This is a genomic window from Lysobacterales bacterium, assembly GCA_019634735.1.
GTDB lineage: Bacteria > Pseudomonadota > Gammaproteobacteria > Xanthomonadales > UBA2363 > Pseudofulvimonas.
The window spans coordinates 573189-627127 of sequence record JAHCAT010000001.1 but is presented as its reverse complement, the minus strand read 5'-3'; the positions used below and the strand labels follow the sequence as shown (position 1 = coordinate 627127).

At 68.8% G+C, this 53939-nt stretch carries 68 protein-coding genes and 1 pseudogene (2 of these 69 cut by a window edge); 48 read left to right on the top strand and 21 right to left on the bottom strand.

Going from position 1 to position 53939, the window contains the following annotated elements; translation table 11 throughout:
- Window positions 1–1987: the 3' portion of a serine/threonine protein kinase gene (locus KF823_02720; GenBank protein ID MBX3724813.1), read on the top strand. Its footprint begins 407 nt before the window's first position; 1987 of the gene's 2394 nt are visible here — the last part of the coding sequence; its start codon lies beyond the left edge, outside the window; it ends in the stop codon at window positions 1985–1987.
- A gap of 880 nt (window positions 1988–2867) precedes the next feature.
- On the opposite strand, the gene KF823_02715 is transcribed toward KF823_02720, so the two are convergent.
- Both KF823_02715 and nhaC read right to left on the bottom strand, forming a co-directional pair.
- Complete coding sequence (locus tag KF823_02715) at window positions 2868–4220, bottom strand: sodium-dependent transporter (GenBank protein MBX3724812.1); 1353 nt, start codon at window positions 4218–4220, stop codon at window positions 2868–2870.
- Window positions 4221–4284: 64 nt separating this feature from the next.
- Window positions 4285–5727 (bottom strand): Na+/H+ antiporter NhaC, encoded by a 1443-nt coding sequence (nhaC, locus tag KF823_02710; protein MBX3724811.1) that lies wholly within the window; start codon window positions 5725–5727, stop codon window positions 4285–4287.
- Between the two features lie 226 nt (window positions 5728–5953).
- On the opposite strand from nhaC, the gene KF823_02705 reads away from it, so the two are divergent.
- Window positions 5954–6502 carry an NUDIX hydrolase gene (locus KF823_02705; GenBank protein MBX3724810.1) on the top strand — a complete coding sequence of 183 codons (549 nt, stop codon included), beginning with the start codon at window positions 5954–5956 and terminating at the stop codon, window positions 6500–6502.
- Window positions 6503–6690: 188 nt separating this feature from the next.
- On the opposite strand, the pseudogene KF823_02700 reads toward KF823_02705, so the two are convergent.
- The 5 genes and pseudogenes from KF823_02700 to KF823_02680 form a co-directional block, all read right to left on the bottom strand.
- Window positions 6691–6840: pseudogene (locus KF823_02700) on the bottom strand (tyrosine-type recombinase/integrase).
- A 95-nt stretch (window positions 6841–6935) separates the two neighbouring features.
- A complete protein-coding gene (locus KF823_02695) occupies window positions 6936–7190 on the bottom strand; it encodes a helix-turn-helix transcriptional regulator (protein MBX3724809.1) in 255 nt (84 codons plus the stop codon).
- A 1-nt stretch (window position 7191) separates the two neighbouring features.
- Window positions 7192–7479 carry a type II toxin-antitoxin system mRNA interferase toxin, RelE/StbE family gene (locus KF823_02690; GenBank protein MBX3724808.1) on the bottom strand — a complete coding sequence of 96 codons (288 nt, stop codon included), beginning with the start codon at window positions 7477–7479 and terminating at the stop codon, window positions 7192–7194.
- 31 nt (window positions 7480–7510) lie between these two features.
- Window positions 7511–8512: an integron integrase gene (locus KF823_02685; protein ID MBX3724807.1), complete on the bottom strand. Its 1002-nt coding sequence runs from the start codon at window positions 8510–8512 to the stop codon at window positions 7511–7513.
- Window positions 8513–8759: 247 nt separating this feature from the next.
- Window positions 8760–9005 carry a hypothetical protein gene (locus KF823_02680; protein ID MBX3724806.1) on the bottom strand — a complete coding sequence of 82 codons (246 nt, stop codon included), beginning with the start codon at window positions 9003–9005 and terminating at the stop codon, window positions 8760–8762.
- 241 nt (window positions 9006–9246) lie between these two features.
- Here KF823_02680 and KF823_02675 point away from each other — a divergent pair, with 241 nt between their 5' ends.
- The 10 genes from KF823_02675 to KF823_02630 all read left to right on the top strand — a co-directional run bounded on the left by KF823_02675 (window position 9247) and on the right by KF823_02630 (window position 16162).
- Window positions 9247–9855 (top strand): hypothetical protein, encoded by a 609-nt coding sequence (locus KF823_02675; protein MBX3724805.1) that lies wholly within the window; start codon window positions 9247–9249, stop codon window positions 9853–9855.
- A 103-nt stretch (window positions 9856–9958) separates the two neighbouring features.
- Window positions 9959–10885 carry a hypothetical protein gene (locus tag KF823_02670; GenBank protein ID MBX3724804.1) on the top strand — a complete coding sequence of 309 codons (927 nt, stop codon included), beginning with the start codon at window positions 9959–9961 and terminating at the stop codon, window positions 10883–10885.
- A gap of 104 nt (window positions 10886–10989) precedes the next feature.
- The gene (locus KF823_02665; GenBank protein MBX3724803.1) at window positions 10990–11631 is read left to right on the top strand and encodes a hypothetical protein; all 642 of its coding nucleotides are present in this window, start codon (window positions 10990–10992) and stop codon (window positions 11629–11631) included.
- A gap of 171 nt (window positions 11632–11802) precedes the next feature.
- Window positions 11803–12183 (top strand): hypothetical protein, encoded by a 381-nt coding sequence (locus tag KF823_02660; GenBank protein ID MBX3724802.1) that lies wholly within the window; start codon window positions 11803–11805, stop codon window positions 12181–12183.
- Between the two features lie 89 nt (window positions 12184–12272).
- Complete coding sequence (locus KF823_02655) at window positions 12273–12644, top strand: hypothetical protein (protein MBX3724801.1); 372 nt, start codon at window positions 12273–12275, stop codon at window positions 12642–12644.
- A gap of 109 nt (window positions 12645–12753) precedes the next feature.
- Window positions 12754–13473 (top strand): hypothetical protein, encoded by a 720-nt coding sequence (locus KF823_02650; GenBank protein MBX3724800.1) that lies wholly within the window; start codon window positions 12754–12756, stop codon window positions 13471–13473.
- A gap of 146 nt (window positions 13474–13619) precedes the next feature.
- Window positions 13620–14000 (top strand): hypothetical protein, encoded by a 381-nt coding sequence (locus tag KF823_02645; GenBank protein MBX3724799.1) that lies wholly within the window; start codon window positions 13620–13622, stop codon window positions 13998–14000.
- Window positions 14001–14100: 100 nt separating this feature from the next.
- The gene (locus tag KF823_02640) at window positions 14101–14559 is read left to right on the top strand and encodes a hypothetical protein (GenBank protein MBX3724798.1); all 459 of its coding nucleotides are present in this window, start codon (window positions 14101–14103) and stop codon (window positions 14557–14559) included.
- Window positions 14552–15598, top strand: a complete 1047-nt coding sequence (locus tag KF823_02635) for a serine/threonine protein kinase (GenBank protein ID MBX3724797.1) — start codon at window positions 14552–14554, stop codon at window positions 15596–15598. Before KF823_02640 ends, KF823_02635 begins: the two co-directional genes overlap by 8 nt.
- A gap of 237 nt (window positions 15599–15835) precedes the next feature.
- The gene (locus KF823_02630; GenBank protein ID MBX3724796.1) at window positions 15836–16162 is read left to right on the top strand and encodes a hypothetical protein; all 327 of its coding nucleotides are present in this window, start codon (window positions 15836–15838) and stop codon (window positions 16160–16162) included.
- Between the two features lie 280 nt (window positions 16163–16442).
- Here the strand turns inward: KF823_02630 and KF823_02625 are convergent, their stop codons facing one another.
- Window positions 16443–17051, bottom strand: a complete 609-nt coding sequence (locus KF823_02625; protein ID MBX3724795.1) for a transposase — start codon at window positions 17049–17051, stop codon at window positions 16443–16445.
- 231 nt (window positions 17052–17282) lie between these two features.
- On the opposite strand from KF823_02625, the gene KF823_02620 reads away from it, so the two are divergent.
- The 14 genes from KF823_02620 (at window position 17283) to KF823_02555 (ending at window position 24980) form a co-directional block, all read left to right on the top strand.
- Window positions 17283–17981: an outer membrane beta-barrel protein gene (locus KF823_02620; protein MBX3724794.1), complete on the top strand. Its 699-nt coding sequence runs from the start codon at window positions 17283–17285 to the stop codon at window positions 17979–17981.
- Between the two features lie 328 nt (window positions 17982–18309).
- Window positions 18310–18612 (top strand): type II toxin-antitoxin system RelE/ParE family toxin, encoded by a 303-nt coding sequence (locus KF823_02615; protein ID MBX3724793.1) that lies wholly within the window; start codon window positions 18310–18312, stop codon window positions 18610–18612.
- Window positions 18609–18905, top strand: coding sequence for a putative addiction module antidote protein (locus KF823_02610; GenBank protein ID MBX3724792.1), 297 nt, complete (start codon window positions 18609–18611; stop codon window positions 18903–18905). Before KF823_02615 ends, KF823_02610 begins: the two co-directional genes overlap by 4 nt.
- 233 nt (window positions 18906–19138) lie before the next feature.
- Complete coding sequence (locus tag KF823_02605; protein MBX3724791.1) at window positions 19139–19489, top strand: DUF3024 domain-containing protein; 351 nt, start codon at window positions 19139–19141, stop codon at window positions 19487–19489.
- Window positions 19490–19571: 82 nt separating this feature from the next.
- On the top strand, window positions 19572–19934 hold the full coding sequence (locus KF823_02600; GenBank protein MBX3724790.1) for a hypothetical protein: 363 nt from the start codon (window positions 19572–19574) through the stop codon (window positions 19932–19934).
- A gap of 23 nt (window positions 19935–19957) precedes the next feature.
- Window positions 19958–20470 (top strand): HIT domain-containing protein, encoded by a 513-nt coding sequence (locus KF823_02595; protein MBX3724789.1) that lies wholly within the window; start codon window positions 19958–19960, stop codon window positions 20468–20470.
- An 85-nt stretch (window positions 20471–20555) separates the two neighbouring features.
- Window positions 20556–20870, top strand: coding sequence for an antibiotic biosynthesis monooxygenase (locus KF823_02590; protein MBX3724788.1), 315 nt, complete (start codon window positions 20556–20558; stop codon window positions 20868–20870).
- Window positions 20871–21028: 158 nt separating this feature from the next.
- Window positions 21029–21709 (top strand): hypothetical protein, encoded by a 681-nt coding sequence (locus KF823_02585; GenBank protein MBX3724787.1) that lies wholly within the window; start codon window positions 21029–21031, stop codon window positions 21707–21709.
- 76 nt (window positions 21710–21785) lie between these two features.
- A complete protein-coding gene (locus KF823_02580; protein MBX3724786.1) occupies window positions 21786–22091 on the top strand; it encodes a mannose-6-phosphate isomerase in 306 nt (101 codons plus the stop codon).
- Window positions 22092–22277: 186 nt separating this feature from the next.
- Window positions 22278–22793: a hypothetical protein gene (locus KF823_02575; protein ID MBX3724785.1), complete on the top strand. Its 516-nt coding sequence runs from the start codon at window positions 22278–22280 to the stop codon at window positions 22791–22793.
- Between the two features lie 113 nt (window positions 22794–22906).
- The gene (locus KF823_02570; protein ID MBX3724784.1) at window positions 22907–23272 is read left to right on the top strand and encodes a VOC family protein; all 366 of its coding nucleotides are present in this window, start codon (window positions 22907–22909) and stop codon (window positions 23270–23272) included.
- A 170-nt stretch (window positions 23273–23442) separates the two neighbouring features.
- Window positions 23443–24018, top strand: coding sequence for a hypothetical protein (locus tag KF823_02565; GenBank protein MBX3724783.1), 576 nt, complete (start codon window positions 23443–23445; stop codon window positions 24016–24018).
- 245 nt (window positions 24019–24263) lie between these two features.
- Entirely contained in the window at window positions 24264–24575 is a 312-nt protein-coding gene (locus tag KF823_02560; protein MBX3724782.1) for a mannose-6-phosphate isomerase, read from the top strand.
- 99 nt (window positions 24576–24674) lie between these two features.
- Window positions 24675–24980 carry a transcription initiation protein gene (locus tag KF823_02555; protein MBX3724781.1) on the top strand — a complete coding sequence of 102 codons (306 nt, stop codon included), beginning with the start codon at window positions 24675–24677 and terminating at the stop codon, window positions 24978–24980.
- A gap of 114 nt (window positions 24981–25094) precedes the next feature.
- Here the strand turns inward: KF823_02555 and KF823_02550 are convergent, their stop codons facing one another.
- Together KF823_02550 and KF823_02545 are read right to left on the bottom strand one after the other, a co-directional pair.
- Complete coding sequence (locus tag KF823_02550; protein ID MBX3724780.1) at window positions 25095–26132, bottom strand: hypothetical protein; 1038 nt, start codon at window positions 26130–26132, stop codon at window positions 25095–25097.
- 18 nt (window positions 26133–26150) lie between these two features.
- Window positions 26151–27002, bottom strand: a complete 852-nt coding sequence (locus KF823_02545; protein ID MBX3724779.1) for a hypothetical protein — start codon at window positions 27000–27002, stop codon at window positions 26151–26153.
- Between the two features lie 552 nt (window positions 27003–27554).
- On the opposite strand from KF823_02545, the gene KF823_02540 reads away from it, so the two are divergent.
- The 14 genes from KF823_02540 (at window position 27555) to KF823_02475 (ending at window position 35121) form a co-directional block, all read left to right on the top strand.
- Window positions 27555–27842, top strand: a complete 288-nt coding sequence (locus tag KF823_02540; protein ID MBX3724778.1) for a hypothetical protein — start codon at window positions 27555–27557, stop codon at window positions 27840–27842.
- A 207-nt stretch (window positions 27843–28049) separates the two neighbouring features.
- Window positions 28050–28544, top strand: coding sequence for a GNAT family N-acetyltransferase (locus KF823_02535; GenBank protein ID MBX3724777.1), 495 nt, complete (start codon window positions 28050–28052; stop codon window positions 28542–28544).
- Window positions 28541–29260, top strand: coding sequence for a nuclear transport factor 2 family protein (locus KF823_02530; protein MBX3724776.1), 720 nt, complete (start codon window positions 28541–28543; stop codon window positions 29258–29260). The genes KF823_02535 and KF823_02530 overlap by 4 nt, the downstream gene beginning before the upstream one ends.
- 155 nt (window positions 29261–29415) lie before the next feature.
- Window positions 29416–30009: a histidine phosphatase family protein gene (locus tag KF823_02525; GenBank protein ID MBX3724775.1), complete on the top strand. Its 594-nt coding sequence runs from the start codon at window positions 29416–29418 to the stop codon at window positions 30007–30009.
- Between the two features lie 96 nt (window positions 30010–30105).
- Window positions 30106–30408 carry a hypothetical protein gene (locus tag KF823_02520; protein MBX3724774.1) on the top strand — a complete coding sequence of 101 codons (303 nt, stop codon included), beginning with the start codon at window positions 30106–30108 and terminating at the stop codon, window positions 30406–30408.
- A 40-nt stretch (window positions 30409–30448) separates the two neighbouring features.
- Window positions 30449–30826, top strand: coding sequence for a hypothetical protein (locus KF823_02515; GenBank protein MBX3724773.1), 378 nt, complete (start codon window positions 30449–30451; stop codon window positions 30824–30826).
- A gap of 82 nt (window positions 30827–30908) precedes the next feature.
- Window positions 30909–31388, top strand: a complete 480-nt coding sequence (locus tag KF823_02510) for a GNAT family N-acetyltransferase (protein MBX3724772.1) — start codon at window positions 30909–30911, stop codon at window positions 31386–31388.
- A gap of 52 nt (window positions 31389–31440) precedes the next feature.
- Window positions 31441–31767 (top strand): hypothetical protein, encoded by a 327-nt coding sequence (locus tag KF823_02505; GenBank protein ID MBX3724771.1) that lies wholly within the window; start codon window positions 31441–31443, stop codon window positions 31765–31767.
- Complete coding sequence (locus tag KF823_02500) at window positions 31751–32344, top strand: hypothetical protein (protein MBX3724770.1); 594 nt, start codon at window positions 31751–31753, stop codon at window positions 32342–32344. Before KF823_02505 ends, KF823_02500 begins: the two co-directional genes overlap by 17 nt.
- Before the next feature lie 50 nt (window positions 32345–32394).
- Window positions 32395–32796: a GFA family protein gene (locus KF823_02495; GenBank protein MBX3724769.1), complete on the top strand. Its 402-nt coding sequence runs from the start codon at window positions 32395–32397 to the stop codon at window positions 32794–32796.
- A 167-nt stretch (window positions 32797–32963) separates the two neighbouring features.
- Window positions 32964–33305 carry a hypothetical protein gene (locus tag KF823_02490; protein MBX3724768.1) on the top strand — a complete coding sequence of 114 codons (342 nt, stop codon included), beginning with the start codon at window positions 32964–32966 and terminating at the stop codon, window positions 33303–33305.
- Window positions 33302–33694 carry a VOC family protein gene (locus KF823_02485; protein MBX3724767.1) on the top strand — a complete coding sequence of 131 codons (393 nt, stop codon included), beginning with the start codon at window positions 33302–33304 and terminating at the stop codon, window positions 33692–33694. The genes KF823_02490 and KF823_02485 overlap by 4 nt, the downstream gene beginning before the upstream one ends.
- Window positions 33694–34581: a GNAT family N-acetyltransferase gene (locus tag KF823_02480; protein ID MBX3724766.1), complete on the top strand. Its 888-nt coding sequence runs from the start codon at window positions 33694–33696 to the stop codon at window positions 34579–34581. Before KF823_02485 ends, KF823_02480 begins: the two co-directional genes overlap by 1 nt.
- An 84-nt stretch (window positions 34582–34665) precedes the next feature.
- The gene (locus tag KF823_02475) at window positions 34666–35121 is read left to right on the top strand and encodes a GNAT family N-acetyltransferase (protein ID MBX3724765.1); all 456 of its coding nucleotides are present in this window, start codon (window positions 34666–34668) and stop codon (window positions 35119–35121) included.
- Here the strand turns inward: KF823_02475 and KF823_02470 are convergent.
- The gene (locus KF823_02470; protein MBX3724764.1) at window positions 35072–36454 is read right to left on the bottom strand and encodes an amidohydrolase family protein; all 1383 of its coding nucleotides are present in this window, start codon (window positions 36452–36454) and stop codon (window positions 35072–35074) included. The two genes, KF823_02475 and KF823_02470, sit on opposite strands and share 50 nt — an antisense overlap.
- A 202-nt stretch (window positions 36455–36656) precedes the next feature.
- On the opposite strand from KF823_02470, the gene KF823_02465 reads away from it, so the two are divergent.
- The 6 genes from KF823_02465 (at window position 36657) to KF823_02440 (ending at window position 41545) form a co-directional block, all read left to right on the top strand.
- Window positions 36657–37382 carry a hypothetical protein gene (locus KF823_02465; protein MBX3724763.1) on the top strand — a complete coding sequence of 242 codons (726 nt, stop codon included), beginning with the start codon at window positions 36657–36659 and terminating at the stop codon, window positions 37380–37382.
- Window positions 37383–37451: 69 nt separating this feature from the next.
- A complete protein-coding gene (locus KF823_02460; GenBank protein ID MBX3724762.1) occupies window positions 37452–38669 on the top strand; it encodes a serine hydrolase in 1218 nt (405 codons plus the stop codon).
- Window positions 38670–39211: 542 nt separating this feature from the next.
- The gene (locus tag KF823_02455) at window positions 39212–39565 is read left to right on the top strand and encodes a GFA family protein (GenBank protein ID MBX3724761.1); all 354 of its coding nucleotides are present in this window, start codon (window positions 39212–39214) and stop codon (window positions 39563–39565) included.
- Entirely contained in the window at window positions 39549–40118 is a 570-nt protein-coding gene (locus KF823_02450; GenBank protein ID MBX3724760.1) for a hypothetical protein, read from the top strand. Before KF823_02455 ends, KF823_02450 begins: the two co-directional genes overlap by 17 nt.
- Window positions 40119–40205: 87 nt before the next feature.
- Entirely contained in the window at window positions 40206–40655 is a 450-nt protein-coding gene (locus tag KF823_02445) for an SRPBCC family protein (protein MBX3724759.1), read from the top strand.
- 104 nt (window positions 40656–40759) lie between these two features.
- Window positions 40760–41545: a PhzF family phenazine biosynthesis protein gene (locus tag KF823_02440; protein MBX3724758.1), complete on the top strand. Its 786-nt coding sequence runs from the start codon at window positions 40760–40762 to the stop codon at window positions 41543–41545.
- A 109-nt stretch (window positions 41546–41654) separates the two neighbouring features.
- Here KF823_02440 and KF823_02435 read toward each other — a convergent pair whose 3' ends face one another.
- From KF823_02435 to KF823_02425, 3 genes are all read right to left on the bottom strand, one after another.
- Complete coding sequence (locus KF823_02435) at window positions 41655–41909, bottom strand: hypothetical protein (protein MBX3724757.1); 255 nt, start codon at window positions 41907–41909, stop codon at window positions 41655–41657.
- Between the two features lie 65 nt (window positions 41910–41974).
- Window positions 41975–42922: an aldo/keto reductase gene (locus tag KF823_02430; GenBank protein ID MBX3724756.1), complete on the bottom strand. Its 948-nt coding sequence runs from the start codon at window positions 42920–42922 to the stop codon at window positions 41975–41977.
- Complete coding sequence (locus tag KF823_02425) at window positions 42906–44252, bottom strand: MFS transporter (protein ID MBX3724755.1); 1347 nt, start codon at window positions 44250–44252, stop codon at window positions 42906–42908. Before KF823_02425 ends, KF823_02430 begins: the two co-directional genes overlap by 17 nt.
- A 341-nt stretch (window positions 44253–44593) precedes the next feature.
- Here KF823_02425 and KF823_02420 point away from each other — a divergent pair, with 341 nt between their 5' ends.
- Window positions 44594–45691 (top strand): calcium/sodium antiporter, encoded by a 1098-nt coding sequence (locus KF823_02420; GenBank protein MBX3724754.1) that lies wholly within the window; start codon window positions 44594–44596, stop codon window positions 45689–45691.
- An 84-nt stretch (window positions 45692–45775) separates the two neighbouring features.
- Here KF823_02420 and KF823_02415 read toward each other — a convergent pair whose 3' ends face one another.
- The 6 genes from KF823_02415 to KF823_02390 all read right to left on the bottom strand — a co-directional run bounded on the left by KF823_02415 (window position 45776) and on the right by KF823_02390 (window position 52154).
- Window positions 45776–46906 (bottom strand): NAD(P)-dependent alcohol dehydrogenase, encoded by a 1131-nt coding sequence (locus KF823_02415; GenBank protein MBX3724753.1) that lies wholly within the window; start codon window positions 46904–46906, stop codon window positions 45776–45778.
- Between the two features lie 441 nt (window positions 46907–47347).
- Entirely contained in the window at window positions 47348–47905 is a 558-nt protein-coding gene (locus KF823_02410; GenBank protein MBX3724752.1) for a nuclear transport factor 2 family protein, read from the bottom strand.
- A 240-nt stretch (window positions 47906–48145) separates the two neighbouring features.
- Window positions 48146–48709 (bottom strand): elongation factor P-like protein YeiP, encoded by a 564-nt coding sequence (gene yeiP, locus KF823_02405; protein ID MBX3724751.1) that lies wholly within the window; start codon window positions 48707–48709, stop codon window positions 48146–48148.
- Between the two features lie 22 nt (window positions 48710–48731).
- Window positions 48732–49499: an SDR family NAD(P)-dependent oxidoreductase gene (locus tag KF823_02400; GenBank protein MBX3724750.1), complete on the bottom strand. Its 768-nt coding sequence runs from the start codon at window positions 49497–49499 to the stop codon at window positions 48732–48734.
- Between the two features lie 166 nt (window positions 49500–49665).
- Window positions 49666–49947: a PilZ domain-containing protein gene (locus KF823_02395; protein ID MBX3724749.1), complete on the bottom strand. Its 282-nt coding sequence runs from the start codon at window positions 49945–49947 to the stop codon at window positions 49666–49668.
- Between the two features lie 86 nt (window positions 49948–50033).
- Window positions 50034–52154, bottom strand: coding sequence for a hypothetical protein (locus KF823_02390; protein MBX3724748.1), 2121 nt, complete (start codon window positions 52152–52154; stop codon window positions 50034–50036).
- Window positions 52155–52314: 160 nt separating this feature from the next.
- Here KF823_02390 and KF823_02385 point away from each other — a divergent pair, with 160 nt between their 5' ends.
- Window positions 52315–53364, top strand: a complete 1050-nt coding sequence (locus KF823_02385) for an AI-2E family transporter (GenBank protein MBX3724747.1) — start codon at window positions 52315–52317, stop codon at window positions 53362–53364.
- A gap of 22 nt (window positions 53365–53386) precedes the next feature.
- On the opposite strand, the gene metH is transcribed toward KF823_02385, so the two are convergent.
- A protein-coding gene (gene metH, locus KF823_02380; protein MBX3724746.1) for a methionine synthase crosses the window boundary here: on the bottom strand, window positions 53387–53939 show its final stretch. It continues 3188 nt past the right edge of the window; only the last 553 of its 3741 coding nucleotides appear in the window; its start codon lies beyond the right edge, outside the window — the gene reads right to left on this strand; its stop codon occupies window positions 53387–53389.

Genomic DNA, 53939 nt, shown 5'->3' with positions numbered 1-53939 from the left:
CGATGCCGGCCACGACGGCCAAGGCGTGCCCTGGGTGGCCATGGACTACATCGACGGCCAGCCGCTGGACCTGTGGTGCCGCAGCCGGTCCCTGACGCCGCGTGCCCGGGTGCAGCTGCTGCTGAAGGTCGTCGAGGCGGTGGCGTTCGCGCATGCCCGGCTGGTCGTGCACCGCGACCTCAAGCCCGCCAACATCCTGGTCGACGACGCCGGCGACCCGCACCTGCTCGACTTCGGCATCGCCAAGCTGCTCGACGAGGCCGAGCCCGGCCTGACCGTCGCCGGCGTCGCGCCGATGACGCCCGACTATGCCAGCCCCGAGCAGCTCGCCGGTGAGCCGGTCGGCGTCGCCAGCGACATCTGGTCGCTGGGCGCGATCGCCCATGAGCTGCTCACCGGTGCGCTGCCGTTCGCCGCCGGCAGCCGGCGCACCGGCAGCCCGACCCGCGAAGCCGGTCTGCCCAGCCGCATCGCCGCCGGCCAAGGCGTGCGCCTGCCGCGCGATCTCGACCATGTGCTGCTCAAGGCCCTGGCGACCCGGCCTGCCGACCGCTACCAGGACTGCCCGGCGTTCGCCGCCGATCTGCGCCGGTACCTGGCCGGGCGGCCGGTGCAGGCGCGTGCCGCCGGCCGCGGCTACCGCGCCTGGAAGTTCGTCGTTCGCCACCGGCTGGCGGTGGCGGCCGGCATGGCGGTGGCGCTGGCCCTGGCCGGCAGCGCCACCGTGTCGTTCCTGCAGGCCCGCGACGCACGCGCCCAGGCGGCACTGGCCGCCCAGGAACGCGAGCGCAGCGACCGCCTCAACGACTTCCTGCTGGAGGTGCTGGCGGCACCCGACCCGGCGCGCAGCGGCCGCGAGGTGACCGTCGCCGAACTGCTGGACCGGGCATCGGCCAACCTGGCCGAACGCTTGGACGACCAGCCGGTGCTGCGCGCCCGGATGCACCAGACCCTGGCGCGCAGCTACCACGGCCTGGGACTGCTGGCGCCGGCGCAGGCGCAGGCCAAACGGGCCATCGAGCTGCTCGAGGGCGCGCCACCGCGCGATGCCGCGCTGCTCGCCTCCGTGCGCGTGCAGGCTGCCCACATGCTGTCCGGTCGCGGTCGCTTCGCCGAGGCCCGCGACCAGTTGGAACGGGCGCTCGCGGTGATCGTCGACGACGACGACGAGCTGGCGGCGCAGCTCGAGAACCTGCTGGGCACCACCAGCGCCAACCTGCAGGATTTCGAGGCCGCCCAGCGCCACTACCGGCGCAGCCTGGCGATCCTGCGGGGCATGCAGCCGCAGCCGGTCGAAGGCCTGGCGGTGGTGCTCAACAACCTGGGCAGCCAGGCTTACAAGGACAACGATGCCGCCACGGCGATCGCCCACCGGGAGGAGGCGCTGGCCCTTCTGCGCGGTGCCTTTCCGGGTCCGCATCCGCAGACCTTGCTGATCCTGGGCAACTACGCCGACGACCTGGATGCCGCCGGACGACCGGCGCAGGCCGAACAGGTGCGCCGCCAGGTGATCGCCGACAGTCGCGCGCTGAACGGCCCCGAGCATCCGCAGACCCTGGGCGCGCAGGGCTGGCTGGCCCTGGCGCTGCTGGAGCAGGGCAGGGCGCTGGAGGCGGAGGCCCTGGCGCGCGAGACGCTGGCCCTCGCCCAGGCGCAGGCGTCGGTGCCCGAGCGGGAGGCCGGCATCGCCGCCATCGTCCTGGTCGAGGCGCTGGCCGAGCTGGACCGCGGCGCGGAGGCGCTGGCCCTGGTGCCGACGCTGCGCGAGCTGCGCGAGGGCATCTATCCCGACAACCATCCCGCCCTGCACGAGATCGACCGCGCTGAAGCCATGGCGCGGATCGCCGCCGGCGACCGCGACGGCGGCCTCGCACAGCTGCGCCGCGTTGCCGCAGTCTTCGAATCCGAGTGGGGTTCGGAGCACCCCTACAGCCGGCGCACGCTGGACCTGCTGGCACGACATCCCGGCGCGGCGGGCGCGCAGTAGGTCTGTCGCGGCAGCCGGGCATCACGACGCGAAACCCCAGGCGGGTGTTCAGGGCGGGCGACGGCCTGGTCGCTGCGAACCCCGCGGAACTCGGCAAGCCCCGACCTCACGCGCTGCCTGCGGCAGCCCTCTCCCCCGCCCCTCCCCCGCAGGCGGGGGAGGGGAGAAGTGCTGTGCCGCGGCGAGTCCGGTGACGAAGTGCAGCGTTCCCGGATCGCGACCTAGCATCGGTACGACGGATCGGTACGACGGATCGGGAAGACGGATCGGGAAGACGGATCGGGAAGACGGATCGGGAAGACGGATCGGGAAGACGGATCGGGAAGACGGATCGGGAAGACGAATCGGGAAGACGAATCGGGAAGACGAATCGGGAAGACGGATCGGAAAGACGGATCGGGAAGACGGATCGGGAAGACGAATCGGGAAGACGAATCGGGAAGACGAATCGGGAAGACGAATCGGGAAGACGAATCGGGAAGACGAATCGGGAAGACGGATCGGGAAGACGGATCGGGAAGACGGATCGGGAAGACGGATCGGGAAGACGGATCGGGACAGCGGGATCGATGGGTGAGGCGCGCCCTGCTCCGCTCTCGCTCAGGCAGGCCTGATCAGCGTCGTCGCTCAGCCCTCTGCCAAGCGCGTGCCGCCCGTGCGACGACGCCGCACTTCTCCCCTCCCCCGCCTGCGGGGGAGGGGCCGGGGGAGAGGGCCGGGGCTTGCCGTGATCCGCACCGTCGACGGCCAGTGCTGCGCGCTGGCCGGGGGCTCCTTTCCGTCGCCCCTCCCAGCAGGTAGGAGAGGGGAGACGTGCTGTGCTTCGGCGATCGCGGGTGCCAGAGCGCGCGACGCGAGTCGCCGCTGCTGGCCGTGCGGCTTACAGGAAGGCGCGCACCAGGACGATCACCACCAGGGCCGGCGAGACCACGCGCAGCAGCCAGCGCCAGGCGGTGAACAGGCCGTCGGACAGCTCCGGCAGTTCCTCGCGCAGCAGGCTGGTACGTACCGCCCAGCCGGCAAACAGCGCGATCAGCAGGCCGCCCAGCGGCAGCATGATGTCGTTGGCGACCTTGGCCACGAAGTCCATGATCTCCAGACCCCACAGGCGCACGTGCGACCAGTGGTTGAAGCCCAGCACCGAGGCCAGGCCCAGCACCCAGCACAAAAGGCCGATGCCGAGCGCCGCCTGGCGCCGGGTCATCCGGGTGCGCTCGACCAGGAAGGCGGTGGCCGGCTCCATCAGCGAGATCGACGAGGTCCAGGCAGCGAACGACAGCAGCAGGAAGAACAGCAGGCCGTACAGCAGGCCCAGCGGCATGGTGTTGAAGGCCAGCGGCAGCGAGGTGAAGATCAGGCCCGGTCCGCCACCGGCCGGATTGATGCCGAAGGCGATCACGATCGGGAAGATCGCCATGCCGGCGAGCAGGGCGACGCCGGTGTCGGCCAGCGCCACGGTGACGCCGATGCGCGGGATCGAGATGCCGCGCGGCAGGTAGGCGCCGTAGGCCATCATCGTGCACATGCCCAGGCTGAGGCTGAAGAACGCCTGGCCCATCGCCGCCAGGAACACGCCGCCGTCGATCTCCGAGAAGTCCGGCTTGAACAAAAAGCCCAGCGCGGTGCCGAAGTGGCCGGTGGTGAGACCGTAGCCGACCAGCACCAGCAGCAGCACGAACAGGGCCGGCATCAGCACCTTGACCGCGCGCTCCAGCCCCTTCTCGACGCCGAGCGCGACCACCGCCAGGGTCATCACCATGAACAGGCCGTGCCAGCCGGTCAGCGCCCAGGCATCGCCCAGCAGACCGCCGAAGGTGGCGCCCGGGTCGGTGATCCGTTCGCCGCCGAACAGCTGCCCCAGGTACGACCATGTGTACGACAGCGTCCAGCCCGCGACCACGCTGTAGAAGCTCAGGATCAGGATGCCGGCGATGATGCCGATCCAGCCCAGGCCCACCCAGCCACGGCGGGCGCCGGAATCCGCGGTCACCTTGGCCAGGCTGTTGATCGGGCTCATCCGGCCGCGCCGGCCGATCAGGATCTCGGCCATCAGGATCGGCAGGCCGACCAGGGCGATGCAGGCCAGGTAGACCAGGACGAAGGCGCTGCCGCCGTTGTCCGAGGTCATGTAGGGGAAGCGCCAGATGTTGCCCAGGCCCACCGCCGAGCCGGTGGCGGCCAGCACGAAGGCCATGCGCGAGGACCACATGCCGTGGATCGAGTTCTTGTCCATGCCAGTCAGGTGTGCCGAAAAAGGAGGGGACGACGACGCATGCGCAGGAAGGGGCAGGGCGGGCTCAGGCCCGCACCGCCACCGGCTTGCGCAGCAGCTTGTAGCCGACCACGGCCATGGCCATGGCGATGATCGGCGTGATCCAGTTGAAGAAGGCGTACGGCAGGTAGTCCAGCGTCGCCACGCCCAGGGTCGCCGCCATGTAGGCGCCGCAGGTGTTCCAGGGCACCAGGGCCGAGGTCAGGGTGCCGCCGTCCTCGATGGCGCGCGACAGGTTGACCGGCTCCAGGCCCTGACGGTCGAACTCCAGGCGGTACAGGCGGCCGGGCAGGACGATGGCGATGTACTGGTCGGAGGCGATCACGTTGACGCCGATCGCGGTCAGGATGGTGGCCACCACCAGCGAGCCCGGGCCGCGCACCGCGCGCAGGATCGACTCGACGATGCGGTCGAGCAGGCCGGCGCGCTCCATGCAGGCGCCGAACGCCATCGCGCAGACGATCAGCCAGATGGTCGGCAGCATGCTGGCCATGCCGCCGCGGTTGAGCAGGCTGTCCAGCATCGAATCGCCGGAGTCGGCCGAATAGCCGTCGAACAGCGAGCGCCAGGCGCCGCCGACCAGTTGCAGGGCGGTGTTGTCGCTGTTGACGCCGGCCAGGGCCAGCACCGCCTCGCGCTGGAACAGCACCGCGAACACCGCGCCGAGCAGGGCGCCGATGGCGATGGTCGGGAACGCCGGCACCTTGCGCACCGCCATCACCAGCAGCACCAGCAGCGGCAGCAGCAGGTGCACGCCGATGTCGAAGCGCGCGTCCAGCGCCGCCAGCAGCGGCTCCAGCGCGCCGGTGTCGCCCTGGCCGGCCTGGCTGAGGCCGATGCCGGTGAAGATCAGCAGGGCCGCCGCGAAGCCGGGCAGGGTGGTCCAGGTCATGTGCCGGATATGGCTGAACAGCTCGCTGCCCGCCGAGGCCGGCGCCAGGTTGGTGGTGTCCGACAGCGGCGACATCTTGTCGCCGAAGTAGGCGCCGGAGATCACCGCGCCGGCGGCGATCGCCGGGTCCAGGCCCAGGCCCAGGGCGACGCCCATCAGGGCCACGCCGATGGTGCCGGCGACCGTCCAGGAACTGCCGATCGACAGCGCGACCAGGGCGCAGATCAGGCACACCGCCGGGTAGAACCAGCTCGGGTGCAGCAGCTTCATGCCGTAGTAGATCAGCGCCGGCACCGTGCCGGAGAGGATCCAGGCGCCGATCAGCGCGCCGACCGCCAGCAGGATGAAGATCGCCGTGGTCGTCAGCGACACGCCCTTGACCACCGCAAGCTGCATGTCGGCATAGCGCAGGCCGTTGCGCAGGGCCACCAGCATGGCCGCGCCGGCCGCCATCAGCAGGGCGATCTGGTTCGGCCCGCCCGAAGACCCGTCGCCGAACAGCCGCACCGACAGCACCAGCAGAACCACAAGAACGAACAGCGGCACCAGGGCCTGCAACAGCGTGGGCTTGCGCATCCGGTCCTCCCCAGAAGTCGCCGGAGTGTACGGCCGCCAGCCCCCACCCGCCAAACCCGACCCCTGCTGCGCCGCACGAATTCTGGCGCGCACCAGCGCCGCCGCGCGCCCTACCCGCGGCCTGTCCGACCTTCCCGCAACCCACCGCCCCACGCCAGAATGCGCAACGCTCCACCCGGTCCCCGGTCCCCGGTCCCCGGTCCCCATCAAGCCCCGTCCCAACCCCATGCCTCCTTTCGATTTCGCCAGCGAGCTCGCCGCCTTCGCCGCCCGCCACCCCGGGGCCGCCGACACCGTCGCCCTGTTTCGTACGCGCCTGGCAGCCGCCGACGCTGGCGCCTTCGCGCGCTGCCCGGCCCAGGGCCACTTCACCGGCTCGGCCCTGGTGGTCAGCGCCGACGGCCAGCGCACCCTGCTCACCCACCACCGCAAGCTGGGCCGCTGGCTGCAACCCGGCGGCCACGCCGACGGCGATGCCGACCTGGCCCGCGTCGCCCTGCGCGAGGCCGAGGAGGAAACCGGCCTGGCCGGCCTGCACCTGCACCCCGGCCTGCTCGACCTCGACCGCCACTGGATCCCCGAACGCGGCAGCGAACCCGGCCACTGGCACTACGACGTCCGCTTCCTGGTCCAGGCCACCGCCGGCGAGGACTTCGTGGTCGGCCCGGAATCCAACGACCTGGCCTGGTGGCCGCTGCGCCAGGTCGCCGACGACGCCGGCTTCGACGACTCGCTGCGGCGGATGGCTAGCCGGCTGCTCGGCAGCCCCGGCTGATCCGCCCACGGCGTGCGCTGCGAGGGCCGACACCGCATCCCACCACGCGCAGGCTTCAGCGGCTGCACACCGCCCACCGGGGACGGGCGCTGCCCCGACCCGCCGGAGCACCCCACTTCTCCCCTCCCCCGCCTGCGGGGGAGGGGCCGGGGGAGAGGGCAAGCGAGCGAAGCCGGACCTCCACCCGCTCAACAGGCTGGGACCGAGGGCATCGGGGACACCCCGTCCAGCGGACTGCGCACCCCGCGCCCGCCGCGATCGAGCACATGCGTGTAGATCTGCGTGGGCGACGCGTCGGCGTGGCCGAGCAGTTCCTGCACCGTGCGGATGTCTTAGCCGCCAGGGGTCAGACCACGTTTTGCACCGTGGTCCACCGCGCTTGCCGGAGCTGCCACGGGGAAAGCGTGCTCTGACGCCAATAGCGCAAGCACCCTCAAGCAGCAGAATCCACCTGCCACCCGGGGAACACCAGCACCGCCGGATGGCAGCGCAACGCCCTGGCCAGCACCTTGGCGCGTTCCACCCCCAGGTTCACCCGGCCGTTCTCGATGCTCGAGATCGTGGTTTGTGGAATGCCGCACAACGCCGACAGTTGTGTCTGGCTGAGCTCCTGAAGTTCCCGGATGATCCGCAGCGACTCACCTGGTGTGACCTCGACGCGGCGTCTTGCAGGAATCAATCTGGCCATATCACTTCCTCCGGTAGTCATGCGCGGCGAGCCTGACCACTTCGACGACAAGCACTTCGGCCTGAACGCCGTAGATCACCCGCCACTTCTCGTTGAGGCGGGAGGAGCGGAAGCCCCGCCACTCGCCCAACAGGGCTTCGTCCCGGAAACCCCTGATGGCTCGCAGCCCCTGCGGCCCCGAGAGCATCGCAATGTCCTTCCACTTTTCGTAGCGCTTCAGAATGTCGATCGGCACGCGACCGGATGACAGGACCTTGTCGGCTTGAGGGCGCTCCATGACGATCCACATGACATATAGTGTCTAGGCCACGAAAGGTCTGTCAAGCCGACGAATGTGAAAGAGGCCTGCTGGTGCGATCCAGTGGGCTCACCACCCCGCGCCCGCCCCGGTTGAGCACGTGCGTGTAGATCTGGGTGGTGCCCACATCGCTGTGGCCAAGCAGCTCCTGCACGGTGCGGATGTCGTAGCCATCCTCGAGCAGGTGGGTGGCAAAGCTGTGCCGAAGCGTGTGCGCGCTGACGTGCTTGACGAGGTTGGCGGCGCGACAGGCCTTGCGCAGGGCCCGCGCCAGAACCGCGGCGTCGACATGGTGGCGGCGCAGCGTGCCGTCGAGCGGATCGCGCGACAGCCGGGCGGAGGGAAACACGAACTGCCAACCGGGTTCGCGAGCGGCGCCAAGGTATTTGCGCGCCAGCGCGTGCGGCAGGGCTGCCTCGCCCAGCCCGCGCGCCAGGTCGTGGCCATGCAGGCGCAGCGCGCGCTGGACTTCCAGGTGCAGGGCCGGCACCAGCGTGGCCGGCAGCACGGTGTGCCGGTCCTTGCCGCCCTTGCCCTGGCGCACCGTGATCTCGTGGCGGGCAAAGTCGACGTCCTTGATCCGTAGGCGCAGGCACTCCATCAGCCGCATGCCGGTGCCGTAGAGCAGGCTGGCCAGCAGCCACGGTCGGCCGTCCATCGCCAGCAGCAGCGCCCCGACCTCGCTGCGCGCCAGCACCGTCGGCACCCGCTGCCGGCTGCGCGCCCGCACCACGCCGTCCAGCCAGGGCAGATCCAGTTCCAGCACATGCCGGTAAACGAACAGCAGCGCCGCCAGCGCCTGGTTCTGGGTGCTTGGCGCCACCTTGCCCGCGACCGCCAGGCCGGACAGGAAGGCCTCGACCTCGGCCTTGCCCAGCTCCCGGGGATGGCGCTTGCCGTTGGCCAGGATGAACCGGCGCAGCCATTGCAGGTAGCACTTCTCGGTCGCCAGACTGTAGTGCCGCACCCGCAAGCAGCGGCGAACTTCGTCGAACAGGCGGGGTTTGCGCGCCTCCGGCGCCATCGGCCCGCGCCCGCATACCCCGGCAGTTCCGCCACGAGAAGCCATACCCCAGCACCTTGCATGGATATCCGGGTGCAGCCTGGACCACTGGCACCCCCCATGTCGTCAGCCAAAGCACTGTATCGAGGTGGGAAATTTCCTATTGACGGCCCCGCCCGAACCCTGAACACTCCCCCTTATCCGCCGCATCCGGCGCATACATCAAGTTAGCGCTCACATGAAGCTCCATCGGTTTCTAGCATCCAAGTCAACCCGTGCCGTCCTGCGAAATTTGGAACGACCTTGGGCAGCATGCGTCGGCTTTGGCTCCGGCCGTGCAGTTGTACTGCTGGAGTCTGGCCAAGCTGTACTTGTGAGCACATACGTTGTCGAGAAAGAACCAATGTTTGAGTGCGAGCGCATCGAGGCCGAGCTGAACTTGGGCGCCGCTGCGCCCGAAGCTCTGCAAGCCGAGCAAGAAAACGCAGTTCACCTGGTTGAGTTTGAGGATCACTTTGGAGATTCCGCAACTTGCGTATCCACCGAGGGAGTCCTAATCACGCACCCGAATGCCAATCGCACTCTATTGTGCTGTTCTAAGTCGTTCTATCGACTTCAGGTGCTCACTGCGCCGGAAGCAATAGACCAGTGGCTCGTCGGTAAGCAGCTTGTGGAGCTGTCCAGTGAGCGCTAACAATTCATTCAAGCCGACGCCGCTTCGCGGCGCGGCTTAATTCAGGCGTTAGCTGTCTTCAATGCGTATTGACGAGCATCGAGCCAAGGAACTCGGCACAGCCCTCAACGAAGCCTCGCTTCTGGGTGTCGAGTATGACCGCGTCCGCCAGATGGTTGGCGTAACAATTTCCGTGCTAACCCTGCCCGACGACCACTCGCCAGAGTCGGCTGACCCGAGGCGCCAGCTCATTCTCAAAGAGGTTGGCCGCGTCGCTGCTGCGCTGCGAGATAGCAGGTGGGACGATTACGCTGCGAAGCCTTTGCCGCTAGAAGCATCCGATCTACTCTCAACTGTGCAGTCCTTTGGTGGGCAGCCAATCTACGGCTGGGAGTTCATCAACCACGAAGATCAAGCGTGGGAGCTGTGGAAGCATCGCCTATCGCTCGACATACAGTCGGACGCGGGAGCGCGAACTAACCTCTTGGCGCTGTTCCAGGAAGGGGTCACGGCAAATCGACATCTCGATTTGTGGGTCTGGTTTGAGGAGCTGGTGATTTGTGATGCCCAAGGGAACACGATCGACCCGGACCATTTTGTCGCTGGCGGCATCCGTTGGTGGGAGGCGATGCATGCGGGCGACCCGCGAACACAAGGTCACGGAATCGCATCTGGTGTTAAAGACAGCTAACTATGTGTTGCAGCGAACCGCGCGGATTAGGCCGTGTCGATCTACCATTGCCCTGCGGCCGCGCGGCCGCTGAACACGGCGTTAGCACTCACAGGGGTAGCACATGGCGGAACGTAGCCAACACGCTGGCGCCAATCTCTTCGTCAGAATCCTAATCGCGCTACTGTGTCTTCTCATTGCGGGCATGATTCTGTTCCGATTTCTCCAAGTGCAGCCTGTCGGCGAGATTTCGCCGGGATTGCTGTCCCTACTTGGATTGCTGGTTGTACTCGTGCTTGCAGAGGCATTTGACAATTTTTCCGTCGGCAAGCTTCTGTCTGTCAGTCGTGAAGTGCGAAAGAAGGAGGCCGAGGTCGAGAGGCTTGAAAAGCAGAATTCCTACCTGCTTTCGCAGCTCATCACCGTCAGCAACTCTCAGGCTCAGCGCCAAAGCAGCACTACCGTACAGGGTGACTACTATGCTTCGTCACCGACGGTCCAAAGGGCGTCAGAAGCGGAGGTTGAAGAGAAGAACAGCACCGAGAATCGTGCACTTTCGGCTACCGCTGCAGATACCCCGGCTCGCACGCGCATGAACTGGGAGAAAGCCGAGGAGATCGCGCTCACTAAGCTTCTCAAGCGCCGGGAAATAAACCCATCCAACGTTATCACCGATGCCAAGCTGTCGTTTCAGTTTCAGGGAATTGATCCGGTCAGCAACATCCAGCCAATATTCGATGGCTACATCAAGAGCTCAGAGCGTGAGACGTTCATCGACATTCGGCCTGAGCGCCTAGTCAATCCAATCTATCGCGACCGTCTGTATGTGATGCTCTCGAAGATTCATCATTACCGAGTAGCTAAGAACGTCGAAGCTCACCTCGATCTCGTCATGCTTAAAATCCCTGGTGAGGAGGGGCGCGGCACGTGGGGATCATTCGATCGAAATCGCTTCTTTCAGCATTTCGAGCCTGCGATTGCGAGCGGCCTTTTGAGAATTGAGGATGTCGAGTTCACCGAGGAGGAAGCGGCGCAATGTCGCGAGACGTGAGTTCTAACTATGCGTTCAAGCGGACCGCGGTGACAGGCCATGGTGTTTTCTGATGTTGCGTTGGCCCGCGGCCGCTTAACGCGGCGTTAGGCCGCTCGGAACCCATGGCGCGAGACGACTGGTTTCGGAACCACACGTGGTCTCCAGCGATCGCGGAGGCATTCTTCGCTCGCCTCGCAAAATCCAGAGGATCAGGCAATCGCGCCCAGTATCTAAGGATCCAGGCGGTTGAGTTAGCATCGACGGGAAAAGAGAGTTTGGTGCGCGTCGCGCTGCAACTGCTAGAGCAGCATCTAGAAGAGTTCTCAGATCCCTACGAGCAAACGCAGGCGCATGCGCAAGCCGCCGAGTGCCACGTGCTACTGAAGCAGCCGGAGCAAGCCTTCGAGCACTACCGGGCATCACTCAGAGCGAACAGGCAGGCGCCGAACCTTGATTGTGGGGTTGCCGTGGAGTTTCCGTGGCTTATCGCATCCCTTCGCCGCAGTGACCTTTATGATGAAGCCATAGAGTTGTTGCCTGACGATACCGGCCCGTTTCCTGTCTCGCGTTTCAAAGCCTCGGCGGCGCGAGCCGTTATCGCTGATGCGCGTGGCCAAGCGCCCGAGGCGGTGAGGAATGCCTATGCGGCTCTTGAGGCGGCATCGCAAACGGAATCTGGTCTTAAACATCACCGGGCTTTAGGCCTGGTCGGTCCCGGCCACATGGAAATGGTGCAATGGCTACGAAAGCGTGTCGCGGCCTAACAAATCGTTCGAGCGGACGCGTGAGAAATAAAGTGCCAAGCTCATACATCGGCGCGCGCGCCGCTCAACTCCACCGTTATGCGTCTTAGTCTCGCATTCGGCATCGTGCTAGCACTCGTGGCCCCACCAGCGGATGCTTGCTCTCGTCTCCATCGTCCAACTGATGCGCAGTTGTTCGACGAGGCATCACACGTCTTTGTTGCAAAGGTCGTCTCGACCCAGCTTAAGCGACTGCGGGGTCGAGAGTGCGAAGTCGAAGATCTCGATGACGACGACTGCGAGTATGTCGAGGCAAGATACGAACTTGCTGAAAGCCTGAAGGGTTCCCCCGAGCGTCGTGGCAAGGTTCGTGATCTTGTCTTCGGTCCGGGCAACTGCAGTTTGGGATTGCTCGCCGGCTTCTACTACGTGTTCTACCTTGACTCGGACCACAACTGGGTCACTCACATCAACGGGTCGTTCCCGCTAGGGCCGTTCTATGAGGACCGTGAGCGGGAGGCAGTCCAGCGGATTCGAGAGTATCCCCATGAGCGTCCAGGCGACGACGCATAACTATGTGCTCAACCCGACCGCCGGAGAGCCATTGCGTGTCAACGGACCGCTGTCGGCCGGCGGCGGGTTAGCCCGGCGTTAGACCTCACATGAACTCATCCGCGGAGTCCATTGCCATCGCGTGGATTGAGAAGTGGCGTAAGCCTCCGGAGGCGCACGAGCCGACTGAGAATGACTTGGACGACTCGTTGCCTGGAATCGATCCGCGTCTGGCGCTGGAGGCGATAGTTGAAGTTCTTGGCAGGATACCGGCTGACACCACAAGCCGGCACTTTCAGGTACTAGCCGCGGGACCGCTTGAGGATCTCATCGCATTTCACGGCATCGAATTGTTGAGCGAGATCGAAACCCACGCACGTAGAAGCCCGCAGTTTCGACTGCTGCTCAATGGAGTCTGGTTTGATCATGCTTCCACGCCAGTCCGAGAACACCTGAAGAAGTACCTTGGCGCGCGGTGGTGAGGTCTAACTATGTGTTCAACCGGACCTGCTGGGAGGTAGTTCGAATGAACCGATCACTGTCGGCCGCAGGCCGGTTAACACGGCGTTAGATCTCACTGGAGGCTTCCTAGTGTTGTCCATGCCACCTCAGCAGATAGCAGAGCTCTGCAACTTCGCCTCCGTTGCTGACAAAGAAGCGCGCAGCGATCTTTCCCTTGGCTATATTTCCGGAGAGGACGATTACACTTCAAACTTCACCGGCGCGCTCCGAAGAATCATAAACAGCAATAGCTCCACGGGCCTCTCGGCGACGAGCTTCGTGCTGCAGCCGAGAATTGAACAGCGTACTGGATGTGACGCAACAATCCTCATTTCTTCCAACGGCCACATCAAGATCGCAATGTTCGAGGCAAAGCTGCCCCGCTTTGGCACCAGCATGTACCGGTGGGACTATGCGCAAACAGCCTCGGGCCTTTCGCATTTCTCCGATCAGCTCACTCGGCAAGCGCGGTTCTGGCCTCGCTTCGCAATCTTTGAGATGTTCTATTGTGAGTTGCCCTTCGGTCAGCAGGCGGCCCACCTCCAAAGCGAAGGATCATCCTGTACTTGGCACGATGAAACGGCTCAGTTCGACAGTAGCAGGTCCGCGTCTCGTTCTCCTTGGACCCAAGGCGAGCTCGATAGCCTCCTTCAGATCAGGAACACTGGCGTGGGCGACGTCCTCGCATCCATATGCCAGTGTGACCACGGTACACCTATGTCCATGTGGGGCGATGCGGAGGCAGTGGCCCAGGAGTTCTCCCTAGAAGGGCCAGTACTCCACATTGCCGCAGCCACGTCTCGGCGGTGAAATCTAACTATGTGCTCAACCGGACCTGCGGGGATGTGTTACGTTCAAACCAACCACTATCGGCCCGCGGCCGGTTAGCACGGCGTTAGGCATCACGATCAATGTCGCGCGTGGACCTCAAGGGCATTTGGAGAGACGATGACGGCATGCTGCAGCTAGATGTCGGCGCCTCGAACGAGCGCACGTCGGCCCGAATGGAGCTGTACGCTTACCCGGCCGATCTCCTGACGTTTGCCTCAGGCCTTGAGAACTTTCCGGCTAGCCCGAAGGACGAGGTGGTATGGGAATCCGGTGGTCCCGACCCGAAGTGGTTTGGACACATGCGGCTTCGCGCCCACGTCCTTAACGGCACCGGTCATTCGGCGCTTGAGGTTCTAATGGAAGTTCGAGGCGCGGAACCAAATCGCGCAACCAGCGCCTTTTCTCTTCGTTGCAATCCGGCGGACATCAATGAGCTTGGTCGGAGAATCAAGGTCTGGCTTGCTGAGCCCGCCAGCCAGCTTGTTGTGGAGTGGCGTGATGCCTAACAACTCGTTCGAGCGGACGCGTGAGGGATAAAGTGCCAAGCTCATACACCGGCGTGCGCGCCGCTCAACTCAATCGTTATGTCCTTCTGGAGGACACAGAGTGAACACGATGGGCATAAGAGCGAGGCCGAACGCGATAACAATCGCAGTTTATGACGCCTCTGTGGAAAAAATACTCAACGTAGAGGAAATTCGCATTCCCAACGCTCTGTCTGTTCCAGAGGCGCTGAAATACGTCAGGAACAATGTTCTCGATGTGCTTAGGGAGTACGAGATAAAAAAGGCCGCAATACGAATTATTGAAAGCAACGCGCAAACAGTGCCAGTCCGCAGAGTTGAAATTGAAGGTGTAGTGCAAGAGGCATTCGCCAGCAGTGGATTGAGCTCGTATCTTTGCGGGCAGATATCCAGTTTGTCTGCGAGGATGGGAATTGCCAGAAAAGACTTCAAGCGCTACGCGGAAGGCGAACTATCAATGGATTGCGTAGATAGTTGGGCTGACCTTACTAAAGAGCAGCGAGAGGCAGTAATGGCTGCAATTGGAGCCACCAATGCTTAAGCCTCCAAATACCGCCGAATTAAGTTTTCAACTCGGTGATGAGATCGGGTCAGAAGGCAGGAACTCGCAAGTATTCAAGGCGAGGGATCTGCAGCTAAATGCGGAAATAGTCGTCAAGAAGGTGAAAAAGACTACGTTTACTGACATAGATGAGTACTTTGTCGAGGCAAGCCTCTTATATCTGAGCGCGCATCCTAATGTGGTTCCAATTCACTACGCTTGCCATGACGTAGATCATGTCTATTTGGCAATGCCTCTGTATGGCAAGGGTTCCTTAAAGGCTCGAATGGCTAGCAGACCCCTAACCGTCAGAGAAATGATAGTGGTGTCCACTCAAGTGTTGAGTGGAATTCACAACATACATTCAAAAGGGCTAATTCACTTTGACGTAAAGCCAGACAACATTCTCCTTTCTGAGAGGGGGGAAGCGATGCTGTCGGATTTTGGGCTCGCAAAGCAAACGTCCTATTCTGGTGTTGCAGGGCAAGACCGAATCTACGGAAAAATGGTTCCTCCTGAGGCTTTTCAAAATCAGGATTTTACCCGGCAGTTCGATATATATCAGATGGGTCTGACTATGCATCGAATGAGCGTAGGCGATGCTCACTTCTATGGCGAGTACAGCGGGTTTGTCAGGAACGGAACTCTAGAAAGGAATGCATTCAAGGTCGCTGTGCGTAACGGCCAATTTCCTAGTCGAAATCAGTATCCGGAGCACATCCCTCAGAAATTTGTGAACGCAATTCGCAAGTGCTTGCAGACTGATCTTGCTCAGCGCTTTACATCAGCCATAGAAGTTGTTAATGCTGTTTCGGATATTGAAGAGGCCTTGCTGGATTGGCGCATGGAGTATGGCACTGGGTTCCGGCGCTGGGTAAAAGAATTGGATAACGGCAAAGAGGTAAATCTCGTACTAAATGACGACCAATCATCGGAAGCATTTGTTCTCTCAAAAGATGGCACAAAGAGGAGAATCACCGAGTACTGCACCGCAAGTCTAGGTAGGGCCGAAATTAAGAAATTCCTCCGGGAAAACTAGAAATGAAGAAGAACAAAAAGAACTCCAAGTACCTTGAGCGGTCGTCTCTATTGCCAGGGCTTCTGAGATTCGATCCAGAAGTGCCGCTAAGGAAGAGGCCCTCTGAGAATTTTTCCGTCACTTCAGATGGATATTTCCATTGGAATGAATGCGAGGAGGAAGGACATAACCATTCGCTGCAGGCGCGACGGCCCTGACGGGCCGCGGCCTGAGCTCAAACGTTAGGTGCTGACTGCCATGAACGAAATCGCGAGTCTCATCTTCCCGTGGATTCCGGTCGCGACCGGCGCCCTCCTTGCGTGGTCCGCCTACTCGCTTTGGCGCGTTTCGCGTAGGCACAGCGCGCTCGTCGCTCTTGGTCTATTCGCAGTCTTCGCGGTGGGTTCGGGTGTCATGTCCGCCTTTCCGATGACTTATGCCTTGAGCTCTAGCGAAGTCGCCTACACGGGCGTGCTTCCCGAAGTAGTGCATGGGAATGTTGTCCCCATCCTCCACATCGCGCTTCTGGTGGGCGCCGGCTCGCTCGGACTCGCTGCTGCCCGCTTCGGTACGGCACGCACCTAACGGCAAAGGATAGATCGCGCGCAGCCGCGATCTGATCCGGTTGTTGAACAAGCCCGGTCAGGCTTGCCGATACGTTCTTAAGGGAAACAGCATTCGCGATGGCGCCGAGGTGCAGTGTCGCGTTGGCGCTGTGCGCGTGCGGTGCGGGGTGCGGAGCGGTTCGTGGCGACGTTGCCCGGCCGGTTTTCGCCGGCGCATGGGCGCGAAGGGCTGTTTCGGACGCAGCCTGCCCGTCGAGGCGCACGGCCTCGTGTTTCGGTGCGGCACGGTGTTTTCGCGCTCACATGGCACGGCTCCGGTGGTCGTGGTGCGGGGTTCGTCGTCGGTGCGCCTGCGCCGGTGTCAGGCGGGTGGCGACGATGCGCATGGGTTCGCCGCAGTGCGGGCACAGGAGGCGGCAGCGGGCCGGTGCGGGCAGGTCGGGCAGGTGGACCTGCAGCAGCAGTTGCACGCGTGCCAGCAGGGCCTTGCGCCTGGGGTGCAGCAGGCCGAAGTCGCGCACGCGGCGGAAGCCCTTGGGCAGGACATGCTGGAGCAGCAGGGCCAGGAACCCGGCGCCGGGCAGGCAGCGGATGCGGGTCTGGCCGGTGCTGTCGCGGTAGCGGAAGCGGACACGCTGGTCGTCGCAGCCGAGCAGGTCGCGTTCGCTGAGCACGCCGCGGTAGAGGTAGCGGGCGAGGTAGGCCAGGGCCTGTTCGCCGCGGCCGACCCGGGTGCAGTCGGCCACCCAGGTGTCGGGCAGCGGGTCGGGCAGGGTCAGGCCCAGGGCCCGCAGGGCGGCCAGCACCCTGGCGCGAAACACCCGGGTCAGGTTGCCGGCGCGGAACAGGAAGCGGCGGGTGCTGCGCCACAGCCGGGTGCTGTAGTGGCCCTGTTTTCCATCTGGCAAGTTGCGGCCGCGCCCAGGCCGCTCCGAACCGTCGCCGCTTGTGTGTGTTTCGTAGTCCCCGGCCAGCGCCCTGGCCCATCGCGGACGCCCTCCGAGACCGCCGGCCGGACATCACACGCCCTGCACCGGCCCGGGAGTTAGATGCGCGCCGTAGCGACCGCCAGGTCGTCTCTCCAACCCCCGGCGGCAATCGCCGGCCCTGTCCTCCCGTTCCCCAGCAGGGGTGTCCGCATGTCCATCCATCACAAAATCATCGCAATCGCCGCGGCGGCTGCCCTGGGCGCGCCGGCGGCGGCCAGCGCCCAGGCGGTCGGCTTCACCTACCTCGAGGCCGGCATCGCCGGCGGCTTCGTCAACGACGTCGAGCGGTCGGACCGGTTCGGGGGCAGCCTTGGCCCGCTCGAGGTCGAGACCGATGCCGACGCCGGCGTTTTCGTGGGCGGCGCCTGGCAGTTCGCGGGGAACTTCCACCTGTTCGGCGACTACTGGTCGGGCGGCCAGGAGCTGGAGGTCAGCGACGCGACCACCACCGTCACCGGCGACTTCGACCTGGTGCGCTGGCGCATCGGCGTCGGCTATGCCTATCCGTTTTCGGACACGCTGGCGCTGTATGGCCGGGTCAGCTTCGACACGCTGGAGTTCAAGGACGCGCGGGTGGCCGGCTTCGATGTCGACATCAGCGCCGACGAGGACGGTGTCGGCGGCGAGGTCGGCCTGGTCTGGGCGGCGACGCAGTCGCTGCACCTGCAGGGCCACGTGCGCTATACCCCGGTCGGCAAGGTCGCCGAGCGCGGCGCCGATGCCTTCGATTCCGACGTCCTGGTCGGCGTGAACGGCCGCTGGTACTTCCGGCCCAACATCGCCCTGGTCGCCGGCTACGAGCTGGGCAAGATCACCACCTTGAACGCGGGCGTGCGCCTGGCGTTCTGAAAACCGGGGTCAGAGTCGAGTTTCCGAAGCAGCGGCGCTCGAAAAGTGCACCCTGACCCCGGTTTCGGACCCCGGTTTCGCGAGCCTGCTCAGGGGCGCTGCATCTACCGGCTGGTGCTTCGCGTGGATGCGGTTGCCGGAGGTGGGTGCCTTCGCGCCGGCGGCACGAGCTGGCACGGGTTGGTTGTTTCGGGCCGCGACCCGCGTTCCGCATCGGATCAACGGCGCCTGCTTCCGGCGAAGAACGGGAGGGAGGCCAGGTTTGGCAGTGAAGGGCGGTGTAACGAACTGATTGACGCGACTGTATCCGTTCGGATACGGTTCGGCCATGAACGCCTTCCTTCGGACCGTCGAATTCGACGCATGGCTGAAGGCGCTTAAGGACCCCCGGGGCAAGGCGCGCATCGCGGCGCGCATCCGCTCGGCCGAGGCCGGAAACCTGGGCGACTGCGAGCCTGTCGGCCAAGGCATTTGGGAAATGCGGATCCACACGGGCCCCGGCTATCGCGTGTACTTCGCCCGGCGGGGCGAGATCGTCTACATCCTGCTTTGCGCTGGCGACAAGTCCACGCAGGCCAGGGACATCAGGCGCGCCAAGGCTCTCTTCGACCGGCTGGAGGATCGACCATGAAACCGCTTGCCCGCTTCGACGCTGCCGACTACCTCGATGACGAGACGGTGATCGCCGAATACATCGACGCCGCGCTGGAAGACGAGAATCCCCACGTCCTGCTGCAGGCGATCGCGGATGTCGCCAGGGCACGGGGCATGACCAGGCTGGCCAAGGACGCCGGCATGGGCCGGGAGAGTCTTTACAAGGCGCTCGCCCCAGGGGCAAAGCCACGCTACGACACGGTGCTGAAGCTGGTCAGGGCGCTGGGCGTCGAACTGCATGCCGCGCCCGCCGATGCAACGAGGTCCTGAGAACCGGGGTCAGAGTCGACTTCTTCCGACGCGACGAATTGTCAGGTGCATCACGAGCGCGCTGACCGCGGCTTCACCAAGTTGCACTCGATGTCGCCAGGCGTTGAGCGCCCGGGCCATGACAGGTGCAGCCGCCCGATCATGCGCTTGAGGGGACCGCGGAGAGACGCCATGCTGTTACCTGATGAGTGGTCGCCCCTCGGCGGCACATCCCGGGAATAGGCATCGAATCCATGGCGTTCAGCGAACTCGAGACAGCCCGCGTCCGGAAGATTGTCGGTGGCTTCGTGGAAGCCAGGCGACCGCCGGTGCACATCCGCCCAGAGCTCGACATCGGCTACCGAATCGTCGGCCAGAGCGTGGAGATCTTCGAGACTCGCCCCGCCTGGCGAGGCAAGCCTGGGGAAACGGTCGAGAAGGCCGTCGCGAAGGCCACCTGGGTCCGCACCGACGCCCAGTGGCGGGTTTTCTGGATGCGAAGCGATCTGAAATGGCACGGCTATGCGCCGGTTCCAGCCGTAGTCACGGTGGAAGAGTTCGTCGATCTCGTGAATGAGGACCCATGGGCCTGCTTCTGGGGCTGATCCTTCGTCAACGTCCAAGCCTGCGTTCATGCTGCGGTGTCGCCGGGCGGCCTGATGCGAGCGTCAGGCCACCAGGAAAGTCATGACCACATACCGCGTCAGGTTCGATTTCGTCGTCCACTTCACCAATGGCGGCAGCCTGTCCGCCCAGGACTTCCGCCTGGACATCCCCGGCAGCGAAATCTCCGACCATGAACTCGCCGCCTACCTGATCCAGGACATGCGCCTGCTGATGGCCGGCCGCGTGGAGATCGCCAACAAGCAGATCATCGAGGAGCCGCACAAGCGGGGCGCGATCGCGACAGACGGCCTTGCGCAGCAGACCATCGAACTGGCCGACGAGCCGCTGTCCGCTTCGGAACTCCTGTCCATGGCCAGCACCCACCCGATCCGGGTGGTCGCCAGGGACGGGGAGAGCTACATGGTTTCACGCCTGGTGGTCTAGGCATTCATCGAGGACGCCGCCCCATGTTCGAGCTTCCCGTACGCGACCCCTGCGACCTGTGCGAAGGCATGGCCGGGCGCGAGACGCGCTGGGCGGTGGTCGACCAGGGCAAGTACACGCTAACGGTGCTCAACCCCTGGCAGTTCGAGCGCGGCCAGTGCTGCGTGATCACCCGCCGGCATGTCGCGACCCTGCTCGAGCTGCGCCAGGAGGAATGCATGGCGGTGATGCTTGCGGCCCAGCGCGTCGGGCAGGCGCTGGTGCGGGCCTTCCAGCCGCTGGGCCTGTTGACCTTCCAGAACAACGGCGTCTACAGCGGCCAGGAGACCCCCCACTTCCACTTCCATGTCGTGCCGAGGCAGCCGGACAGCGACTGGGGCATCGGCCCGCCGCAGCTCGCGACCTTCGAGGGGGCAGGGCGCGTCCCCGGCACCGCGCACGATCCCGCCGGCGATGCCCGGCGTCGGGAAAGGGTGCAGGCCTCCGCCGCGCAGATGGCGGAGACGGCGGACCTGATTCGCAGGAGCCTCATCTGATGTCGCCCCCCACCGGCTGCGGTGCAGGTGGCGCCGGCCGCCGCCGCCGACAGCTGCCGCGCCACGGCGCTCGGGGCGGTTCGTGATGAGCGCGCGGTACACCTGCATCTGGGCGTTCCAGGTGAGCGAGGAGAACCGCAGCGCCTTCGAAGCGTGCTACGCGCCCGACGGCGCGTGGGGTTCGCTGTTCCGGCAGCAGGCCGGCTTCATCGGCATGCAGCTCCTGCGCGACCGGCGCTCGCCCGGGCGCTACCTGACCGTGGATCGATGGATGAGCGAGGCCGCCTATGATGCTTTTCGGAGCACCTGTGCCGAGGCCTATGCGGAACTGGACCGGCAGTGCGAGGGGCTGGCGTTGGAGGAGAGATTCATCGGTGGCTTCCTTGAGCCGGGGCCCTGAGCCAGGCGCGCACGACAGCCATCGAAGTGGCCCCTGGCAAGGCCTGGGCCGTCCCATGCCAGCCGCCTGACCCGATCCCCGGCGCCGCCTGGAGGCGCTTGCGCATTGCCTCCGGTCCCCTGATCCTCCGCACCGCCACTCATTCCGGGGAGCACGCCATGGCAACCACGGCCGGGAACCGCTACTTCTCCATCGTCAGCGTGCTGCTGCTGGTCCTTAGCGTTGTCGCGTTCTCCGACAACCTCATCACCGACATCGGCCAGCCCAGCAACAGCGATCCGAAGTTCGTCATCCACGGCCTGTTCGGGCTCGCCTGGTACGTACTGCTGGCCACGCAGGCGAACCTGGTCCGGGTCCGCAACCTGCGGCTGCACAGACGGCTCGGTGTGGCCACCTTCGTGGTGGCGATCGGCGTCGTCCTGAGCACGCTCTACATCTTCGTCGTGCTGTGGAGCGGCTGGAGCAACATGGCGGTGGAGGTTCGCGCCAACCGCCTGTTCCTCCCGGGTTTCGCGGCCTTCCTGCTGCTGGCCTGGCTGCGGCGGCGGCAGCCGGACTGGCACAAGCGGCTGGTGCTCACCGCCACCTTCTTCATGCTGGGGCCGGTGCTGGCGCGCTGCTACGACCCGCTGATCGTCTCCTGGATGGAGCCGCTGTTCCCGGCGTTCACCGCACGCGTGGACGAAATCGGGTTCCTGGGCTTCTTCTACGGCGTCTGGATCGGCTTCTTCCTGTCGCTGGCACGCCATGACTGGACCACGCTGCGCCGCGTCCATCCCGTCACGGTGGCCGGGTTCGCGTGGTTCGCGCTGATCTGGCTGATCAGCGCGCTCACCTAGAGGACCGGACAGCGCATTCCGCCGGCAGTCCTGTGCGTTGGCCGCGCCCCAGTTCGCGAGGGAAGCACGCGAGAAAGTGATCCGCGGCGGCACCTGGCGGGCGGAGCGCCCCTGGGGCGCGATCGACATCGCCAACATGGACGGCATCAGCACGCGCCTGCACTGGACCGACCAGCCCTGTCGCTGGCACGTCGACGACGGCGAGGAGGTGTTCGCGGTGCCGACCTGCCGGGTCGAGATTTGCTACCGCGAGGCGGGCGTCGGGCAGCGCATGCTGCTGGCGCCGGGCGACGTCTTCCACGCCACCGTCGGCACCGAGCATGTCGCCCATCCGGTCGGCGAGACCAGGATCCTGGTCGTCGCGCGCGAGGGAAGCGTCTGACGCTGCCGCATCCGACGCGCGTCGTGGCGACCTTCACCGGCCCGAGCAGGCATCCGTTCGCAACCTGCCGCTGGCGGCGGATGTCTGGACCCTGCTGCCGTACCGCCCGACAATGCCGCCGGCCAACCGCCATGGCCGGCCTGGGCTATGCCCCGCTCGACTGCCCCATCGACTTGAGGAGGATCCGTGGACGCCCCGAGCGCCGATGCCATCGACAAGGAGCGTGGCCACCCCCGCGCGCTGCAGATCATCCCCGACGAATTCTTCTGGGACTGCACCGACGAGCTGGGCCCATTCGGTTCGGACGAGGGCGACACCGTGCTGTTTGAGTACCGCAACTGGCGCAAGCAGAATCCGGACCGGCCGCTGACCGAGTGCCTGGTCTGGACCATCGAGGCGGTCGGCGAGATCGACGTGGCCGATTACTCGGACGCGATCTTCGAGGAATCCGTGGTCGCGGCGCAGATCGAGGACCCGGACTTCGACGACCAGCAGTTCATCTACACCACCGACATCTCGGTGGTGGCGACCGGCTTCGGCCAGCTCGCCGACGAGGGGAGGATCGATCCCGCCGCCAAGGCCTATGTCGGGCGCGCGCTCAAGCGCCTCGCCGTCTGGGCCAGGCTGCAGCCGGACTGGGCGCATGGCGATGCCTTCATCGCCAACCTGACTCGCCTCGGGCAGGCGCTGGCCGAGGCCTGAAGGGCGCTGGCGGCCCGGGCCGAGCGTCGCGGGACTGGCCAGTCGGGACTAGACTTCCCCAGTGCAGGATCGTCCCGGGCCGGCTGCCGGGACCGACCACAGAAGGAGCGGCCATGAAGCTCGCCTACGTCAACGTCTTCGTCAGCGATCTCGACAGGGCCGTGGCCTTCTATGGCGACACGCTGGGGCTGGCCCTGGAGTTCGCCTCGCCGGAACACGGCTATGCCTCGTTCTCGGCAGGCCCGGTCCGGTTGGGCGTCTCCCTGCCGGGGACCGCCCACGCCGACCTGGTCGGGCGCCCGACCGGGATCGGCCTGGAGGTCGCCGACCTAGAGGCCGAGCACGCACGCCTGTCGGCGCTGGGTGTGCAGTTCACGATGCCGCCCGCCCGGCAGCCCTGGGGTGGCTACATGGCGATGCTCGCCGATCCGGACGGCAACCAGTTCTACCTGGACCAGGTCGCCGAGGTCCATGGCTAGGCCGGCCGGCGGCGCGCCGCGGTGCCGGGACTGCTCGGCGTCGCGGCCATGGTGAGCGCAGACCTGCTGCGACTCGTGACTCGACCAAGTCCGGCAGGCTGCCCGCTTGCAGGCCGGGATGTCAGGCCCTGCGGCTCACTGGCATCTGACGGAACCCCCGGGGAGGACCCATGACCGAAAATGCCACTGCCAGGGCGATCAAGGGACTGACCCTGGCGGTCTGGGCGTTGGCGGCGGCGCTGCTCGCCAGCGCACTGGTGCCCATCCTGTGGACGCACTTCGTGCTGTCCCGCCACGACATCCCGGAGAGGGCTTCCGTCGGGAACGCGGGATCGGGCGGCACGGGCGCGCCGGGCCTCACGGACGACGAGTACGTCCGCTTCCACGAATGGCCGGTCGAGCGGCAGATCGCGGCTGCATCGGCAATCGTGATGACCAGTACCCGCGTCGTCGAGGGCACGGTGGTGGACACCGTGGCGGAGGTCATGCTGCTCCGGCCGGGAACGGTGCTGCACTACCGGGTGGGCGACCGCTTCGGGCATTTCGAGGAGACAGCGCGGCCGAACACGTCCTACGGCGACGGCAGGGTGGTCTTCTTCACCGGATCGCCCGCGCGCTTGCGCCTGTCGGTGACGCACCATCAAGGTCGACTGGCCGGCCTTGCGGATCTGCCCCTTGAACTATTCAGGCAGCTGATCGCCGCGGGCGGGGCGGTCGATCCTGCGCCTGGCGACGATGCCGGGTAGGGGATCCGGCCGCATGTCTCGCTGTCGGGCAGCCCTTCACGCGGTGTCGTTTCGCGGGAGCGGGATGCCGCCCGCCGGTGCACGGGAACGAGGTGCTCGAGGCCGCCGTCTGGCCCGCCCGGGATGCGGGTTCCGGCGTGTGGAGCGGCTGCGGCAGGCGCGCGCGCTCAGGTAGTCTTGCCTCCGCCGCGGGGCGGTTTCGGGCCGTTCGCGCCCCGGCCCTCGGCTGCCAAAAGGAATGAACCATGAAAGTGATCCGCGGCAGCACCTGGCGGGCGGAGCGACCCTGGGGTGCCATCGACATCGCCAATATGGACGGCATCACCACGCGCCTGCACTGGACCGATCAGCCCTACCGCTGGCATGTCAACGACGGCGAGGAGGTGTTCGCGGTGCTGACCGGCCGGGTCGAGATGCGCTACCGCGAGGCGGGCATCGAGCAGCGCGTGGTGCTGGCGGCGGGCGACGTGTTCCACGCCACGGTCGGCACCGAACATGTCGCCCACCCGATCGGCGAGGCCCGGATTCTGGTCGTCGAGCGGGAGGGAAGTGTCTGAGCGGGCCCTGCCTGCCGGGGTCTCGGGGCGCTACCCTCGACCCCGGTCCACCGGGAGATTGCCTTGGCCAAGTACCTGATCTCGTTTCCCGCAGCCGCCATGGTGGCGACCGGGGCTGAACTGGCCGCCGCCGACCGCGACTCGCACGCCGTGATCGAGGCGGCCAAGGCGGCTGGCGTGTACGTGTTCGGCGGCGGTATCGACGCTTCGGTGCCCCCGGTGCGGGTGGCGGCCGACGGTGCGGTGATCGATGGTGGCTACCCGACCGGTCCGCACCTGGACGGGGGCTTCGCGGTGCTGGAACTGCCTTCGCGCGAGGCGGCGATCGGGTGGGCGGCCCGCATCGCACGGGCCTGCCGCTGCGACCAGGAGCTGCGCGTCTTCTTCTACGACCCGATGGCCTGAGCGCGCTGCCGGCGTCAGTCCGCGACGCGATCGCCGGCGAGTACGCACTACGTGCCGGCGGGCGGGCCAGGTCCGGGCGACGCGCCTGCCCGGCCCTGGCCTGTACCAACCGTCCTACCCAGCGCGCGGTCCGCCGCGCAGCCCGATCGAGCTTTCCTGGTCGCGGCCGGCCTGATCCTCGTCGGCGCCATCGCTGTCGCGGTAGGGGGCCGACTCGCGGGCCAGGTCGACATAGAACAGGTCGCCGGCCTCGCCGTTGTCCGGCAGCACGCCGACCCGCAGGGCCGGAACGTGGACGGTGTCGTTGCCGACCAGCACCGGGCGCAGCACCACGGCGGTGCGCACGTTGACGGCGCCGCTGGCGGTGCGCTCGACGCCCGCCAGCACGTCGCGCAGGACGACCTCGCGCTGCTTGATGTCGAAGCTGCGCAGCATGGGGTGCATGCGGACCTGCGGCCAGCGCAGTTCCAGGTCCTGCAGGCGGCCCGCCTGCCGGGAAGACAGCCGGGCGATGCCCCCCTCGACCTGGATGCCATCGACGCTGCGCAACACCAGGGTGGCGATGCCGTCGACCTGCGGGCGCCCTTCGCGGCTGGCGGCGCCCTCGCCGGGCGCCTCGGCGCTGCTGCGCACGGTGAATGCCTGGTGGACGAAGAAGCGCTGGTCCGCGGCCACGCCCAGCCGGGTCAGCAGGGCGGCGTGCTGGCGCGCGACACTCGGCGCCATGCGTTCGGCATTGCGCGGCGGGAGCAGGGGCTCGGCGTCCAGGTCGCGGTGGAACCAGGCCTGGCCGGCGCGGGCGTCGACACCCAGGGACAGCGTCTCGTCGTCGAACCCGGCCTGGCGCGGACGCAGGTCGGGGACCCGTTCGTCGAGCTGCCTGGCCAGGGTGAGGGCATCGGTCGCGGTGATGCCGGGAACGCCGCGCGGATGGCGCGCATGCAGGGTGCGCAGGCGTTCGGCCAGGCGTTCGCCGTCGAAGCGCGGCACGGCCGCCTCGACGGCTCGCCGGTAGTCGGCGTCGAAGCGTTCGAAGGCTTCGGCAGGGGTGCCCAGGTCGGCGTCGCGCGCCGGCTGCTGGGCATTGACATCCAGCGCCGCCAGCACGAACAGCAGGGGCACCAGGGTGCGGAGCAGGTTGCGTCGGTTCATGGTCGTCTCCTGGGAAGGTCAGGGCAGCTTCGGGCCGTCGTCCGGATCGCACTTGCTCACGTAGCGGGTGGTCCGCCAGTTCGGTGCGCGGTCCTGCCACTGGCTGCCGTAGCGCTCGTTGAGGGCGTTCGAGGAGGCGGACTGGGTGTTGCCGTAGCCCAGGGCGATCGGGCACACCGTCTTCCAGGCGTTGTACCAATGGTCGACGTGGTGCATCTGGTCGACCCAGGCGCGGCCGACGCCGGTGTTGAGGTGGCCGCGGCGGGCGACCTGTCGGTATTCCTCGACGTACTTCGAGCCGATGTACATCAGGCCGTGGAAGCCGGTGATCACGTGGACGCGGCCGGCGGCGGCGTTCCACCAGCGGTCGCGCTGGTTCCAGCGCACGCTGTTGCAGGAGGACATGTGCCAGAACCTCAGGCGTCCACCGGAGGCCGTGCCCAGGTTCATCTGGGTGGCGCGAATCTCGCAGGTGTTGTTCTCCCGCGTGTGCATGCTGCCGACCCAGCCGTCGGTGTTGTTGTGGCCGCCGTGCGTGCAGATCAGCGCGGCATGACCGCGGTCGGCGCCGCCACCGCCGTTGTCCAGGCCCCAGGGGACTCGCGAGGGGTCGCCGAAGCGCCAGGCGCGGACGTGCTGGAAGTTCGCCCACCACTGGTCCCAGCCGCGCGCGCCCATCTCCTTGCGCCAGGCCATGCACATGTCGTCCCACCAGACCCGGGTGCTGCCCGAGCAGTTGCCGTTCCAGTGGGTGATGGCGAACGAGCGGGCCTGCTGCTGGGCGTGCGCGGGTTGCGCCGGCAGCAGCAGGGCGAGCAGGGCCAGCGCGATGATGCGCAGCAGTGGACACGGATACGAAACGGTTCCCATGGCAGTCTCCAGTAACGGCACTTGCCTATGTGTACGCAATGGGCGAGCGGCGCCGGACAGGGGCTGGCCGATGCAGCGTGCGGTGGGCTGGTCCTGGTCCGCGGGGGGAGGGCGGTGCAGGCGGGGCGGCGGACGGGTCGTTGGTGGGAAGGTCGAGGCTGGCGATCCTGGCGGTCAGGCGCTGGCTGTGGCGGCCCTCTCCCCCGGCCCCTCCCCCGCAGGCGGGGGAGGGGAGACGTGGGGAGGCGCGGCTCGGTCGGAACTCGGAACTCGGGGATCGGGGATCGGGGATCGGGACTCGGGATTTGAATCGGGGCCTGGAGCTGGAATCTGGAACAGGTGGGCGGGAGCTGACGGACCAGAGCTGGAAAGCGGGATCGGGGGCGAACGGGGTGGTGGAGGGGGCGGGACAGAGTGCGCCCAGGTTGGCCTGTTGCCGTCAGGTGGGTTGCCGGCGACACTGCGCCGCGGGCGGACGCTGTGGGTTCGGCCCGCCTCGGCGGCCGGGCCTGGGGGCCGCGAAAGATCCTACAAACAGTATGAGGAGTGATCATGCGTATCCCTCGGTCAGCGTTCTTCGCCATCCTTGCCGCAGCCGTGCTGACCCTGGCGCAGGCGGCGATTGCACAGTCGGCACTGGATGCTCCACGCACGCTGGAGCAGTGCGCCGCGCTGCTGCCGCCCGGCCAGATCTATTCCTTCGAGATCACCGGGAGCATCGACGCCACCGGTGACGCGCCGGTCCTGGCCGGCCAGATGTCGGTCAGCGACGGCAGCGAAGTGGATCGCGCCGAAGAAACCGCAGCCTTCCAGCAGTGTCTGGCGTCGCTGATCCGCTGATTGCATGCTGGCGCCGGCCGTGGTTTGCCGTACGGAACGCGCGCGAACGCCTGCGTACGCCGCGTTGATTGCCCGGTTGGCCGCCTCAGCGCGATGCCGCGGATCTCGACCCAGCCCGGCACATGGCGGGTCAGTGTCCGGTCCCGTCCCGCAGGCGCTGCGTCGCGCAGGAAGTCCACCGGCCCGGGCCATGGAACAGCCAGCGCCGTGATCATCCGCACCGCCACGCCGGCCGATGCGGGTCCCATCGCCGCGCTGATCGCCAGCTTCCAGCCCATGCTCACCGTCGATCCCTCCGGCGCAGGGGCCGAAGCTTTCCTGGCGTCGGTTTCCGAATCGGCGGAACGGGACTACCTGTCCTCGCCCCGCTATCTCTTCCTCGTCGCCGAGCGCAACGCCGATCTGGCAGGCTTCATCGCCCTGCGCGACCGTACCCACCTGTTCCACCTGTTCGTCGCCCGGCCCCATCAGCGCTCCGGTTTGGCGCGGGCGCTCTGGCACGCGGCCCGTGCGCGCGCAATGGAAAAGCACGTCGGTGCCGAGGTGATCTTCACGGTCAACGCCAGTGCGAACGCCGTGGCCGTCTACCGCGCGTTCGGCTTCCGGCCGGACGGCGACCTCGTGGAGAGCGATGGGATACGCTTCCTGCCGATGCGGCTGGCGTTCGGGGTCGCGCCAGGACTTGAGGGGCAAAGCCCATGATCCGGTTCCTCATCGCCGTGCTGGCCACGGCAGCGGTCCTGCTCTCGACGCCCGCTCGGACGTCTGCACCGACGCCCTCGGCCGAGGTCTTCGAGGCGCTGATCCTGGCGCGGATCTCGGCGTTCGCGGACGGCGATGCCGAACGCTATGGCGCCCTGCTGGCCGACGGGTTCGTGCACGTTTCAGACATTGGCGTGCGCCGGTCGCGGGCCGACATGCCGGCCTATGTGCGCAGCCACGGCGGCCACGGCGGGGCGGTCCGGTACCGGGTCGAGGCGCTGGACTGGCGACCGTTGGGCGGCCACGTGCTGGTCGACAGCGTGATGGTCGAGCAGGCCCCGGCGGCCACCGCGCGCTGGGTGGAGAGCAACCTGTTCCGTGTCCAGGACGGGCGCTGGCTGCTGGTGCATCACCAGGAGACGCCGGTCGTCGAGCCGGCCCGGGCGATCGCCGTCGATGCGGCCGTGCTGGCCGGGTACGCCGGCCGCTACGACTACGGCGACGGCCTGGTCGATACGGTGAGCCTGGACGGCGACGTGCTCCGGGTCAGCGATGGCGGACCGCCGGCGCGCCTGGTCGCGGTGGCGCCGGACACCTTCAGGGTGGACGGTGCGGGCGGCGTGCTGGTGTTCCTGAGGGACGAGACCGGCAAGGTCACCGGGCAGGTTTACGTGCCCCTCAACGGCCAGGTGGCTAGCTCGCGGAAGCTGCCCTGACGCGTCATGCCGCCTGCCTGGCGCATGCGGGTATTCCGCCGCGCGATCCGCCGCTTGCGACCGCCGACCTGTTCGCGGCGGATTGGGCCGCGGACTGCCCGTCCCAGTGGATCAGGACAATCCGCGATAAAAGCCCGTACGTCGACGACAGGCCAATGCACATCGGGCTTGTTCGCCACTTTCCGGTCACCGAGGCCATGCCGCGGGGGTGGCTGAGCTCGGACGATCTGCACCACTGGCCATTTCGCTACGACGCCGCCGAGCCGGTGGTCGGTGAGTTCGACCTGGGTGGCGTCCGCTGGCAGGCCTGCCTGTGCAGCGACCAGCCACGCGCCATCGCCACCGCCGTGAGGATCCATGGCGAGGGCGTCGAGCACACGCCCCTGCTCAGGGAGGCCCGTTTCGAGCGCTTCCGGACCGGCGGCCTGCGCCTGCCGTTCGGCGCCTGGAAGTGGCGGCTGCGGCTGTCCTGGATGAGCGGCCACGCATCGCAGCGGCACTGTCGCGACGACTTCCGGCACCGCGTCGGTACGGTGGCCGACCGCCTGGTGGCGATGGACCGGGACGTGCTGGTTGTGTCTCACGCCGGGATGATCGCCTGCCTGGCTACCGCACTTCGGCGGCGTGGCTTCGTGGGTCCGGTCGTCCGGGCTGCTCGTCATGCGCACACCTGCGTGTATCGGAAGGCGCGGATCTGTACACCGGTGGGGGGCGTCGCGGAGGCGGACGGATGGGAAACACCCTCTTGATTCCCGGATCCGGCAGCGTCAGGCTGCCGCTCTGCCAGCGTGGGCAATTGTGCGCGTGGGTGCGCACAGCATGGCACTGGCCAGGGAGAGAGACCGATGATGCGCGCATCTTCCTCCACGTTTCGGCCGTGCCGGGCCCTTGCCGTCGTCGCGGCCGGGACTTTGCTCGTGCTGCTGGCCGTGTGGCTGGCAATGCAGTTCACCGACGAAGTGGCCTGGGATGTCCGGGATTTCGTGGTCATGGCCGGGCTGCTGCTCGTCACCGGCACCACCCTGGTGACCGTGTCCGGACGCTTGCGAGGTCCCGCGAGGCGCTGGCTGACAACGGGCCTGCTGGTCGCCTTCCTGGCGATCTGGGCGGAGCTTGCGGTGGGCGTGTTCAGCCGGATGGCGGGCTGATGCGGCATCCGCAGCATTGCGATGTCCGTGGCGGGCTGTCATGAACGGCCTGCTGCTTCTGTCCGCCGCCCTGGCGACCGGGCTGGCGATCGCGCACTCCGTGCTCGGCGAACGCTATCTGCTTGTTCGTCTGTTCCGCCGCGACGACCTGCCCCGACTGTTCGGTGGCCAGGCGTTCACGGTCGGTACCCTGCGCTTCGCCTGGCACCTGACCTCGGTGGCCTGGCTCGGCCTGGCCGTGCTGCTGGTGCTTGCGGCACTGGACGGTCTCGACAGGCGCAGCGTCCTGGTCACGCTCGGGGTGACCTTCCTGGTGTCGGCCCTCCTGCCGCTGGGGTGGACGCGTGGGCGGCATCTGGCCTGGCTGCCGCTGGCGACCATCGGGGGCATCGCACTGCTTTGCGCAGGTCGCCCGTGAAGCGGAGCCAGCGACGGGTTTCGGCACCTGGCGAGGCTGCGGGGGGCCGCTGGCTGCAGGCGGGGGACACGGGCCCATGAACATCGAGGTGCGTGTCGACGACCTGACCTCGCCGGAAGTCCAGGCGCTGATCTCCGGACACCTTGCGGCGATGCGCGGCCACTCACCCCCCGGCCGTGCGCATGCGCTGGCGGTCGAGGACCTGCGCCACCCCGATATCACCGTCTGGACCGCCTGGTCGCAGGGCGTGCTATGCGGCTGCGGGGCGCTCAAGCGCCTGGACGCGGACAGCGGCGAGATCAAGTCGATGCGCACGGCCGAGGGGTTCGTTCGCCGCGGCGTCGGCCAGCGCCTGCTGGACGGGATCGTCGAGGCAGCCGTTGCCCGTGGCTGGCAACGCCTGTACCTGGAAACCGGTACCGGCGAGCCGTTCGCGGCCGCGCATCGGCTCTACCTGCGCAACGGTTTCCAGTGGTGCGGTCCGTTCGGGGCATACACGGCCAGTGGCTTCAACGTCTTCATGACGCGGTCACTGGCAGCTGCGCCGCCCGCCTCCGACTGAGCAGGGCCCGCCGCGCGACCCGACCCAACCCAACCCAACCTGGAGGATGTTCATGGAAGCAAACAACCCGCCGCGCCTGCTCGGCCTGCTGCTGGCCCTGCTGGGTGCCGCCCTGGCGGTGGGCGGCATCGGCCTGCTGAGGGCCGGCGACAGCGCCTACTTTCTGGCGGTCGGCCTTGGCGCGCTCGCCGCCGGCGTGCTGATCGCGCAGGGCCGGCTGCTGGGCGCCTGGGCGTACGGGGCGACACTGGCGCTGGTGGTGGTCTGGTCGCTCGCCGAGGTCGGCGCGGACCTGCCGGAACTGCTGCCGCGGGTTGCCCTGCCGATCCTGATCGGCGTCTACGTGTTTTCCGGTCGTATCCGTGACCGCCTGGCCTGACGGCCCCCGCCGCGGCAGCGGGCGCGCCGGGCCTCGCGGGCGTGCGCTGTTCCTGGTGGCGGTCGGCGCGCTGGTGGTCCTGGGCGCCGGTTTCGCCCTCTGGCAGCGGTCGGATGTCACCGATGCCCGGTCCTGCCGCAGCATCGCCTCCGGCCAGGCCAGTGCCGATGGCCGCTTCCTGGCCACGCCCGAGGGCGTGCTCGACACCGGCACCGGCCTTACCTGGACCGCCTGCGACAGCGGCGTCGGGCGCGAACCGATCGCCGGCGATGCCGACCTGGACGAGGCGCAGGCGCACTGCGCGGCGCTGGGTAGGGGCTGGGTGCTGCCGACCCCGGCCCAGCTCAAGGCCCTGCATGAGGCCCAGGTGCCGGGCGGCACCAAGGTCCACGGCACCGGGGAATCGGAACCGGTGCTGGTGCGCCTGAGTCCGCAGGCGCGCTGGTACTGGACCGGGGCCCGCAGCGGCGAGGATCGCCTTGCCGTGAACCTGTGGGACGGGTCGCTGGGTGGATTCCCGGGCCATGCCCGCTTCAACATGCGTGCGCTGTGCGTGCAGGGCGGGGCCGCGGGCTGAGCCTCGCCACGCATGCGCTTCGGACAGATTCTTGCGCTGGGGAGGACACCGTGACCACGCATCACCATGGCGCCTGCCTGTGCGGTGCGGCGTGCTACCGGGTCGAGGGCATCGTGGGGCGCTTCTATCTGTGCCACTGCCGGCACTGCCGGAAGGACACCGGCTCGGCCCATGCCGCCAACCTGTTCCTGGCGGACGCCCGTCTGGACTGGTTGTCGGGTGCTGGCCAGGTCCGGCATTTCGCGTTGCCGGGCACCCGCCATGCGCGCAGCTTCTGCGCGACCTGCGGATCGGCCCTGCCGTATCTGTTGGGGAGCACGGCGGTGGTGCCGGCCGGCAGTCTGGACAGCGCACTGGCGGCGGTTCCTGATGGCCATCTGTTCATGGCCAGCCGCGCGGACTGGGATGGCGACCGGGTCGACGTGCCGCGTTTCGCCCGCCTGCCGGAATGATGACCGGGTGTCGGCGCGCCGCAATCGCATGGACGACGCAGTTGCATGTGATGGCGAAGCCGATGCTTCCCTGCCTGTCGAGGGATGCCCGGTACGGGCCCGCCCGCCCCTTGGTTCGCGCCGGGCGTGCAGGCATAGTCGGTCCTGTCGTCCGGAGTGCACGCGCCATGCAGCCGCTTGACAAGAAGCAGAAAAAGGAACTGCGCCGGCTCGCCGCACTGGCGCACGAACGCGCGCTGTCCGCCGCGCTGGGGGCGCTGCAAGGCCACTTCCTGCGCTGGCGCCAGGGCGCGCTGGATGCGTTCGAGCTCAATGACGAGGTGCACCGTCATCACCAGGGCGCCGCACGGGAGATCTATCTCCGGTACACCGGGAGCGACCCCAGGCTGGCGGTCGCCTGCGCGCTCGGCGACGGACTGCTCGCCTGGGAAGATGTCGACGAGTCGTGCCGGCCGCTGCTGGAGGCGCTGGTCCGCGCCTTCGCCGCCGGGCCGGGAGATGGGCCGTGAAGCTTGGCTACGTGATCGTCCATGTGGCCGACGTGGCTGCCTCGCTGGCCTTCTTCGAGCATGCGTTCGGGCTGCCACGACGGTTCCTGCATGCGTCCGGGGACTACGGCGAGCTGGATACGGGCAGCACGGTGCTGGCGTTCGCCAGCCACGCGCTGGCGGAACGCAACCTGCCGGGTGGCCATGTCCGGGCCGACACCTCCGCCCGGCCCCTTGGCATGGAGATCGCCCTGGTCACCGACGACGTCGATGCAGCCCACGCGCGGGCGCTGGCGGCGGGTGCCGGCGAGCTGGCAGCGCCCGCGGCGCAGCCCTGGGGGCAGGTGGTGTCGTGGTTGCGCGCGCCGGACGGCACCCTGGTCGAACTGTGCACCCCGCTGGCGGACTGATGGCGAAGGTCGCGGCAACGCCTGGGCTGACCTTCCGCGCGGCTGCGCCGGCCGACCGCGCCCTGCTCGAGCGCTGGGACGAGGCGCCGCATGTGGTCGAATCCGACCCCAACGACGACTGGGGCTGGGCACAGGAACTGGCGCGCTCTCCGGACTGGCGCGAGCAGTGGATCGCCGAGCTGGACGGTGTGCCGTTCGGCTTCCTGCAGATCATCGACCCGCGCCGAGAGGACAGCCACTACTGGGGCGAGGACGTCGCCCCGGACCTGCGCGCCCTCGACCTCTGGATCGGCGAGGCCGACTTCCTGGGCCGCGGCCTGGGCACGGCGATGATGCGCTGGGCGATCGACCGCTGCTTCGCCGATCCGGCGGTGACGGCGATCCTGATCGATCCGCTGGCGTCCAACCTGCGCGCCCGGCGCTTCTACGAGCGCCTGGGCTTCCGCATCGTCGGGCCGCGACGCTTCGGGCTGGACGAGTGCATTGTCTACCGGCTTGAACGGGCGGACTTGCCTGCCGCACCGTCCGCGGCACCGGCCGTCGTCGATGTCATGGAGTATCCAACGATGCCTGCCTATGCCATTGCCGTGATCAGACAGACCCGTTTCGGCGAGGAGATCCGCGCCTACCTCGAGGGCATCGACGCGACCCTGGCGCCGTTCGGCGGCCGCTACCTCGTCCATGGCGGCCGGCGGGTGGCGCTGGAGGGCGAGTGGCCCGGCGATGTCGTGGTCATCGGCTTTCCTTCGATGGCGCAGGCGCAGGCCTGGTACGGGTCGCCCGCCTACGCGACGATCCGCCCCCTGCGGACGGCCAACACCGTCGGCGAGGTGGTGCTGGTCGAAGGGGTCGCGGACGGGCACCGGGCGGTCGACCTGCTCACGTGATCGACCGCGGACGCGCGCGAGCGCGCCCGGCTATCCTGCCCGCCGACCTGCAGGCGCCCCCGGGCGCGAGGAGAAAAAATGCCGATGGCACCGCAACCGCTGCGCACCGACGCCGAGGTGCGCACGCTGCTCGCAGATGCCGGCCTGCCCGTGGCCGACCTCGACGGTCCAGGCGCACCGACGCTGTTCGGGCTCCGCCGGGCGGGCGCCCTGGTGGCCGCGGTAGGGATCGAACGACACGGCCATGCGGGCCTGCTGCGCTCGCTGGTGGTGGCGCCGGATGCGCGCGGGCAGGGACTGGCGGGCCTCCTGGTCGACGCCGCCGAGCGCTGGGCCGCGGCCCAGGACATCGTCACGCTCTATCTGCTGACCCAGACCGCCGAGGCCTTCTTCGCCCGGCGCGGCTACGCGCGCCTCGCGCGAGAGCGGGCACCGCCGGCGATCGCCGCGACCACGCAGTTCGCCGGGCTGTGCCCGGGCACGGCCGCGTTCATGGCGAAGGCGCTGCCGGAGGCGCGCCGCCGGCCAGGGCATCCTTGACCACCACGCCGTCCTTGACGATGACCAGGAAGTTGCGCACCGGGTCGGCGACCAGCGCGAGGTCCTCGATGGGGTCGCCATCGACCAGGATCAGGTCGGCCAGCGCGCCCGGCGCGACCACGCCCAGGGCGCCGCGGTAGGTCGAGCGCTCGCCGGACAGCGCCAGCAGTTCGCCATTGCCGCCGGTGGCGATGGCCAGCACCTGGGCGGGGCTGTACCAGCGCGACAGCTTGACCAGCTGGGCGTTGTGGCGCGGCACGCCGGCCGGGTTGAACAGGATGTCGGTGCCGAACGCCACCTTGATGCCCAGGCGCCGGGCCAGGGTGAAGGCGCGGTCGGTGCCCTGCGCCACCATCAGCTGCTTGCGCCGTGCCTCGCCCTGCTTGGGATTGCTGTCCTCGTCGTCCAGGAACGGTTGCAGGCTCCACCACACGCCGCGCTCGGCCATCAGGCGCGCGGTGTCCTCGTCGATCAGCTGGCCGTGCTCGATGCAGCGCACGCCGGCCTCGATGGCCTGGCGGATGGCGTGCGCGGTATAGGCGTGCACGGTCACATAGGTGCCCCAGTTCTCCGCGGCCTCGACCGCGGCGCGGATCTCGGCGACGGTGTACTGGGTGGCGTCCAGCGGGTCGTACAGCGAACTGACGCCACCGCCGGCCATCAGCTTGAGCTGGCTGGCGCCGAGCATCAGCTGCTCGCGGGCGCGCACGCGCACCGCGTCGGCGCCGTCGGCGATCATCGCCGCGCCCATCCGCTCGGCATGGTTCAGGCCATCGGCGGTCGGGCGCGGCACCTCGTGGGGCAGGCGGAAATCGCCATGGCCGCCGGTCTGCGAGATCATCGCACCGGATGGAAAGATCCGTGGGCCCGGCACCAGGCCCAGGTCGATCGCGCGCTTCAGGCCGAAGCTGGGGCCGCCGACGTCGCGCACGCTGGTGAAGCCCTGCATGAGGGTTTGCCGCGCAACGTCGGCGGCCAAGAAGTTGAGCAGGCCGGCATCGGCGGTCATCGCCGTCATCAGGTCCGGCGCCACCAGCAGGGCGTGCCAGTGGGCGTCGATCAGTCCGGGCATCAGGGTCCGGCCGCCGCCGTCAATGCGGCGCACCTCCAGCCCCGCGTCGGGCGTGATCGGCGCGCGGGAGACCGCCTGGATTCGGTTGCCGACGACCAGGACATTCGAGGGTGGGGTGAGACGGTCCGAGGTGCCGTCGAATACCCGTACATTCTCGAACAGCAGGCCGCGCTGGTCTGGTGCCTGCGCGGACATCTGGCCAGGCAGCAGAACGATTGCAAGCGTGGCGAATGCCGCCCGGACGAGTGAAGGTGCGGACATGGTTCTGCTCCCCTGTGGACGGCAGGCATCGCGGCCGGCGCCAACCCCTGACGGCCGATCGCGACCTGCAGTCTAGGACGTGCTGCAAACGACAGATGTGAAGAGGGCGGGCATTGACCGGGCTCGCCGGTGGCGCGACAGTTGCCGCGGGTGCGGGCCGTGCGCGCAGGGCGTAGCGGTTCGTCGCCGGAGGGGTTCGGACATGGCGGGATTGGGCAGGTGGCTGCTTTCCGGCCTGGCGCTGGCACTGATGCCGGGGCCGCGGGCGCATGGCGCCGACTGGTCGTTCGTGCTTGCGCCCTACGCCTGGGGTGCCGGACTGGACGGGCAGGTCCGACATGCGGGGTTGCCGCCGGTGGCCAGCCGACGCGGCGGCTCGGACGCCCTGTCCAGCCTGGACTGGGCGGCCATGGCCTCGCTCCAGGCGCGGCGCGACCGGCTGGTGATGTTCGCCGATGTGCTGCACGTGCAGTTGAGCGAGTCGGGCACGGTGCCGCTGGCCGGGGTGCCGGCGCGGATGCGGGTGCGCGCGAGCACCGCGCTGCTGGCCGGCGGTTACCGGCTGCTCGAGGGGCCTGCCGGACATCTCGACCTGCTGGCGGGCGTTCGCGCCTGGCAACTCTCCAGCAGGGTCGCCATCGGCGCACCGATCGACCGCGGCGCCAGTGCCGGCGTCGGCTGGCTCGATCCGCAGCTGGGCCTCAAGGCCCGGTGGTCGCCCGGCGGCCGCTGGTTCCTGTCTGGCTGGCTGCTGGTCGATCCGGACGGCGGCGAGGCCGACCTCATGGCGGCGGTCGGCCGCGAGGTCGGCGAGCGGACCGCGGTCCATCTCGGCTATCGGCATGTCTCGATGAAGCGGCGCAGCACCCGCTTTTCGGTCGATGCCGATGTGGCCGGGCCGGGGCTGGGAGTGGAGTATCGTTTCTGACCAGCCGCACGGCCGTGCGCGCTGCCATCGTGCGAGGCGGCGGCCGCGGTGCCTGGCGAGGAGGGCGGCATGCGCGGATTGCCGATGAGGTGGCTGGGTTGGTCGCTGGCGGTGCTGCTGGTGCTCGCGCTGTTGCTGTGCCTTGCGGTGTTGGGTCGCTGGTTCCAGGTCGCCGGTGTGCGTGGCGGCTGGGACGCGACGCTGCGCCTGATGCGCCACGGCACCACTACCGTCGACGACTTCCGCCACTACCCGGCACGTCCCCTGCGCGGCGCCGTCGATGGCCGCCATGACGGGCGCGTGGCCGGCGCCGACTGGCAGCCGCGGGTGCTGGTGCCAGGGGACGATGCCGGCCGCCGCGACCTGGCTGGCTTCCTGGCCGAGAACGGCACGATCTCACTGGTGGTCCGGCGCAACGGCGCGCTCCGCTACGAGTACCTCGCGCCGGAGGCCTCGGCGTCGACGCCCTCGCAATGGTTCTCGGTCTCGAAGTCGGTGCTGGCGGTAATGGTCGGCGCCGCGATCCGCGACGGGATCCTGCCGGGCGTCGATTCGCGCGTGGTCGACCACGTCCCGGAGTTGGCCGGCCGGGGCCTGGATGGCCTGAGCCTGCGCCACCTGCTGACCATGACCTCGGGCCTGGCCTACGTCGAGAGCGACAATCCCTTCGAACTGCACGTGCCGTTCAACTACACCTCGGACATCGAGCGCATGATCGTTCGGTTCCGGCCGCGCGGGGCGCCGGGCGAAGCCTTCGAGTACAAGTCCGGCGACACCGCCCTGCTGGGCCTGGTGCTGTCCCGCGCCCTGGCGCCGCGCACTCTGTCGGACTACGCGCAGGCGCGCCTGTGGTCGGCGCTGCCGCTGTCCGACGACGGCGTGTGGTCGCTGGACCGCGACGACGGCCTGGAAAAGGTCTGGTGCTGCCTGGCCGGCAGTGCCCGCGACCTCGCCCGGATCGGCGAGCTGTACCTCGACGGTGGCGTGGCGCAGGGGACGCGGATCGTCGCCGCGGACTGGATCGCCGCCTCGGTGGGGAGTGCTGCGGTGGCGCCCCCGATGTGGCCGGCGTCCTCGGTGGCGGCCGGATTCCGCGGCTACGGCTACGGCTGGTGGCTGCTGTCCGCCGAGCGCGGCGACTACCTGGCGCAGGGCAAGGACGGCCAGTTCCTGTACGTGGATCCGTCCCGGGCCGTGGTGATCGCGCGGTTGGGGCGAAGTGCCGCCGGGCTGCGCGCCAGCCAGTGGGCCGCGCTGTTCCGGTCGCTGGCCGATGCGGCGCCGTGAGCCAGGCCGAGGATCGCGATGCAACCGTTGCGGGCGGGGCGCGCGGTGGAGGAATTGCCTTCATCCTGGGGCCCTGTCGATCTGGCGGTTGCCGGTTCGACTAGGGAGAGTCGACAGGCCCGCCTGGCGGCGCATCGCCGGTGCGACGGCACCGCACTTTTCCCCTCTCTCTTAGGGACCTGATTAGCGTCGTGTCTCAGCCCGTTGCCAGGCGGCTTTACGTGAGTGCGACGACACCGCACTTCTCCCCTCCCCCGCCTGCGGGGGAGGGGCGGGGGAGAGGGCCGCCCCGGCCAGCGCACGCCGCTGGGCCGGCAACGATGCAGATCATGGCAAGCCCCGACCCTCTCCCCCGGCCCCTCTCCCACAGGGAGAGGGGAGCACAACGCGCTGCGGTCACCGAACACCGAGTCCTGGCCCTTGGTCCCCGATCCTGGGCTGAGACACGACGCTAATCAGGTCTCAGGGAGAGGGGAGCAGAGCGCGCCAATCAGGCCGGGACGTGGGGTGGCACCCTTGGGCAACGAAGGAGCGAGCAGACGATGGAGTACACGGGAAGCTGTCATTGCGGTCGTGTGCGGTTCGAGGTCGACATCGCCGATCCCGGCGCGGCGGCGCTGGCCTGCAACTGCTCGATCTGCGGCAGGCGGGGTTCGCTGCTCTGGTTCGTGCCCCGCGATGCCCTGCGCCTTGCCATGCCGGATGGGCAGGCCGCCAGTTACTCGTTCGGTCGCGGCGCGATCCGGCACCGTTTCTGCCCGGACTGCGGCATCCACGCCTGGGGCGAAGGCAGCGACCCTCAGGGGCACGCCATGGCGGCCGTCAATATCAGGTGCCTGGATGGCCTGGACCTCCAGGCGCTACCCGTCGAGCATTTCGATGGCCGGGCGCTCTGAGATGGACAAGCTGCTCGCCGCTGCGCCCCGGTGCGAGGACCCACCGTCGGAGCCGACCCTGCTTGCCGTGGCACGGTTCGGCCGCGGCTTTGCCGTGCTTGCCCTGGCATGCCTGCCGGTCCTGCCCAACCTTGCCGCCGCCATGGAGCCATCGATGCATGACCCCGACGATTTCGCCCACCTGCGCTTCCTGGAAGGCCGCTGGGTCGGTACCGCGCCCGACGGGTCGATCTTCCATGAGGCCTATGCCTTCGAGGATCGCCACACCCTGCGCAGCAGCCGCCATGCCGACGCGCGCTTCGAGGAGGCCGTCGACACCAGCGTGGTCCGGTACGAGAACGGCATCGTGACCTCGACCTGGGACGTGTTCAGCTGGCGCGCCGTCGAGCTGGCGCCCGGGCGCGCCTGCTTCGAGCCGGTGCAGGCGCCTTCCAGCTTCTGCTGGCAGCGCGTCGACGAGGACCACGTCGAGGTGGTGCAGCGCTGGGCCGACGGCGACGGTGTCGCGCAGACCGCCACCGTGCAACTGCGCCGTTGGCCTGCGCCTGGCTGAGCGCGCTCGCGGACCACCGCAACCGTCTGGCTGCTGCGTGCACTGCGTGGCAACCAGGATCGATCAATCCCTCCCAGGAGTATCGCCATGCCCCATGCCATCCGCGTCCACCGCATCCTTCGCGCGCCGCCCGAGCGCGTGTACCGGGCGTTCCTGGACGCCGCCGCGCTCGCCAAGTGGAACGCGCCGAACGGCTTCACCGCCACCGTGCATTCGCTGGACGCCCGTGTCGGCGGCGGCTACCGGATGTCTTTCACCAACTTCTCGACCGGCAGCGCGCACCACTTCGGCGGAACTTACCTTGAGCTGGTTCCCGGTGAGCGCATCGTCTGCGACGACCGCTTCGAGGATCCAGGCCTGCCCGGCACCATGCGCCTGACCATCGAACTGCGCGCGGTAGCGATCGGCACCGACCTGGGCATCCTGCAGGAGGGTCTGCCCGACGCCATCCCGGCCGAGGCCTGCCAGCAGGGCTGGCAGGAGTCGCTGGCCCTGCTGGCGCTGCTGGTGGAGCCGGAGATTCCGGACGGTCCCTGAGGGCGGCAGCGCGAAAGGCCTCGCGTCGGGGGCGACCACCGCGACCCCGGTCGGCGGCCGCCTCGGCGACAATGGCGGCTCCCCGATCCGAACCCGGAGCCGCCATGGAGCTCGTCCAGTACCAGGTCGACGCCTTCGCCGACCGCCTGTTCGCGGGCAATCCCGCCGCCGTGGTGCCGCTGGACGCCTGGCTGCCGGATGGCTTGATGCAGGCCATCGCGGCGGAGAACAACCTGTCGGAGACCGCCTTCCTGGTGCCGGAAGGCGGCGGTTGGGGCCTGCGCTGGTTCACGCCGCTGGCCGAGGTCGACCTGTGCGGGCACGCCACCCTGGCCAGCGCCCACGTGCTGTACCGGCACCGCGGCGTCGACTTGGCGGAACTCGCCTTCGCCACCCGCAGCGGCACCCTGCGGGTGCGCCGCGCCGGCGACGGCTACGCCATGGACTTTCCCGCCCGAACGCCGCAAGCGATCGCCGCGCCGGAGGGCTTGTCGGCAGCCCTGGGCGCGACGCCGCGCGAGGTCCTGCTGGGCGGCGACCTGCTGGCGGTATTCGACGACGAGGCCACGGTGCGGGCCCTGGCGCCCGACACGGCCGCCCTGCTGGCCCTGCCGGGGCGTGGCCTGGTGGTCACCGCACCGGGCCAGCGCCACGACTTCGTCAGTCGCTTCTTCGTGCCGCGCGTCGGCGTGCCGGAGGACCCGGTCACCGGCTCCGCGCACTGCCTGCTGGCGCCGTACTGGGCGGCGCGGCTGGGCCGCGACGCGCTGCGCGCCTTCCAGTGCTCGCGGCGCGGCGGCGAGGTCGGCTGCACCGTGCGCGGCGACCGGGTGCTGCTTTCGGGCCAGGCACGGACCTTCCTGACCGCCACGCTGCATCTGGCGGACTGACCGGTTGCCCAGGCGCCGGCCGCACATCCGACGCCCGGATGCGGGGAAGGTCTGCGGGGCGCCGGTGCCGGTCAGCGCTGCGCGTTGCAAGGCGCGTTGCCGGCGGCGCTCAGGAAAGGCGGCGTCGCGTCGACGGGCTGCCGAACAGGGCAGCCTCGATGCAGGAGATCACGGCGAGCACGAACCAGCCGAACGGTAGGAGGCTCAGGGTCAGGACCCAGGTGACCACGAAGCCGACACAGGCGGCCGCGAACCAGACCATCGCCGGAATCAGGCGCCCCTGCAGCAACTGCCCCAGGCCGGGCACGAACAGGCTGCACAGGGCGGCGATGACGTTGCCGGTGGTTCCGGGTCCAGGCTGCATCGGGCGGCTCCTCGTGGCTCAGGGCGGCGGTGGCGGGCCAGGCGCCACCGCCGGACCGGGAAAGACTAAAGCGACTCGATGTGCTCGATCATGCGCTGGCGCATGGCGGCGTCGGGCAGGCGGCCTCGGCCCGCGCCGAGGTTGTCGACCATGTGGTGCGGACGGCTGGTGGCCGGGGTCACCACGGTGACCGCCGGATGGGACAGCACGAACTTGAGGAAGAACTGGCCCCAGGTGGCGGCGTCGAACTCGCCGGCCCAGTCCGGCAGTTCCTTGCCGCGCACTTTCTCCCAGAGGCGGGTGCGGCCGAACGGCAGGTAGACCATCACCGCGATGCCGCGCTCGCGCGCCAGGGGCAGGATGCGGTCTTCCATGGTGCGGTTGTCGATCGCGTAGTCGATGCCGATGAAGTCAAGCGGTTCGCGGCGCATGACCGCCTCCAGTTCCTCGTACTGGGGCGCCGATGTGGTGGTGACGCCCAGGTGGCGGATCCGCCCGCTGTCCTTGATCTCCTTGAGGATCGGCAGCTGGGTCGTGAGATCGCCGAGGTTGTGGACCTGGATGAGGTCGATCACCGGCTTGCGCAGCTTCTCGAAGGAGGCATCGATCTGCGCCCGGGCCTCGTCGGCGTCCGCGGGGGCACCCGGCCCCCGCGAGACATTCACCTTGGTCGCCCAGAAGATGCGGTCGGTGAGGCCCAGCTCGGCGGCCAAGTTGCCGGCGACTTCCTCGGAGGCGCCGTAGCTGGGCGCGGTGTCGAACACGCTTCCGCCGTTGTCGACCAGGGCGCGCAGCACCTCGCGCAGGGCGTCGACGTCCTCGCTGCGGGCGACCTGGGCGAAGGTCGCCGAGCTGCCCAGGCCGACCACCGGGATCTGCTGGCCGGAGGAGGGGATGGCCCGGGTCATCATCGGCAGGGCCTGGTCGCCGGCGGCGAGCAGCCGGCGCGGATCCAGGGCCAGGGCGACACCGGCGGCCAGCGACAGTTTCAGGTACTCACGACGGCTGATCATGGCGGTCTCCTTGCGGTGGGGAAGCGGGCGCCGCGGCGGCGCCGTGGATGCGTTGCCCGGTGGCGGCCAGGCGCTGCTGGGCGCGGCCCAGCCACACACCGAGCGCGGCCCAGGCCAGCGCCAGCGGCACGGCGACGCTGGCCAGCGCCGCCAGGCCCATGCCCAGGCGCACCAGCAGGCCCTCGACCTGGGCGCCGACGACGTCGCCGGCACGGTACATGAAGGTGTCGACGAAGGCCTTGGACTTGTACTTGTCCTCGCGCGAGGTGACGGTGTACAGGGTCTCGCGGGCCGGCCGGGTCAGGGCGCGCTGCACCGCGCGGAACGCTGCCTCGAAGACGATCAGCGCCGCCAGGGTGCCGACCACGGCCAGGCCGATGAAGCCCAGCGCCACGGTCACCGGCAGCAGCGCGAGGGTGAAGGCGACGCCGAACCGCTTCATCAGGTGGCCGGCGACCACCGCCTGCAGGAACAGGGTGGCGAGCTGGACGATCAGGTCGATGTTCGCGAACACGGTGGTGCGCAGGTCGAGGTCGTCGCCGAGCGCCGCGACCATCTGCAGGCGCGTGAAGTACAGCAGCGTCGCCATCACCGTCATCACCACCACGTAGCCGGCGATGCCGAGCAGGTAGGGCGAGCGCAGCATCGCGCGCAGGCCGGCCCAGGCGGCACCGCCGATGACGGCGCGGGCGGCTCCGGCGTCCGGCCGCTCGCGGTCGCCGGCATGCGGGCGGACCCGGGCGACGCCCCAGGCCGCGACGATCGCCAGCAGCAGGAAGCCGGCGGCCACCAGCAGCAGCGCCGGCGTGCCCAGCGGCTGCGCCAACAGCGAGGCCAGGGCCGGCCCGGCGATCGCGCCGAGGGTGCCGCCGACCGCGATCAGGGCGAAGAAGCGCTTACCCTGCTCGAGGCTGAAGCGATCGGCCATCAGCGCCCAGAACACCATGGTCGCGAACAGATTGAAGACGCTGAAGAAGACGTAGAACACCATGCCGCTGACCTCGCCGGCGGCCTGCGGCGCGATCGCCAGCAGCGCCCAGAAGCCGACCAGGCAGGCGGCGAAGAAGGCATAGGTCGCGCCGATGAACCACAGGCGCCGGAACCGCGCGACCAGCCAGCCGAACAACGGGTTCGCGAACAGCGTGGCCACCGCGGTCGCCATGAACAGCCACCGTACCGCCTCGATGCCGCGCTGCATGCCCAGCGCGTCGCGCGCCGGACGCAGCACCATCAGCGCGCACAGAACGCAGAAGAAGAATGCCGCTGCCAGCAGCACCGGGACGACCTCGTCGCGGCGCAGGTTGAACACGCGGGCTACAAAAGCTGTCATCGCGGACCGGGGTGTGTCGGTGGCAGGGGGGGCAGGGGATGGCAAGGCGGGCGCGTCCGCAGCGACCCGCCAAGGCTAGCCGGGATGGCGTTAACGCCGCGGCTGCGCGGGCCGCCCGGGCGTCGGCCTGCCGAAGCCATGTCTCGTTCCGTCGTGGCCGGCGGGCGGCGGGCCGGTCGATCGCCGCAGGCCGCCTCCGCGGCTGCCGGTCCGGCGGCCCGGCGCCCTGCCTCGCGACCGGCCCCGGGACTGGCGCGGCAGGGGACTGCACGGCATCCCGCCACTGGGAAGCAGCGGCTAGCATGTGCGTCCCTCGTGCCTACTGGAATGCGCCTGGCGTGATCAGCCTCCTGTTCTTCCTCCTCGGTCTGGTCCTGCTGGTGGTCGGCGCCGAGCTGCTGGTCCGCGGCGCGGCGCAGCTTGCACTGGCAGTGGGCGTTTCTCCCCTGGTTGCCGGGCTGACCGTGGTCGCCTTCGGTACCAGTTCGCCGGAGCTGGCGGTCAGCATCGGCGCCTCGCTGGGCGGCCAGGCCGACCTGGCCCTGGGCAACGTGGTCGGCAGCAACATCTTCAACGTGCTGTTCATCCTGGGACTTTCGGCCCTGGTCGTGCCCCTGCTGGTCGACCGGCAACTGGTGCGACTGGATGTGCCCCTGATGGTGGTGGTCTCGGTGGCGGTCCTGCTGCTTGCCCACGACGGTCGTCTGGCCCGGACCGACGGCGCGCTGCTGGCGGGTGGCCTGCTCGTCTACCTGGTGTTCCTGGTCGGACGCAGCCGTCGCGAGTCCCGACAGGCGGCCGCTGCCACGGGGAGCGGAGACACCTTCGTGGCGCAGCGGGCAGCGCCGCCCCGCCAGGCCTGGCCGCTCAACCTCGGCCTGGTGGCGGTCGGCCTGGTTCTGCTGGTGCTGGGCGCGCGCTGGCTGGTCGATTCGGCGGTGGCCTTCGCGCTGCTGATGGGCGTGAGCGAACTGGTGGTGGGCCTGACCATCGTCGCCGCCGGGACCTCGCTGCCCGAGCTGGTCACGTCCCTGGTCGCCGCCCTGCGCGGCGAGCGCGACATCGCCGTCGGCAACGTGGTCGGCAGCAACCTGTTCAACCTGATGGGCGTGCTCGGCATCGCGGCCGTGGTGGCGCCCGACGGCATCGGGGTGTCCGGCGCCGCGATCGCCTTCGACCTGCCGGTGATGGTGGTCGTCGCCTTCGCCTGCCTGCCGGTGTTCCTGACCGGCGGCGTCATCAGCCGTGCCGAGGGCGCCCTGTTCCTTGGCTACTGGCTGGCCTACACGGTGTACCTGGTGCTGGCGGCCTCGCACCACGACGCCTTGCCCGAGTACAGCGCGGTGATGCTGTTCTTCGCGGTGCCGCTGACCCTGCTGACCCTGCTGCTGCTGGCCTTGGGCGAGCTGCGCCGCCGGCGCGGCGGGGCGATCCGCTGAGGCCGGCCCGGCATCCGGTCCGGGGCCGGCGCAGCGGGCCCCGGCGGACCGGGCGGCATGCCGGGAGGCGGCCGGGGTCACGGCTCAGGGCGCCGGCGCGGGCGGGTCCGGGATCATCACCACGATGTTCTTGCCGCGGCTGCGGCCCTGTCCCTGCCAGTCGATCGCCGCCGGCACCTCGGACAGGGCGAACCGGCGATCGATCACCGGCCGCAGGCGGCCGTCGGCAAGCATGTCGCGCAGCGTCGCCAGGTCGGCCGGGTTGCTGCTGGCCAGCAGCGAGACCTGCGCCTGGCTGACGAACGGCGCGCTCAGCCTGGCCCAGAGCATCCGCGACAGCGGCCCCAGCCAGCGGTTGCTCTTGGGTCCGGTGACCATGACCACGGTGCCGTCCTCGTGCAGCGCCCGGCGCAGGGCAGCGAGGTCGTGGTTGCCGACATTGTCGACGATCAGGTCGTAGCGACGCCCACCGCGGGTGAAGTCCTCGCGCCCGTAGTCGATCACCGCATCGGCGCCGAGCGCTTGCACAAGCGCGACGTTGCGGCCGCTGCTGACGCCGGTGACGTGGCCGCCCAGGGCCTTGGCGATCTGCACGGCGAAGGTGCCGACGCCGCCGGAGGCGCCGTTGACCAGCACCCGCTGGCCGGGCTGCAGGCGGCCGGCGTCGCGCACCGCCTGCAGCGCGGTGAGCGCCGCGATCGGCACCGCCGCGGCGGCCTCGAAGCCGATTCCGTGGGGCTTGTGCACGACGTTGCGGTCGGCCGCCACCACCAGGTACTCGGCGAAGGCGCCGTTGCGCACGCCGAACACCGCGTCGCCCGGCCGGAACCGCTCGACGCCGTCGCCGACCGCCTCGACGGTGCCCGCGAAGTCGACGCCGGTACGCGGGTCGGACTGGCGCCCGATACCGGAGGACAGCCGCATGAAGTAGGGCTGTCCGTACAGGGAGTGCCAGTCCAGCGGGTTGACGCCGGCGGCATGCACGCGCACCAGCAGCTCGCCGGGACCGGCCACCGGACGTGGCACGCTGGCTATCACCAGTTGCGAGGGCGGGCCGTAACAGACCTGGCGGGCCGCCAGCATGGTGTTCTCGCCGCTGGCGGCCGACGGCGGCGCGCAGGGGGATTCGTAGCGCAGCGCCACGGCCATGCCGGCGATGGCCAGGACCAGCAGGCCGAGCAACGATCGGAGGACGCGGCGGCGACGACGTGCCATGGCGGTGGTTCCTGGTGGGTGGCGGGTGCCGGTCAGCCTGACCGCGGCGCCCGGAAGGAGCGCGTGCCACTGGTCATGGCGAGGACGCTCGTACCCCGAGGTCCGCACGGGCCCCGGCCGGGTTGCGGTGGTGGGCAAGGGGAGTCGATGCGAAGGTCGATGGGCCGTCCCGCCCGGCGGCCGCCACCGTTCCGCTGGCGGATCGGTTGCCGCAAGCGCGGGTACCGGTACTGGTGCGCTGCCGGCGACGACGGCTGCGGGGGCGCCGTCGACGTCCGGACCTTTGCGCGTCAGCGATCAGCGGTTGGCCCGAAGCGATCGGGCGATGCCAGTCCGTGTTGCTGCGGCGAGGAAATCAGCGGCGACGGAGGAACCGGGGCGAACGGCTGGCGCCATGCGCGGCCTGCCCCCGGTGCGTCGGCCCGCGGCCGCTGGAAAGTTTCAATCGGCGGGGCGATGGTCGTAGCTGAGGACATCCTTGAGCAGCCACCTCCCGTCCTCCAGGACGTAGAGGTTCGAGAATCGCGCGATGCCGGTGGCTGAATCGTCCTTTCCGGGTTCGCGGATGAAGAAGCGGTGGCTGCCCATGTGGATCACGGCGTACAGCTCGCCGTCCGCGTACAGGGGGACCACCTGGAGGCTGTCGGCATCCAGCTTCCTGACCGGCTTGTGGTCCGGGTCGGCGCAGAGGTACCGGCGCGCGTTCTGGAGGAACGCTGCGTAGTCCTGGAAGCCGCTCTGGTCGTGGTAGAAGCGCAGGTGCGGATGGACGGCCTGCTCGAGGTAGTCCAGGTCGCATTGGTTGAAGCCTCGTTCGAAGAACGCGTGATCGTGCGCCGCCATCGCCTTGAACAGGTCGGAATCCCGGTCGAGCTGCGCCACCGCACCGGAGCTGGCGCAGGCGAGAGCGAGGCCGAGTGCGAGGGCGCGCAGGGCGGGCCCGCGCCGGACCGGACAGGTGTCCAAGGCCGGTCCGGCGGCCGGTTGCATGGAGGCCATGCCACGTCGCTCCCGCCTGTTCGCCGAAAGTCCGGGTGGAATCGCGCCGTCGATCCGGCCGGCGGTCCGCGCGTTCTCCAGCGTTGCGAGGATCGGCGAAGCGGGGACTACGGGCGGGCGGCGTGCCATGGCGGGGGTTCCGGGGGATGCGTGACCCTCAGCCTGAGCAGTCAGCCCGGTTCGGGCGCGTGCCACAGGTCATGACGAGGTGGCCGCGTAAGGCGGCCGCCTCGCGGGCGTTCAGGCCCGGCCGCCGTACTCGCCGGTGGTGGTGTTGACCAGGACGCGGTCGCCGTTGCCGACGTATTCGGGCACCATGATTTCGATGCCGGTGGCCAGACGGGCCGGCTTGGGCCGCTTGGTGGCGGTGCCGCCCTTGAGCTCGGGCGCGGTCTCGACCACTTCCAGCACGACGTTGGGCGGCAGCTGCACGCCGACCGGATCGCCCTCGATCAGTTGCACGTAACAGCCCTCGAGGCCTTCGGTGATGTAGCCGGCCTGGTCGCCGACCAGCTCAGGCGACAGCAGGTACTGGCTGTAGTCCTCGCTGTCCATGAACACGAAGGCGTCGCCGTCCCGGTAGGAGTAGTTCGCCGCGCGCCGGCTCAGTTCGACCTCGCGCAGGTCGTCGTCGCCGCGCAGGCTGAGGTCCAGCTTCTGGCCGCCGGGGATCGCATACAGGGTGAACCGGTAGGTGGTGTTGCCACCGCGCGCGGTGGGCACCGACTTTTCGACGTCGCGCACCTGCCAGACCCGGCCGTCGTGCTCGACCACGTTGCCGCGCTTGATCTCGTTCGCTCTCATCGCTGCGCTGCTCCTGTGCCGGTCACTTGGGGGCCAGCCGGACGGCGCCGTCCAGCCGGATGGTCTCGCCGTTGAGATAGCGGTTGCCCAGGATGAAGGCGACCAGTTCGGCGAATTCCTCGGGCCGGCCCAGGCGCGACGGGAACGGGATCGAGGCCGACAGCGACTCCTGCACCTGCGGCGGCATGCCGTCGACCATGGGCGTCCAGAAGATACCCGGTGCGATGGTCATCACCCGGATCCCGAAACGCGCCAGCTCGCGCGCCATCGGCAAGGTCATGCCGACCACGCCGCCCTTCGACGCCGAGTACGCGGCCTGGCCGATCTGGCCGTCGAAGGCGGCGACCGAGGCGGTGTTGACGATCACGCCGCGCTCGCCGTCCTCGCCCGGCTCGTTGTCCTGCATGAGCTGGGCCGCCGCCTTGGCGACGTTGAAGCTGCCGACCAGGTTGACGCCGACCGTGCGCGCGAACCCGTCCAGCGCCATCGGTCCGTCCTTGCCCAGGACCCGGCCGGCACCGAGGATGCCGGCGCAGTTGACCGCGACGTTCAGGCCGCCCATGGCGGCGGCGGCCTGGTCCAGGACCTCGACGATCCCGGATTCGTTGGTGACATCGGCGCTGAAGTGGCGGGCCCGGTCGCCGAGTTCGGCGGCGGCGGCCTGGCCCTTGTCGGCCTGGACATCGAGCAGGGCGACCTGGCCGCCGGCGGCGACCAGGTGACGGGCGACGGCCAGGCCCAGGCCCGAGGCGCCGCCGGTGATGGCGGCCTTGACGTTGGAAGGATGCACGGTGCAGTCCGCTGGCTGGAAAGGGGGCGGTAGTGTAGTGGCCGGCGCTGCGATCGGCCGCGGTGACCGGATTGGATGCTCAGGCGGCGCGCCGGCCCTGCGCAGCACGGGCGACTCGAAAAACGACCAGGGCGGTCGTTTCTCGAGAAGCTGTCAGGGGCTGCGCTCAGCCGGCCGGGCGGTCGGCGCTGTCGAGGAAGCTCAGCCCGAGGCGCTCCAGGTCGCCCCAGACGATCTCGCAGGCGTGCCGGTGCGTCTTGCCGTCCAGCTGGAAGCTGATCGACAGGCCGCCTGGATCCAGATCCGGCCAGTCGGGGGGCAGCAGCACGCAGGCGCCACCGTCCGAGAGATTGACCAGGCGGGTCGACCAGCGGCCGTGGCCGGCGCTGAGTTCCGCGGGTTCGTCGCAGGGGCGACGACTGGACGCGCGCTGCTCGTGATCGGTCATCTGTTGCTGGGCTCCCCGGCCCGGTGGCGCTGCCCGGAGACGCCAGCCTACGCGGCTGCCGCGAGGGCGGCAACCGGCCGCTGGCGTCAGTTGTCCAGCAGCGCCTCGACGTGCGCGACCAGCCGGTCCGGCAGGTCGGGACAGGCGAGCAGGTCGGGCAGGCCGGCACGGATCTGCCGCGCACAGGATTCGCGTTCGTGCCGATCCCCGGCCAGGTCGATCGCCGTCCGCACCAGGTCATCGGGGGCGTCGAACACCAGGCGTTCCAGACCCAGCTGGCGCAGCATCGCTGCCGACTGCCGGCCGCGCATGTACGGCCCCGGGCAGGTCAGCACGGGCAGGCCGCTGGACAGGGCATCCAGGCTGGTGTTGCCGCCCGACCAGTGCAGACAGTCGACCATGACGTCGCACACCCTGTTGACCGCCAGGAAGCCCTCGCGGCTGGTGTTGTCCAGCACGCACAGCTGCCTGTCCGGATCGGCACCGGCCTGTTCCAGCGCCGCACCCAGGCGCCGCAGCAGGGCCGGTCCGCTGCCGGCGCCCTGGCCGCGGAAAAGCACAAGACGCGCCTGCGGGTCGCCGGTCGCGATGGCCGCCAGCACGGCGTCGTTGTCGGGGTGCAGCTTGTACGGCGCATGGGGGATCAGATAGAGCCTGCCCTCGGTGGGCAGTCCGGCGCTGGCGCGGTCGCCGCCTGCCGGCTGCGGTGGTGCCGGGTAGTGCGTGCCCAGGCCGGGCAGCAGGCGCAGCGGCTCACGGTAGTGACCCTGCGCGCCTTCCGGTTCCATGTCCGCACAGGAGAAGAAGGCGTCGATGGTGGCCAGCCCGGAGGACACCGGATGACCCCAGGCGCAGGCCTGGCGTGGCGCCAGGCGCAGCGAGGCGAGCGCAGGCAGGCGGGCCTCCATGCCCAGCTCCGGGTAGAGGATCAGGTCGCAGCGCAGTCCGGCCAGGTGGCGCGCCAGGGCGTCGGCGCCGCCCTCGATGCGGTGCAGGGCGGTGGCCGGCGCGGCGATCGTGTCGGTGAATGCGTCGCCGGCCGGGCCTAGCTGCACCACGTGGACCTCGAACCCGGCATCGGCCAGGATCCGCACCCACGACGCGAAGTAGTGGCCTGCCGTGCAATGGCGGAAGATCGAGCCGACCAGGGCGATCCGTCGGCGGCCACCGCTGCCCGACGGGTCGGGCAGGCCGGCGGGCGCCAGGGCGCGCGCGCAGCGCCCGAGCAGATCGCCGAAGCGGGTCTGCAGCTCGAGGTCGTCGCGCCCCTGGTAGGCGAGATAGAAGTTGCTCCAGGCCAGCTGGTCGAGCGTGCGTGCGCAGCCGGCCAGTCGTGCCGGCGTAAGCTCCGCGGCCAGCGCGTCCAGGCCCTGCGCGAAGCGTTGTCGCGCCTGGTCGATGGCCCCGGTATCGGCCGGCACCGCGGGCAGCAGCAGGTGGCGGGCGAAGAGATGGCGAAGGCCGGGCGAGCTGGCGCCCGCGTCGAGCAGGCGATGGCAGGCCTGGTGCAGGCCCGCACCTGCTTCGATGGCGCCCGCCTGGGCCAGGGTGTCGGCGACCGTGGCCAGGCGTGACAGCAGGGCGGGGTCGTCCGGGAGCGTCGCTACGGTCCGTGCCGCCTGCTGCAGCCGGCCGCAGGCCGCCTGGGCCTCGGCCTGGTCGAGGGCCAGCGCGGGGGTGCCGGCGGCGGGCAGGGTGTCGAGCAGGCTGGCGGCCTGCCGATGGTCGTCGCACAGAGCAAGGCAGCGGGCAAGGCGGGTGCGGACCTCGATGTCCTCCGGATTGGCCGTCGCCAGCTCGCGCCACAGGGGCAGGGCGGCGCCCGGCCGGTCCTCGTCGTCGAGCAACAGGGCCAGGTTGAAGGTGGCTTCGGGCTGGCCGCGCTGACGCCCGAGCGCCGCGCGGAATGCCACCTCGGCGGCGGCCGCCTGGCCCGCACGGCGCAGCGCCAGGCCCTGGCGGTTCCAGGCCTGGGCAAGCGGTCGCAGCAGGGCGGCCTGCCCGGGCTGCTGGTTCAGCAGCGCCTGCAGCGCCTCGATGGCGGCGGGCCATTGACCCGAGCGCAGTGCGGCATTGGCGGCCAGCATCAGGTATCGGGGTTGCCCGGGGTCGGCATCCAGCAACCGCCGCGACAGCGCCAGGGTGTGGGCATCATCGCCCTGCCGGTAGGCGGCGGCGGCCTGCTCGAACAGGTGGGAAAGATTCATCGGTGCGCGGGCAAGGTGGGCACGGGTCGTCCGGACTTTAGCGCGAGCTCCGGGCGGCCCGCCGCACCGGCGATGGTGCGTTCGGACCGGGAGCGAATCCTGCGCGAAACCTGCGGGGATCGTGCCGGGCTATGCTCGCGCCTGGCGACTGGAGCGATGCATGGCGAACGAGCGTCTGCTGGGCGTGGTGCTTGCGACCGTGCTGGCGGTGATCATCGGCTGGGTGCTGTACATCGGCAAGGCGGTGCTGGTGCCGATCGTCTTCGCCGTGCTGCTTTCCTACGTGATCCTGGGCCTTGCCCGCCTGCTGCAGCGCGTGCCCCTGCTGGGCGCCTGGGTGCCGCGGACGCTCCTGGTGGGCTTCTCGGTGCTGGCCATGGTGCTGGTGGTGGCCGCCGGCGGTGTCCTGCTCAGCAACAACATCGGCCGCCTGGTGCAGCTGGCGCCGCAACTGCAGGAATCCCTGCTGTCGATGATCCAGGGCGGCGCCGCCCGGTTGGGCATCGAGGTCACGCCGACCTGGCAGAGCCTGCGCACCGACGTCCTCGACCAGGTCAACCTGCAGCGCCTGGTCGGCTCGACCGTGGTGTCGCTGACCTCGGTGCTGTCCACCATCGCCCTGGTGCTGCTGTACGTCGGCTTCCTGCTGCTCGAGCGCAGCGGCTTCGACGGCAAGGTCGGCCGCCTGTCGGGCGACCCGGTCACGGTGACCCGGATCCGCCACATCATCGGCAAGGTGAACGAGCGGATCGGCGCCTACCTCGCGCTGAAGACCCTGATCAACATCCTGCTGGGCGTGGTGAGCTGGCTGATCATGCTGCTGTTCGGGCTGGAGCTGGCGGCGTTCTGGGCGGTGCTGATCGCGGTGATGAACTACGTGCCCTACATCGGCTCGTTCCTGGGCGTGCTGTTCCCGGTCGCGTTCGCCGTGGTCCAGCTCGGCGATCCCGGCCCGGTGCTGGCCCTGGCGGGTGCCCTGATCGCCGCGCAGTTCCTGATCGGCAACATGCTCGAGCCCCTGCTCATGGGCAACTCGCTCAACCTCAGCCCGTTCGTGATCCTGGTGACCCTGGCGATCTGGTCGGGGCTGTGGGGCGTGGCCGGCGCCTTCCTCTCGGTGCCGATGACCGCCGTGGTCGCGCTGGCGCTGTCGGAGTTCCCGCAGACCCGGGCGATCGCCGTGCTGCTGTCGCGCAACGGCAAGGCCTGAGCATGCCGCGAGGCCGGGCGGGTCAGGCGGCCGCCGCCGCCCCGGTCGCCTGCGGTTCGTAGCCCAGGTTGGGCGCAAGCCAGCGCTCGGCCTCCGCGAGCGCGATGCCCTTTCTGGCGGCATAGGCCTGGACCTGGTCGCGATCGAGCCTGCCGACCACGAAGTAGCGGCTGTCCGGATGGCTGAGGTAGTAGCCGGACACGGCGGCGGCGGGGTACATGGCGAAGTTCTCGGTGAGCTGGATGCCGGCCGCCTCCGGGGCATCGAGCAGCTCGAACAAGGTGCGCTTCTCGGTATGGTCCGGACAGGCCGGATAGCCGGGTGCCGGCCGGATGCCCCGGTAGCGCTCGGCGACCAGGGCCTCGTTGTCGAGCGCCTCGTCCGCCGCGTAGCCCCAGATCTCCTTGCGGACGCGCTCGTGCAGCCACTCGGCGGCGGCTTCGGCCAGGCGGTCGGCCAGCGCCTTGACCAGGATCGCGCTGTAGTCGTCGTGGGCGGCCTCGAAGGCCGCGACGTGCGGCTCGATGCCCAGTCCGGCGGTGACCGCGAAGGCGCCCAGCCAGTCGTCGACACTG

Bases quoted from the DNA above. Each gene is read 5' to 3' on its own strand.
- KF823_02715 (MBX3724812.1), bottom strand. From the start codon at position 4,220: ATGGACAAGAACTCGATCCACGGCATGTGGTCCTCGCGCATGGCCTTC.
- nhaC (MBX3724811.1), bottom strand. From the start codon at position 5,727: ATGCGCAAGCCCACGCTGTTGCAGGCCCTGGTGCCGCTGTTCGTTCTT.
- KF823_02705 (MBX3724810.1), top strand. From the start codon at position 5,954: ATGCCTCCTTTCGATTTCGCCAGCGAGCTCGCCGCCTTCGCCGCCCGC.
- KF823_02695 (MBX3724809.1), bottom strand. From the start codon at position 7,190: ATGGCCAGATTGATTCCTGCAAGACGCCGCGTCGAGGTCACACCAGGT.
- KF823_02690 (MBX3724808.1), bottom strand. From the start codon at position 7,479: ATGTGGATCGTCATGGAGCGCCCTCAAGCCGACAAGGTCCTGTCATCC.
- KF823_02685 (MBX3724807.1), bottom strand. From the start codon at position 8,512: ATGGCGCCGGAGGCGCGCAAACCCCGCCTGTTCGACGAAGTTCGCCGC.
- KF823_02675 (MBX3724805.1), top strand. From the start codon at position 9,247: ATGCGTATTGACGAGCATCGAGCCAAGGAACTCGGCACAGCCCTCAAC.
- KF823_02670 (MBX3724804.1), top strand. From the start codon at position 9,959: ATGGCGGAACGTAGCCAACACGCTGGCGCCAATCTCTTCGTCAGAATC.
- KF823_02665 (MBX3724803.1), top strand. From the start codon at position 10,990: ATGGCGCGAGACGACTGGTTTCGGAACCACACGTGGTCTCCAGCGATC.
- KF823_02655 (MBX3724801.1), top strand. From the start codon at position 12,273: ATGAACTCATCCGCGGAGTCCATTGCCATCGCGTGGATTGAGAAGTGG.
- KF823_02645 (MBX3724799.1), top strand. From the start codon at position 13,620: ATGCTGCAGCTAGATGTCGGCGCCTCGAACGAGCGCACGTCGGCCCGA.
- KF823_02635 (MBX3724797.1), top strand. From the start codon at position 14,552: ATGCTTAAGCCTCCAAATACCGCCGAATTAAGTTTTCAACTCGGTGAT.
- KF823_02630 (MBX3724796.1), top strand. From the start codon at position 15,836: ATGAACGAAATCGCGAGTCTCATCTTCCCGTGGATTCCGGTCGCGACC.
- KF823_02620 (MBX3724794.1), top strand. From the start codon at position 17,283: ATGTCCATCCATCACAAAATCATCGCAATCGCCGCGGCGGCTGCCCTG.
- KF823_02615 (MBX3724793.1), top strand. From the start codon at position 18,310: ATGAACGCCTTCCTTCGGACCGTCGAATTCGACGCATGGCTGAAGGCG.
- KF823_02610 (MBX3724792.1), top strand. From the start codon at position 18,609: ATGAAACCGCTTGCCCGCTTCGACGCTGCCGACTACCTCGATGACGAG.
- KF823_02605 (MBX3724791.1), top strand. From the start codon at position 19,139: ATGGCGTTCAGCGAACTCGAGACAGCCCGCGTCCGGAAGATTGTCGGT.
- KF823_02600 (MBX3724790.1), top strand. From the start codon at position 19,572: ATGACCACATACCGCGTCAGGTTCGATTTCGTCGTCCACTTCACCAAT.
- KF823_02595 (MBX3724789.1), top strand. From the start codon at position 19,958: ATGTTCGAGCTTCCCGTACGCGACCCCTGCGACCTGTGCGAAGGCATG.
- KF823_02590 (MBX3724788.1), top strand. From the start codon at position 20,556: ATGAGCGCGCGGTACACCTGCATCTGGGCGTTCCAGGTGAGCGAGGAG.
- KF823_02585 (MBX3724787.1), top strand. From the start codon at position 21,029: ATGGCAACCACGGCCGGGAACCGCTACTTCTCCATCGTCAGCGTGCTG.
- KF823_02570 (MBX3724784.1), top strand. From the start codon at position 22,907: ATGAAGCTCGCCTACGTCAACGTCTTCGTCAGCGATCTCGACAGGGCC.
- KF823_02565 (MBX3724783.1), top strand. From the start codon at position 23,443: ATGACCGAAAATGCCACTGCCAGGGCGATCAAGGGACTGACCCTGGCG.
- KF823_02560 (MBX3724782.1), top strand. From the start codon at position 24,264: ATGAAAGTGATCCGCGGCAGCACCTGGCGGGCGGAGCGACCCTGGGGT.
- KF823_02555 (MBX3724781.1), top strand. From the start codon at position 24,675: ATGGTGGCGACCGGGGCTGAACTGGCCGCCGCCGACCGCGACTCGCAC.
- KF823_02550 (MBX3724780.1), bottom strand. From the start codon at position 26,132: ATGAACCGACGCAACCTGCTCCGCACCCTGGTGCCCCTGCTGTTCGTG.
- KF823_02545 (MBX3724779.1), bottom strand. From the start codon at position 27,002: ATGGGAACCGTTTCGTATCCGTGTCCACTGCTGCGCATCATCGCGCTG.
- KF823_02540 (MBX3724778.1), top strand. From the start codon at position 27,555: ATGCGTATCCCTCGGTCAGCGTTCTTCGCCATCCTTGCCGCAGCCGTG.
- KF823_02530 (MBX3724776.1), top strand. From the start codon at position 28,541: ATGATCCGGTTCCTCATCGCCGTGCTGGCCACGGCAGCGGTCCTGCTC.
- KF823_02525 (MBX3724775.1), top strand. From the start codon at position 29,416: ATGCACATCGGGCTTGTTCGCCACTTTCCGGTCACCGAGGCCATGCCG.
- KF823_02520 (MBX3724774.1), top strand. From the start codon at position 30,106: ATGATGCGCGCATCTTCCTCCACGTTTCGGCCGTGCCGGGCCCTTGCC.
- KF823_02515 (MBX3724773.1), top strand. From the start codon at position 30,449: ATGAACGGCCTGCTGCTTCTGTCCGCCGCCCTGGCGACCGGGCTGGCG.
- KF823_02505 (MBX3724771.1), top strand. From the start codon at position 31,441: ATGGAAGCAAACAACCCGCCGCGCCTGCTCGGCCTGCTGCTGGCCCTG.
- KF823_02490 (MBX3724768.1), top strand. From the start codon at position 32,964: ATGCAGCCGCTTGACAAGAAGCAGAAAAAGGAACTGCGCCGGCTCGCC.
- KF823_02480 (MBX3724766.1), top strand. From the start codon at position 33,694: ATGGCGAAGGTCGCGGCAACGCCTGGGCTGACCTTCCGCGCGGCTGCG.
- KF823_02475 (MBX3724765.1), top strand. From the start codon at position 34,666: ATGGCACCGCAACCGCTGCGCACCGACGCCGAGGTGCGCACGCTGCTC.
- KF823_02470 (MBX3724764.1), bottom strand. From the start codon at position 36,454: ATGTCCGCACCTTCACTCGTCCGGGCGGCATTCGCCACGCTTGCAATC.
- KF823_02465 (MBX3724763.1), top strand. From the start codon at position 36,657: ATGGCGGGATTGGGCAGGTGGCTGCTTTCCGGCCTGGCGCTGGCACTG.
- KF823_02460 (MBX3724762.1), top strand. From the start codon at position 37,452: ATGCGCGGATTGCCGATGAGGTGGCTGGGTTGGTCGCTGGCGGTGCTG.
- KF823_02455 (MBX3724761.1), top strand. From the start codon at position 39,212: ATGGAGTACACGGGAAGCTGTCATTGCGGTCGTGTGCGGTTCGAGGTC.
- KF823_02450 (MBX3724760.1), top strand. From the start codon at position 39,549: ATGGCCGGGCGCTCTGAGATGGACAAGCTGCTCGCCGCTGCGCCCCGG.
- KF823_02445 (MBX3724759.1), top strand. From the start codon at position 40,206: ATGCCCCATGCCATCCGCGTCCACCGCATCCTTCGCGCGCCGCCCGAG.
- KF823_02440 (MBX3724758.1), top strand. From the start codon at position 40,760: ATGGAGCTCGTCCAGTACCAGGTCGACGCCTTCGCCGACCGCCTGTTC.
- KF823_02435 (MBX3724757.1), bottom strand. From the start codon at position 41,909: ATGCAGCCTGGACCCGGAACCACCGGCAACGTCATCGCCGCCCTGTGC.
- KF823_02430 (MBX3724756.1), bottom strand. From the start codon at position 42,922: ATGATCAGCCGTCGTGAGTACCTGAAACTGTCGCTGGCCGCCGGTGTC.
- KF823_02425 (MBX3724755.1), bottom strand. From the start codon at position 44,252: ATGACAGCTTTTGTAGCCCGCGTGTTCAACCTGCGCCGCGACGAGGTC.
- KF823_02415 (MBX3724753.1), bottom strand. From the start codon at position 46,906: ATGGCACGTCGTCGCCGCCGCGTCCTCCGATCGTTGCTCGGCCTGCTG.
- KF823_02410 (MBX3724752.1), bottom strand. From the start codon at position 47,905: ATGGCCTCCATGCAACCGGCCGCCGGACCGGCCTTGGACACCTGTCCG.
- yeiP (MBX3724751.1), bottom strand. From the start codon at position 48,709: ATGAGAGCGAACGAGATCAAGCGCGGCAACGTGGTCGAGCACGACGGC.
- KF823_02395 (MBX3724749.1), bottom strand. From the start codon at position 49,947: ATGACCGATCACGAGCAGCGCGCGTCCAGTCGTCGCCCCTGCGACGAA.
- KF823_02390 (MBX3724748.1), bottom strand. From the start codon at position 52,154: ATGAATCTTTCCCACCTGTTCGAGCAGGCCGCCGCCGCCTACCGGCAG.
- KF823_02385 (MBX3724747.1), top strand. From the start codon at position 52,315: ATGGCGAACGAGCGTCTGCTGGGCGTGGTGCTTGCGACCGTGCTGGCG.